General features: G+C 62.4%; 47 protein-coding genes (2 of these 47 running past the window's edge). 28 read left to right on the top strand and 19 right to left on the bottom strand.

Annotated elements, in window-relative coordinates:
* A protein-coding gene (locus tag ACFCW2_RS09660; RefSeq protein ID WP_379545976.1) for a TonB-dependent receptor crosses the window boundary here: on the bottom strand, positions 1-876 show its beginning. The gene continues 1,752 nt to the left of window position 1, outside the view; the window shows 876 of its 2,628 coding nt (coding positions 1-876); it begins with the start codon at positions 874-876; its stop codon lies beyond the left edge, outside the window.
* 283 nt (positions 877-1,159) lie between these two features.
* Between ACFCW2_RS09660 and typA the strand changes: the two genes are divergently transcribed.
* A complete protein-coding gene (gene typA, locus ACFCW2_RS09655; protein ID WP_379545975.1) occupies positions 1,160-2,992 on the top strand; it encodes a translational GTPase TypA in 1,833 nt (610 codons plus the stop codon).
* Positions 2,993-3,054: 62 nt separating this feature from the next.
* On the opposite strand, the gene ACFCW2_RS09650 is transcribed toward typA, so the two are convergent.
* Positions 3,055-3,828, bottom strand: a complete 774-nt coding sequence (locus tag ACFCW2_RS09650) for an SDR family NAD(P)-dependent oxidoreductase (RefSeq protein ID WP_379545973.1) — start codon at positions 3,826-3,828, stop codon at positions 3,055-3,057.
* A gap of 218 nt (positions 3,829-4,046) precedes the next feature.
* Here ACFCW2_RS09650 and ACFCW2_RS09645 point away from each other — a divergent pair, with 218 nt between their 5' ends.
* Complete coding sequence (locus ACFCW2_RS09645) at positions 4,047-5,273, top strand: hypothetical protein (protein WP_379545971.1); 1,227 nt, start codon at positions 4,047-4,049, stop codon at positions 5,271-5,273.
* A 361-nt stretch (positions 5,274-5,634) separates the two neighbouring features.
* Positions 5,635-7,122: a sodium/proline symporter PutP gene (gene putP, locus ACFCW2_RS09640; RefSeq protein WP_379548962.1), complete on the top strand. Its 1,488-nt coding sequence runs from the start codon at positions 5,635-5,637 to the stop codon at positions 7,120-7,122.
* Between the two features lies 1 nt (position 7,123).
* Here the strand turns inward: putP and ACFCW2_RS09635 are convergent, their stop codons facing one another.
* Together ACFCW2_RS09635 and ACFCW2_RS09630 are read right to left on the bottom strand one after the other, a co-directional pair.
* Positions 7,124-7,843, bottom strand: coding sequence for a cytochrome c biogenesis CcdA family protein (locus tag ACFCW2_RS09635; protein WP_379545969.1), 720 nt, complete (start codon positions 7,841-7,843; stop codon positions 7,124-7,126).
* Positions 7,844-7,869: 26 nt separating this feature from the next.
* Complete coding sequence (locus ACFCW2_RS09630) at positions 7,870-8,274, bottom strand: thioredoxin family protein (RefSeq protein WP_379545967.1); 405 nt, start codon at positions 8,272-8,274, stop codon at positions 7,870-7,872.
* Positions 8,275-8,361: 87 nt separating this feature from the next.
* On the opposite strand from ACFCW2_RS09630, the gene ACFCW2_RS09625 reads away from it, so the two are divergent.
* Positions 8,362-8,733: a VOC family protein gene (locus ACFCW2_RS09625; RefSeq protein ID WP_379545965.1), complete on the top strand. Its 372-nt coding sequence runs from the start codon at positions 8,362-8,364 to the stop codon at positions 8,731-8,733.
* Between the two features lie 69 nt (positions 8,734-8,802).
* Positions 8,803-9,486 (top strand): extensin family protein, encoded by a 684-nt coding sequence (locus ACFCW2_RS09620; RefSeq protein WP_379545964.1) that lies wholly within the window; start codon positions 8,803-8,805, stop codon positions 9,484-9,486.
* A gap of 33 nt (positions 9,487-9,519) precedes the next feature.
* Here the strand turns inward: ACFCW2_RS09620 and ACFCW2_RS09615 are convergent, their stop codons facing one another.
* The 8 genes from ACFCW2_RS09615 to ACFCW2_RS09580 all read right to left on the bottom strand — a co-directional run bounded on the left by ACFCW2_RS09615 (position 9,520) and on the right by ACFCW2_RS09580 (position 16,307).
* Positions 9,520-9,990, bottom strand: a complete 471-nt coding sequence (locus tag ACFCW2_RS09615) for a response regulator transcription factor (RefSeq protein ID WP_379545963.1) — start codon at positions 9,988-9,990, stop codon at positions 9,520-9,522.
* Positions 9,991-10,320: 330 nt separating this feature from the next.
* The gene (locus ACFCW2_RS09610) at positions 10,321-11,064 is read right to left on the bottom strand and encodes a peptidase (protein ID WP_379545961.1); all 744 of its coding nucleotides are present in this window, start codon (positions 11,062-11,064) and stop codon (positions 10,321-10,323) included.
* 49 nt (positions 11,065-11,113) lie between these two features.
* Positions 11,114-11,932 carry a transglutaminase family protein gene (locus tag ACFCW2_RS09605; protein ID WP_379545959.1) on the bottom strand — a complete coding sequence of 273 codons (819 nt, stop codon included), beginning with the start codon at positions 11,930-11,932 and terminating at the stop codon, positions 11,114-11,116.
* Positions 11,932-12,876 carry an alpha-E domain-containing protein gene (locus tag ACFCW2_RS09600; RefSeq protein ID WP_379545957.1) on the bottom strand — a complete coding sequence of 315 codons (945 nt, stop codon included), beginning with the start codon at positions 12,874-12,876 and terminating at the stop codon, positions 11,932-11,934. Before ACFCW2_RS09600 ends, ACFCW2_RS09605 begins: the two co-directional genes overlap by 1 nt.
* A 16-nt stretch (positions 12,877-12,892) precedes the next feature.
* A complete protein-coding gene (locus ACFCW2_RS09595; RefSeq protein WP_379545956.1) occupies positions 12,893-14,317 on the bottom strand; it encodes a circularly permuted type 2 ATP-grasp protein in 1,425 nt (474 codons plus the stop codon).
* Positions 14,318-14,377: 60 nt separating this feature from the next.
* Complete coding sequence (locus tag ACFCW2_RS09590; RefSeq protein WP_379545954.1) at positions 14,378-15,166, bottom strand: esterase/lipase family protein; 789 nt, start codon at positions 15,164-15,166, stop codon at positions 14,378-14,380.
* 56 nt (positions 15,167-15,222) lie between these two features.
* The gene (locus ACFCW2_RS09585) at positions 15,223-15,771 is read right to left on the bottom strand and encodes a DUF3617 domain-containing protein (protein ID WP_379545952.1); all 549 of its coding nucleotides are present in this window, start codon (positions 15,769-15,771) and stop codon (positions 15,223-15,225) included.
* Complete coding sequence (locus ACFCW2_RS09580; RefSeq protein ID WP_379545950.1) at positions 15,759-16,307, bottom strand: DUF3617 family protein; 549 nt, start codon at positions 16,305-16,307, stop codon at positions 15,759-15,761. The genes ACFCW2_RS09585 and ACFCW2_RS09580 overlap by 13 nt, the downstream gene beginning before the upstream one ends.
* A 139-nt stretch (positions 16,308-16,446) precedes the next feature.
* Between ACFCW2_RS09580 and uvrB the strand changes: the two genes are divergently transcribed.
* Entirely contained in the window at positions 16,447-18,636 is a 2,190-nt protein-coding gene (uvrB, locus tag ACFCW2_RS09575) for an excinuclease ABC subunit UvrB (RefSeq protein ID WP_379545948.1), read from the top strand.
* Positions 18,633-19,313 carry a hypothetical protein gene (locus ACFCW2_RS09570; RefSeq protein WP_379545947.1) on the top strand — a complete coding sequence of 227 codons (681 nt, stop codon included), beginning with the start codon at positions 18,633-18,635 and terminating at the stop codon, positions 19,311-19,313. The genes uvrB and ACFCW2_RS09570 overlap by 4 nt, the downstream gene beginning before the upstream one ends.
* Here ACFCW2_RS09570 and ACFCW2_RS09565 read toward each other — a convergent pair.
* Entirely contained in the window at positions 19,243-21,384 is a 2,142-nt protein-coding gene (locus ACFCW2_RS09565) for a protein-disulfide reductase DsbD family protein (protein ID WP_379545945.1), read from the bottom strand. The two genes, ACFCW2_RS09570 and ACFCW2_RS09565, sit on opposite strands and share 71 nt — an antisense overlap.
* 67 nt (positions 21,385-21,451) lie before the next feature.
* Here ACFCW2_RS09565 and ACFCW2_RS09560 point away from each other — a divergent pair, with 67 nt between their 5' ends.
* Positions 21,452-22,666: a UbiH/UbiF/VisC/COQ6 family ubiquinone biosynthesis hydroxylase gene (locus ACFCW2_RS09560; RefSeq protein WP_379545943.1), complete on the top strand. Its 1,215-nt coding sequence runs from the start codon at positions 21,452-21,454 to the stop codon at positions 22,664-22,666.
* A 12-nt stretch (positions 22,667-22,678) separates the two neighbouring features.
* Here the strand turns inward: ACFCW2_RS09560 and ACFCW2_RS09555 are convergent, their stop codons facing one another.
* Genes ACFCW2_RS09555 through hemC form a run of 3 tightly spaced genes read right to left on the bottom strand, consistent with a single transcriptional unit; the run spans position 22,679 to position 25,290 of the window.
* Entirely contained in the window at positions 22,679-23,617 is a 939-nt protein-coding gene (locus ACFCW2_RS09555) for a hypothetical protein (protein ID WP_379545941.1), read from the bottom strand.
* Between the two features lie 48 nt (positions 23,618-23,665).
* Complete coding sequence (locus ACFCW2_RS09550) at positions 23,666-24,352, bottom strand: uroporphyrinogen-III synthase (protein ID WP_379545939.1); 687 nt, start codon at positions 24,350-24,352, stop codon at positions 23,666-23,668.
* Positions 24,349-25,290: a hydroxymethylbilane synthase gene (gene hemC / locus ACFCW2_RS09545; protein WP_379545937.1), complete on the bottom strand. Its 942-nt coding sequence runs from the start codon at positions 25,288-25,290 to the stop codon at positions 24,349-24,351. The genes ACFCW2_RS09550 and hemC overlap by 4 nt, the downstream gene beginning before the upstream one ends.
* Positions 25,291-25,399: 109 nt before the next feature.
* Between hemC and tsaD the strand changes: the two genes are divergently transcribed.
* From tsaD to ACFCW2_RS09490, 11 genes are all read left to right on the top strand, one after another.
* Positions 25,400-26,434, top strand: coding sequence for a tRNA (adenosine(37)-N6)-threonylcarbamoyltransferase complex transferase subunit TsaD (gene tsaD / locus ACFCW2_RS09540; protein WP_379545935.1), 1,035 nt, complete (start codon positions 25,400-25,402; stop codon positions 26,432-26,434).
* On the top strand, positions 26,431-27,429 hold the full coding sequence (locus ACFCW2_RS09535) for an NAD(P)H-dependent glycerol-3-phosphate dehydrogenase (protein WP_379545933.1): 999 nt from the start codon (positions 26,431-26,433) through the stop codon (positions 27,427-27,429). The genes tsaD and ACFCW2_RS09535 overlap by 4 nt, the downstream gene beginning before the upstream one ends.
* A complete protein-coding gene (locus ACFCW2_RS09530; protein WP_379545931.1) occupies positions 27,426-28,979 on the top strand; it encodes a lipopolysaccharide biosynthesis protein in 1,554 nt (517 codons plus the stop codon). Before ACFCW2_RS09535 ends, ACFCW2_RS09530 begins: the two co-directional genes overlap by 4 nt.
* 87 nt (positions 28,980-29,066) lie before the next feature.
* A complete protein-coding gene (locus tag ACFCW2_RS09525; RefSeq protein ID WP_379545930.1) occupies positions 29,067-30,812 on the top strand; it encodes a vWA domain-containing protein in 1,746 nt (581 codons plus the stop codon).
* Between the two features lie 64 nt (positions 30,813-30,876).
* Complete coding sequence (locus ACFCW2_RS09520) at positions 30,877-31,617, top strand: OmpA family protein (RefSeq protein ID WP_379545928.1); 741 nt, start codon at positions 30,877-30,879, stop codon at positions 31,615-31,617.
* Positions 31,618-31,619: 2 nt separating this feature from the next.
* Positions 31,620-31,784 (top strand): hypothetical protein, encoded by a 165-nt coding sequence (locus tag ACFCW2_RS09515; protein ID WP_379545926.1) that lies wholly within the window; start codon positions 31,620-31,622, stop codon positions 31,782-31,784.
* Positions 31,781-32,311 (top strand): hypothetical protein, encoded by a 531-nt coding sequence (locus ACFCW2_RS09510; protein ID WP_379545925.1) that lies wholly within the window; start codon positions 31,781-31,783, stop codon positions 32,309-32,311. The genes ACFCW2_RS09515 and ACFCW2_RS09510 overlap by 4 nt, the downstream gene beginning before the upstream one ends.
* Positions 32,312-32,399: 88 nt before the next feature.
* Complete coding sequence (locus tag ACFCW2_RS09505; RefSeq protein ID WP_379545924.1) at positions 32,400-33,596, top strand: acyl-CoA dehydrogenase; 1,197 nt, start codon at positions 32,400-32,402, stop codon at positions 33,594-33,596.
* A 55-nt stretch (positions 33,597-33,651) separates the two neighbouring features.
* On the top strand, positions 33,652-34,299 hold the full coding sequence (gene maiA / locus ACFCW2_RS09500; RefSeq protein ID WP_379545922.1) for a maleylacetoacetate isomerase: 648 nt from the start codon (positions 33,652-33,654) through the stop codon (positions 34,297-34,299).
* 6 nt (positions 34,300-34,305) lie between these two features.
* Entirely contained in the window at positions 34,306-35,316 is a 1,011-nt protein-coding gene (locus tag ACFCW2_RS09495) for a fumarylacetoacetate hydrolase family protein (protein ID WP_379545920.1), read from the top strand.
* On the top strand, positions 35,316-35,843 hold the full coding sequence (locus tag ACFCW2_RS09490) for a DUF421 domain-containing protein (protein WP_379545918.1): 528 nt from the start codon (positions 35,316-35,318) through the stop codon (positions 35,841-35,843). The genes ACFCW2_RS09495 and ACFCW2_RS09490 overlap by 1 nt, the downstream gene beginning before the upstream one ends.
* A 110-nt stretch (positions 35,844-35,953) precedes the next feature.
* On the opposite strand, the gene ACFCW2_RS09485 is transcribed toward ACFCW2_RS09490, so the two are convergent.
* From ACFCW2_RS09485 to ACFCW2_RS09475, 3 genes are all read right to left on the bottom strand, one after another.
* A complete protein-coding gene (locus ACFCW2_RS09485; protein ID WP_379545916.1) occupies positions 35,954-38,911 on the bottom strand; it encodes a TonB-dependent receptor plug domain-containing protein in 2,958 nt (985 codons plus the stop codon).
* Positions 38,912-39,084: 173 nt separating this feature from the next.
* Positions 39,085-40,587 (bottom strand): MFS transporter, encoded by a 1,503-nt coding sequence (locus tag ACFCW2_RS09480; RefSeq protein ID WP_379545914.1) that lies wholly within the window; start codon positions 40,585-40,587, stop codon positions 39,085-39,087.
* Positions 40,588-40,732: 145 nt separating this feature from the next.
* Positions 40,733-41,767, bottom strand: coding sequence for a LacI family DNA-binding transcriptional regulator (locus tag ACFCW2_RS09475; protein ID WP_379545913.1), 1,035 nt, complete (start codon positions 41,765-41,767; stop codon positions 40,733-40,735).
* A 251-nt stretch (positions 41,768-42,018) separates the two neighbouring features.
* Here ACFCW2_RS09475 and ACFCW2_RS09470 point away from each other — a divergent pair, with 251 nt between their 5' ends.
* The 9 genes from ACFCW2_RS09470 to edd all read left to right on the top strand — a co-directional run.
* On the top strand, positions 42,019-44,769 hold the full coding sequence (locus ACFCW2_RS09470) for a TonB-dependent receptor (protein ID WP_379545911.1): 2,751 nt from the start codon (positions 42,019-42,021) through the stop codon (positions 44,767-44,769).
* Positions 44,770-44,944: 175 nt separating this feature from the next.
* Positions 44,945-46,399, top strand: coding sequence for a tryptophan halogenase family protein (locus ACFCW2_RS09465; RefSeq protein ID WP_379548961.1), 1,455 nt, complete (start codon positions 44,945-44,947; stop codon positions 46,397-46,399).
* The gene (locus tag ACFCW2_RS09460; RefSeq protein WP_379545909.1) at positions 46,396-48,270 is read left to right on the top strand and encodes an alpha-amylase family glycosyl hydrolase; all 1,875 of its coding nucleotides are present in this window, start codon (positions 46,396-46,398) and stop codon (positions 48,268-48,270) included. The genes ACFCW2_RS09465 and ACFCW2_RS09460 overlap by 4 nt, the downstream gene beginning before the upstream one ends.
* A 3-nt stretch (positions 48,271-48,273) precedes the next feature.
* Positions 48,274-49,908: an alpha-amylase family glycosyl hydrolase gene (locus ACFCW2_RS09455; protein WP_379545907.1), complete on the top strand. Its 1,635-nt coding sequence runs from the start codon at positions 48,274-48,276 to the stop codon at positions 49,906-49,908.
* Positions 49,905-51,947 (top strand): glycoside hydrolase family 97 protein, encoded by a 2,043-nt coding sequence (locus tag ACFCW2_RS09450; protein ID WP_379545906.1) that lies wholly within the window; start codon positions 49,905-49,907, stop codon positions 51,945-51,947. Before ACFCW2_RS09455 ends, ACFCW2_RS09450 begins: the two co-directional genes overlap by 4 nt.
* The gene (locus ACFCW2_RS09445; RefSeq protein WP_379545904.1) at positions 51,944-52,879 is read left to right on the top strand and encodes an alpha/beta hydrolase; all 936 of its coding nucleotides are present in this window, start codon (positions 51,944-51,946) and stop codon (positions 52,877-52,879) included. The genes ACFCW2_RS09450 and ACFCW2_RS09445 overlap by 4 nt, the downstream gene beginning before the upstream one ends.
* On the top strand, positions 52,876-54,363 hold the full coding sequence (locus tag ACFCW2_RS09440; RefSeq protein WP_379545903.1) for a tryptophan halogenase family protein: 1,488 nt from the start codon (positions 52,876-52,878) through the stop codon (positions 54,361-54,363). Before ACFCW2_RS09445 ends, ACFCW2_RS09440 begins: the two co-directional genes overlap by 4 nt.
* A gap of 178 nt (positions 54,364-54,541) precedes the next feature.
* Positions 54,542-55,927 carry a glucose-6-phosphate dehydrogenase gene (gene zwf, locus ACFCW2_RS09435; RefSeq protein WP_379545901.1) on the top strand — a complete coding sequence of 462 codons (1,386 nt, stop codon included), beginning with the start codon at positions 54,542-54,544 and terminating at the stop codon, positions 55,925-55,927.
* A 1-nt stretch (position 55,928) separates the two neighbouring features.
* Positions 55,929-57,671: the 5' portion of a phosphogluconate dehydratase gene (gene edd, locus ACFCW2_RS09430; RefSeq protein WP_379548960.1), read on the top strand. 96 nt of this gene lie beyond the right edge of the window; the window shows 1,743 of its 1,839 coding nt (coding positions 1-1,743); it begins with the start codon at positions 55,929-55,931; its stop codon lies beyond the right edge, outside the window.

Below are 57,671 nucleotides of genomic sequence, written 5' to 3'. Positions count from 1 at the left end.
GTCGGTCGAAAGCTGGCCGCCGACAGCGTTGATGGCACCGGTCACGGGACCGGATACCAGCGTGGATACCTGACAGCACACTTCGTCGATTTCGGAATAGTCACCCTTCGCACGAATGCGCAGCGGGCCGCCATTGTCGAACAGGAGCTGGCCGCCAACGTTCCATCGGTCACGATCGTTCTGGTCGACACCAAGATTGACGATCTCGGCATAGCCATCACGCTTGTTGATGCCGCCGTCGATGGAGAAGGCGACGCTGTCCGTGATCGGGCCGGTAATATCGCCCTTCAGGATGATCGCGTTGAAATTGCCGTAGCTGGCTTCGACCTTGCCGCCGAAATCGAACTGCGGCTCGCGGGTCACAACCGAAATCACACCGGCCGAAGCGTTTTTACCGAACAGGGTCGATTGCGGGCCGTTCAGGACTTCGATGCGCTGAACGTTGGGCAGATCGGACAGGGCCGCGGCAGAGCGCGAGCGGAACACGCCGTCGATAAAGACGCCGACCGAAGGCTCGATCCCGAGGTTGTTGTCGCCGTTACCGAAACCGCGAATGATGAAAGTGGAAGCAGACGATGTCTGCAGCTGGCTGACACGCAGCGACGGAGCAACGGTCTGCAGGTCGAGAACGTCGCGGATCTGGGCCTGCTCCAGCGTCTCACCGGATGTCACGCTAACAGAAATCGGAGTTTCCTGCAGCGTCTGTTCACGCTTGGAAGCGGTCACGATGATAACATTGCTGTCGACGACTTCGGGTTCGTCATCGGCGGGTGCCGCATCCTGCGCCAGAGCGGTGGCAGGGAAGGCGATGGCAGCGGCGCTGCCGAGCAATGCGAAGCGTGCTGCTCCGGCAAAGCCGGATTTCGTGAATTTCATCAAAATTTCCTCTCCGTACAATGCGCCATCCGCTCGATCTATCGTAGCTTCGGCGCTGTAGCGCTCGCCTTTAGGCGTTGCATCCATGCCGCTCAAGCGCTCACAAGACCGCACCATCATGCGGTTTGCGCTGTGTTGCTTTGCTGTCACACAGCGTCGCAGCGTCCCAGATCGCCCCTACGCAGCTTGTGGTAATCCCGCCCCTCGGTTAAAGGGCGCGCGACTTGCCAAGGGGCCCGCTGCACCTTGCGCACCCCCTACCCCGTTTCAAACGAGAAATTTCATGTCCCAAGCGCTTCGCAACGTGGCGATCATCGCCCACGTCGATCACGGCAAAACCACGCTGGTCGACCAGCTTTTCCGCCAGTCCGGCACGTTCCGCGAAAACCAGCGCGTGGAAGAACGCGCGATGGATTCCGGCGATCTGGAGAAAGAACGCGGCATCACCATTCTCGCCAAGTGCACCAGCGTGGAATGGGAGCATGATGGCGAAACAACGCGCATCAACATCGTCGACACGCCCGGCCACGCCGATTTCGGCGCGGAGGTGGAGCGCATCCTGAGCATGGTCGACGGGGTCATCCTGTTGGTCGACAGCGCGGAAGGCGCGATGCCGCAGACCAAATTCGTAACCGGCAAGGCGCTGGCGCTGGGCCTGCGCCCGATTGTCGTCGTCAACAAAATCGACCGCCCCGATGGCCGCGCGCAAGAAGTGCTCGACGAGGTATTCGACCTTTTCGTCAGCCTCGACGCCGATGACGACCAGCTCGATTTCCCCGTGCTCTATGCCAGCGGCCGCGATGGCTATGCCGGCGAGACCGACGATATTCGCGAAGGCACGCTGGACCCGCTGTTCGAGCGGATTGTCACCCACGTCCCCTCGCCGGGTCTGGATGACAGCGGGCCGTTCAGCTTCCTCGCCACCCTGCTTGACCGCGACAATTTCATGGGCCGTGTGCTGACCGGCCGCGTCCAGTCGGGCACGGTCAATGTCAACGATCCGATCCACGCCATCGATATGGACGGCAATGTCGTCGAAGTCGGCCGTGCGACCAAGCTGATGAGCTTTGACGGGCTTGAGCGTGTTCCAGTCGAAACGGCGAAAGCGGGCGACATTATCGCGCTGGCCGGTCTGGAAAAGGCCACCGTCGCCAACACTATTGCAGACCCTGCGGTGAAAGAACCGATTGCCGCGCAGCCAATCGATCCGCCGACACTGGCGATGCGCTTTGCCGTCAATGACAGCCCGCTGGCGGGCCGCGAGGGCGACAAGGTCACCAGCCGGATGATCCGCGACCGCCTGAACCGCGAGGCGGAAACCAATGTCGCCATCCGCGTGACCGAAAGCGCCGACAAGGACAGCTTCGAGGTCGCAGGCCGGGGCGAATTGCAACTCGGCGTGCTCATCGAAACGATGCGCCGCGAGGGCTTCGAGCTGGGCATCAGCCGTCCGCGCGTCCTGTTCCGCGAAGAAGACGGGCAGCGCATGGAGCCTTACGAAACCGTCGTCATCGACGTGGATGACGAGCACTCCGGCACAGTCGTCGAGAAGATGCAGCGACGCAAGGCCGAGCTGACCGAGATGCGTCCCAGCGGCCAGGGCAAGACCCGCATCACTTTCAGCGCGCCCAGCCGCGGCCTGATCGGCTATCACGGCGAATTCCTGTCCGACACGCGCGGCACGGGCATCATGAACCGCCTGTTCGAGAAATACGACGTCTACAAAGGGCCCATCGAAGGCCGCCAGAATGGCGTGCTGATCTCCATGGTTCCCGGCGAAGCGGCTGCCTACGCGCTCAACATGCTGGAGGACCGGGGCGAGCTGTTCATCGGCGCGAACGCCAAGATTTATGAAGGCATGGTCATCGGCGAGAACGCCAAGCCCGACGATCTCGAAGTCAATCCGATGAAGTCGAAGCAGCTGACCAACTTCCGCTCCACCGGCAAGGACGACGCCATCCGCCTGACGCCACCGCGCGTCATGACGCTGGAGCAATCCATCGCCTATATCGACGACGATGAAATGGTGGAGGTAACCCCGCAAAGCATTCGCCTGCGCAAAGCGATCCTCGACCCGCATGAGCGCAAACGGGCGAAGCGCTCAATGGGTGGCTAAGCAGCCGATGTTGGGCGGGACCGGTGTCTCGCCCAAGGCATCTTACTTATGGCCGCCAGGCCTCAGAAATACTTCATGAAGTTGGGCTGGCCGTTGCTGGCCGTCACGCCGCCATCCACAGGCAGACAGACGCCGGTAATCATCCGCGCATCGGCCGAGGCGAGGAACAGGATCGGTCCGGCGATATCGTCCGGATCGGCCGGTTCGCCCAGCGGCATTCGCGTATTGAAGTCCTCCATCAGCGGGCCATGATTTTCCATCCCGTCAGTCATATTAGTCCGCGTGTGGGACGGATTGACCGCATTCACCCGGATTTTCTGAGCGCCCAGCTGGAGCGCAAGTGCGCGGGTGAGATTGTCCACCCCGCCCTTCGTCGCATTGTAGATCGGCATTCCGAAATCGCCTCTGATGCCGGAGACGCTGGAGGTGTTGACGATGCACCCCTTGGTCTTCGCCAGCGCAGGAATGGCGGCGCGCGAGAGGTAGATCACGCTCTTCAGATTGACCCCGATCTGCGCGTCGATATCCTCGTCGCTCGCATCGACCATCAGGCTGGGTTTGACGATCCCGGCATTGTTGACCAGCACATCCAATGCGCCGAATGTCTCCAGCGTCTTGGCCACGATCTCCTCGGCAAAGGCCTTTTGCGACACATCGCCCTCCACAATCAGCGTGCGGTCATCATCCAGCTCCGCCGCCAAAGCCTCGCAATCCGCCCGGCTGCGCGAATTGAGCACCACATTCGCCCCCTCCCCCGCAAACCGCCGCGCAGTAGCCGCGCCAATCCCCTTGGAGGAGCCGGTGACAATAACGGTTTTGCCGGTGAAGCGGTTCATGATGGGTGGTGCTCCTGATGTGTGGGTTTGATGGGGGAACGGGCGAGGTGACCCTGTAAAACATCCGCCTGCGCAAAGCGATCCTCGATCCCCAGGAAAGCAAACGGGCAAAGCGGAAGAACGAGGGGTAGAGCGCTCAAATTTCCGCCCACGCGACTAACGCACCCCTTGACGCACACCCGTCCCTCAAGCGACGAAAGGTGCGTAAGGGGGGAGCCATGCGGAAAGCCTTGGGCGCAACATTGGCCTTGATCGGCCTGATTATTTTGGGGCTGAGCCTTCTGGCCGGAGCCATCGTCTTCCGGTCGAGCGCGACATTGGGTGACACGACATTCTGGCTGCTGGCCGGATGCGGGCTCTTCACCTTCCTTGGCGGTTGGCTGAACAAATTCGGACGCCAGTTGAAGCAGGAGCCGGGAGAGCGTTTCCTCGCTCGCCATGACGGGCCAATCGTCACCTACCTCCGCTCGTTTGGCGCGGATAGTAAGGCAGACACGGTCAAGGGCATCCGCCCCAAGGTCGTCAGTTTCCTGCCGGAAAGCCTGCTATCGGAAGAAGAGCAGGTCGCCCTCGCGTTCGACGAAATCGCGCCAATGGTCGCGATCGGACGGCCCGGTGAAATGCTGCCGCAATTGGGTGCCTACCGCGTCTACACCGATGATGATTCTTGGCAGGACATGGTCCACGCCATGCTGGACCGGTCCTCGCTGGTGGTGATGCGCGCGGGCGAGACCGAAGGGTTTTGGTGGGAAGTGGCCAATGTGTCAGAGCGTGTGCCACCGGAACGGGTAATCTATCTGCTGCCGGCCAAGGAAAAGGAATACGAAGCCTTCCGCACCCGCTTTGCAGAGTCCGCCGGCATCGACCTGCCCAATTTCGAACCCGCTCTGTTCGCGGGCAGCTTCTCCAGCGTGCTGTGGTTCACCCCCGATGGTGCCCCGCATATTGCCCGCCCGAAATTTTCCTTCACAGGGACCCTGCGCCATCCCGTCGCCGCCGCCTTGCGCGAGATGTTGTCGGAGCCGATGGCCTCGCTTGGCGTCGCTCAGGCGCAGCCCGCCACCGCCAAACAGCGTGCCCTCGCCACCGCCGCCGATTTCGGCTTCTTCATCGCCACCATGCTCGTAGGCTTCGCTCTCGCCGCCTTGACCGAATGGCAGGGCTTCCTCTGGCTCACTCTGGTCGGCGCAGCCGTCGTTGCGTTGTTGGAGGTAACACCGCTGCGCGCTTCACCTGGCAAGCTGATGACCGGCCTTGTCGTGAAGGATGCATCGGGCATCGAGGCGCGCGGTATGCAGATCGTCGGTCGCTCGTCGATCAAGATCATCACCGTCGCAACGCAAGTGTGGTACGCCTCGCTGGCTCTGGTGATACTGGGCAAGCGCAGCCTGCATGATCTGGCCACCGGCGCAGAGGTCTATTTTCAGCCTTCCCGCAAACGCTGAGCGGCTGCCAAATTGGTACACTGATGCCCAGCACATCAGGCGCGTCGATTTTCCTACACGCGTCCGATCTGCCAGAGAGCACTGGTGGATCGACTCGCCGCTTCCAACCTCCCGGCGCGCAGATTCGCCGGTTTTTCGGAGGCAATGTGTCAAGCAAATCCAACTGACATACGTCATCTGAAAACAATGCTTTATGCCAATTTCATTGCTTGACACGGTGTCAAAAGCGTCAAGCCAATCCAACAGGTCCGTTCATCCAGTGGAGCGCTAAGATAAACACACGCCTTAGCCTCCATCCCCCACCCGACCGGTGGCCAATCCTGCCCCGTCCTGTTAGCGGCCCCACATGACACAGGCCACCATGCAGACCGGAACCCTCATCTCGCTCGCCGCCTATTTCGTTCTGATGCTGGGCATCGGGCTGTATGCCTGGCGCAAGTCCACATCCGACAGTGCGGGTTATCTGCTCGCCGGGCGCAATCTGCATCCGGCTGTGGCGGCATTGAGCGCGGGGGCGTCCGATATGTCGGGCTGGTTGCTGCTGGGCCTGCCGGGCGCGCTCTATGCAGCCGGTCTGGTCGAGGCGTGGATCGGGATCGGGCTGTTTGCCGGTGCGGTGGCCAACTGGATCATCGTCGCCCCCCGCCTGCGCCAGCAGACCGAGGAGCTGGGCAATGCGCTGACCATCCCGCAATTCCTCGCCAACCGCTTCCCGGACAAGGCCGTGGCGCTGCGGGTGGTGTCCGCAATAATCATCGTGCTGTTCTTCACCGTCTACACGGCGGCCGGTCTGGTCGGCGGGGGCAAGCTGTTCGAGACAGCCTTTGCCGGATTGCTGCCCGAGGCCGGCATGAGCGATTACATGCTGGGCATCTGGATCACGGCGGGCGTAGTGCTGGCCTACACCATGATCGGCGGGTTTCTGGCCGTCAGCCTGACCGATTTCGTCCAGGGCTGCATCATGGTGGTGGCGCTGGTGCTGATGCCGCTGGTGGTGATCTACGGCGCCAAGGACGTCGGCGGGCTCGGCGAATTTGCAGCCGTGACCGAGATGCTGGAGCAGGTCGATCCGGGAATGCTGAGCTTGTTCGGCGGACTGACTTTCCTCGGCTGGCTGAGCGCGGTGACATGGGGTCTGGGTTATTTCGGCCAGCCACATATCATCGTGCGCTTCATGGCGATCCGCAGCGTGCCCGATGTTGCCGTGGCGCGGAATATCGGCCTGTCGTGGATGGCCGTCGCGCTGATCGGGGCGATCGGCGTCGGCATTGCAGGCCGCGCTTATGCCGAGGCGAATGGCGTGGTGGTGGAAGACCCGGAGACGATCTTCATCGTGCTGGCGACGCTGCTGTTTGCGCCTTTGATTACAGGCTTCTTGCTGGCCGCTTTGCTGGCAGCGATCATGAGCACGATCAGCAGCCAGTTGCTGGTCAGCTCCAGCAGCCTGACCGAGGATTTCTACCGCCTGTTCCTGCGCAAGGAAGCCAGCGAGCGCGAGGCGGTGAATGTCGGGCGCGTGGCGGTGCTGCTGGTGGCCCTTGCCGCAATCGTCATTGCCCGCGATCCGGACAGCGAGGTGCTGGGGCTGGTGGCAAACGCGTGGGCGGGCTTCGGCGCGGCGTTCGGTCCGCTGATCCTGTTTGCGCTCACATGGCGCGGGATGACCGGAGCGGGCGCGGTGGCGGGCCTCGTCACCGGAGCAGCGGTCGTGATGGGCTGGATCGCGCTGGGGTGGAACGGCGCGTTTCTCGGCGGTCCGGGCGTGTACGAGATCATTCCGGGGTTCCTTGCTGCCAGCCTCGCCATCTGGCTGATCAGCAAGGCAACCGCTCCGGCGAAAGGGACCTAATTCAGAACCGAGTAGTGAACTCGATAATGCTCTGGGGAAGCACGCCGAGCACCGCCGCTTCGATCACTTTGTCGAAGCCGGTGACGACCATCATGCCGACCACCAGCAGGGCCGCGCCGAACAGCGGCTTGCCATATTTAGCGAGCGTGACCATCGTGTCCCGCCGGTCCTTCATCGCGCGGCGCGAGCCATAGGCAAAGGCGAGGATCGAGGTGGCGACCCCGAGGCCGAAGGTCAGGAAAATCAGGAAGCTGGAAACGAGATCGCTGCCCGAACTTGCCGCCGCAATTGCGACGCCCAGCGTCGGGCCCACACACGGTGCCCAGACCAGTCCGAGAAGGAGACCGATAACGAACTGCCCCCCCGCCCCGTCGCCCGACACCCGGCCCAGCTGCTGGTTGCCGAAATTGGCAATCGGAGCGGTCGCGCCGGAGAGGGCTGCCTGCGCCTTCGGCACCAGCAGAACCACACCGGCCAGTGCCAGCAGGCTGCCCGCAATCAGGCGGACCAACTGCTCATCAAGGCCGATCTGGTACCCGAAGGCGATGACGCCAAAGCCGAAGGTGGTGAAGCTGGTGACCAGACCCGCTGCGAGGGCCAGCGGGCCCAGCTTGCTCTTGCCCAGTGCCGACCCGATCAGGATCGGCACCAGTGGCAAGACGCACGGATTGAGGATGGTGACGAGCCCCGCCACGAAGGACAACAGGATGCTACCGATCATGGCGAGGGCTCCTCTGCTCTACTGGCTCAGACTGCGCCGAAGACGAAGCTTCGCAGCTTCGCACGGTTGGTCTGGGCGATCGAGCGGCCGGTTTCCTTGGTGCCCTGAAACACCAGAATGGTGGACTGGCGCGGCACGCGGTGGGCGCGCAGGAAAGCTTTGTCGCTGTCGTAGTTGACCCGCATGAAGACGACATTCTTCAGCTTGGCGTCCTTGGACAGTTCGGACAGGATCGGGGCCTGCGCCTTGCAGGTCGGGCACCAGCTGGCATGCACATCGACGACGATGGTCTTGCCCGCCTTCTGCGCGGCCTGGAAACTGGAAGCGGAATATTGTTTGATACCGGGACCGGCAGTGGCGGTTGCGGGCAAAGCAAAGGTCGCCACCGCGAAGGCGAAGACGGCGGTAAAGAGGGCGAAAAAGCGTGTCATTTGATTCTCCTGAGTGTCGATACTCAGCCACCCTTTCGCTTGCAGGCATTGCCGGGTTACACATCACGTTCGGACGGGAGAAAATTTATGGCCAAAGTGACCGGACTGGGCGGCGTGTTTTATGTCGCGAAGGACCCTGCAGCGACGCGGCAATGGTACCGCGATGTGCTGGGCATCGACGGCGAATACGGCCCGCAAATGTTGTGGTCGGAGGAAACGGGGGATCAGCCCTATTCGCTGATCAGCCACTTCACCGACACGGAGTATATGAAGCCGGGGACCGCCAATTTCATGATCAATCTGCGGGTCGATGATCTCGACGGAATGATCGCCAAGGTGAAAGCGGCTGGCATGGAAATTCTGGACTCGGTGGATGAGGGCTACGGCAAATTCGCGTGGCTGCTCGACCCCAACGGCGTGAAGATCGAGCTGTGGCAGCAATGCGCCCCGCCCGAATGACCCGGTGAATGCGGCACCTGACGGGCGCGAGTTAGGGCGGCATTAACCTTGGCAAGGGAAGATGGCGCAATGGATATGCGCCCCGCCCTTCCCCTGCTGGCCGCCCTTATACTGGGCGGTTGCCAGATCCTGCCTGATAGCAAGGGCGGCAGCGACGCAGACCGGGAACGGTCCGGCAGCCGAGGGGCAGCAGGTCAGAGTTTCGCCAGCTCCGAAGAACGCCGTTGCATCAGCGATTTGGCAGCGGACGGAGCGCAGTTTACCCGCACCGCCAACCGCACCGATGCGCCGGGTTGTTCCTATACCGGTGCCGTATCACTCAGCGCCTTGAGCGGGGATCGAAGCGGAATTTCGGTCAGCAATCTGGGCGCGCTGAAATGCTCGGCGGCTCGGGGGTTGTCCGGCTGGGCACGCTTCGGAATTGACCGGGCAGCGCGCGATTACCTGGGCAGCGGGCTGGCCCGGATCGAGACGATGGGCAGCTATTCGTGCCGCAATGTTGCTGGCACTTCGCGCCGGTCGGGGCATGCGCGGGCCGAGGCAATCGATATTGGCGCCTTTGTGCTGGAAGACGGGCGGCGCATCTCTGTGCTCTCGGACTGGAATGGCGGGACAAGGGCAGAGCGGCAATTCCTGCGCCGCGTCCATGAAAGCGCCTGCAAGCGCTTCGGCACCGTCCTCGGTCCGGATTATAACGCCGCCCACCGCGATCACTTTCATGTCGAGACGGGCGGCGGGGGGTTCTGCCGTTAATCCGGCTTTTGCGATCCGAAGAGCCCCCTAGATTCAGTGCGCGACAATTGGCTCGATCTGCGCTTCCATTCTGAGTCGCACCGCTTCCGCCGCATGGCGCGCGCCCAGCTTGGACATCATGTTGGCGCGGTGAATTTCGACTGTGCGCGGGCTTATCGCCAATTGCCGGGCGATTGCCTTGTTGCTGCTGCCCTCGCTCAGCCAGTCCAGCACTTCGCGTTCCCGGTTCGAGAGCTGCGATATCCGCCCACGCGCTTCCAGCTTGCGCCGACGCAACGCCGCTTCCCGTTTGGCTTCACCGCCGACCCGGGAAAGGGTTGCCCCCAGCCGCTGCTGATCGATCGGCAGCGGCAGATAATCGAGCGCCCCCGCCTTCATCGCGGCCACGATCCGGCCTGTAGAAGGCGCATGATCGGTGGCGATTGCAGGCAACCACACTCCGCTGTTCGACATTACTTCCGATGCGGCAAGGAACCCGCCTTCTCGCGGATTGTCGCGCACCATCAAAATGCCCTCCCGGGGTGGCCTCTGGCACAATTCCGCGATCGATCCGTAGACCTCCGCATGATGCCCCAATGCAAAGGTTGCCCGGGCAAGTTCGGCCCGGACCCGCACGTCTGTATCGACGCAATGAAGGATTAGCCGTTGTGTCATGGCCATCATCATGACCGGTTACGCAAAATTGCCAATTCCGTAGAAACACCGATCCGGATTTATTCTGGCTGGCCCTTTGTCTATTTACCGGCTTTCCGCCGTTTATTTGATAATTTTCCGGATTAACTTATCGGGAATATTTCAATAATCTAAGCACGGGTTTTACGTATCTCCGTAAAATCACCTATCGACAAAGCTGTAATCAGGTAGCGCATGGAAGGCATTGCGCAGCTTTTCACCCCATTGGGACGAAATCTGCTGGAAATACTCATCATCTGCATTGATGCGCCGTTCATGGGTCGGCGCGAAATCATCCTTGCCGATGACCATCATATCGAGCGGCAGGCCAACCGACAGGTTCGCTTTCAAAGTCGAGTCGAAAGACACCATCAGCAATTTGACCGCATCTTCGAAACTCATGTCACGGTCATATCCGCGCAGAATGATCGGGCGGCCGTATTTTGTTTCGCCGATCTGAAAGAAGGGTGTTTCCAGCCCGGCCTCGATAAAATTGCCCTCGGGATAGATGTGGAACAGGCGTGGCTCCATGCCCGCAATCTGCCCTGCCAGAATGATCGAGGCGGTAAACCGCCCCTTGCCCCGGGCACCGTTCGCTTCCTGCCGCTCCTGCACTGTATTGCGCAGCAGCTTGCCGATCTCGGTCGCCACAGTGAACATGGTCGGCGAGGTCATCAGCGAGTTTTCGCGGTCATCGGGCGCTTTGGTGCGCTCCTCCAACTGGCTGACCACCGCTTGCGTGGTGGCCAAGTTACCCGCGGTCATCACCGCCAGCATCCGCTCGCCGGGCACGCTCCAGTGGAACATCTTGCGGAATACGGAAATATTATCGACGCCCGAATTGGTCCGGGTATCGCTCATCATGACGATCCCTTTGTCGATCACCATGCCGACACAATAGGTCATTGCTTGAATACTCCAGAATTTCAGCCAGCTTGCGGGCCGAAAGTATCGCTTATTGTTGAGGGATGTGTTGCTGCTCCACCGCCACATCCACGGTCAAGTCGCCCGACGCGGTGCCAAAACTGATGCCGGTGATAGGAGCCGCGTCGCGGTAGTCACGCCCCGTAGCAACGCGGATATAACGCGGGTCAGGGCTGATACCATTCGAAATATCGAAGCCCACCCAGCCCAGGCCATCGATATGTGCCTCGGCCCAGGCGTGCGTTGCCTCCTGATCGATGCGGTCGTTCATCATCAGATAGCCGCTGACATAACGGGCCGGGATATCGTGGGCGCGGGCCGCGCCAATGAAGATATGCGCATGGTCCTGACACACACCGCTGCCCTGCGCGGCGGATTCTTCGGCGGTGGTGTGCACAGCCGTTTCACCGATCCGGTAGTCCACCCGCTCGGAAATACGCCGCGACAGATCATGCAGGAAATCGACCTTGTTGCCGCCGTCTACGGACAAGCCCTCCATCAGCGATCTCACCTCGGCTCCGGGACGCGTCAATTTGGTCTGTCCCAGAAAACTCCAGAGCGGAAGGTGCCCGGAATGGCGACCGATCACACCCTGATTGTCTTCGGTATCGACCATGCCGTCGCACCGGATTGTCACTTCGCGCGCACCCTGCTCCACCGCAATTAGGGAGACCGTGTTGTGATGCTGGTCTTCATACTCCAGCTCGCAGCGCGCGTTCTCGAAGGTCATGTCCCAGTTCAGGATTTCCTGACCCTGCGTCGTCTTGGGCGTCAGTCGGACACGCTGCAGGGCGTGAACCACAGGCTCGTCAAAGGAATAGCGGGTGGTGTGGCGGATCGCGAGGCGCATCAGGCGTGAAACCTGTAATCTTCGGCAATCGCATGGGCGATCGCGGCATTGGTGTTCATGGTATCGACGAGGAACTGGTGCAGGCCCATTTCGAAAACATCCTCAACCGTCTTGTCGGACAACCGCATATCGGCCTCGCGCATCAATTCGTTGGAATAGCCCTCAACCTTGTGCAACCGCGCGAGCGCTCGCAGCTCGTCACGCAGAGCGGACTGGCAAAAGGCCAGACTGCGCGGGAACCGATCGTCAAGAGTGAGAAACTCCACGATACCGCGTGCGCTAATCGTACCTGCGTTCAGCCAGCGATAGGCCCGGTCGCCCGAAACAGAGCGCAGCACAGTGTCCCACTGGCCCGCATCAAGGCTGGAACCGACATAGGAAAGGCTCGGCAGAAGCAGGTAGTATTTGATATCGAGAATGCGCGCTGTGCTGTCCGTCCGTTCTACGAACATACCCGCGCGGGCAAAGTGGAAGCCGGCATTGCGCAGCATGGAATCGTTCATCGCGCCATGCACCAAGGTGCCGGCACGCCGGACCATCCGAAGGACATCGCCAAGATCGCCTTGAGACACGGGCTTTTTCAGCGTCTCGTCGATTTCCATCCAGCTTTCATTGACCGCTTCCCACACCTCACCGCTGATCGCGTTGCGAGCAACACGGGCATTGGTGCGTACAGCTTCGAGCATATCCCTGACCGACATTGGGTTGTTCTTGTCGCGCAGAAGGTAATTCCATGCTTGAACACCGGTATAGGTCTGGTTTGAAGCTTCGTAGTACTCTCGCTGGCCGGACGTCCGGATAACCGATCGCCATTCTTCTTCGGCTGTCACAAGGTCTCTGGTAAGCGACATACGCAGGCCAGCATCGAGCAAGCGCGCCGTGTTCTCCGCTCGCTCGAGATAGCGGAACATCCAGAAGAGACCGTGAGCTGTGCGGCCTAGCATACTGCTTCTCCGCCCGTCATTCCTTCAGCACCCATGTATCCTTGGTGCCGCCGCCCTGGCTGGAATTGACCACCAGCGAGCCTTCTTCCAGCGCCACGCGCGTCAGACCGCCGGGGGTGATGTCGATGCCGTCGGGAGAGACCAGCACATAGGGCCGCAGATCGACATGGCGCGGTGTAAGGCCGCTCTCGCCAAAGATCGGGCAGGTCGAAAGTGCCAATGTGGGCTGAGCGATATAGCCTTGGGGATCGGCTTCAATCTTCTTGCGAAACTCCTCGATCTGTTTCTTGGTCGAAGTCGGCCCGATCAGCATGCCGTAGCCGCCCGATCCGTGCACTTCCTTCACCACCAGTTCGCTAAGATTGTCGAGTACGTATTTCAGGCTCTCTTCTTCGGCACAGCGCCATGTCTCGACATTGGGCAATAGCGGCTTCTCGCCGGTGTAGAACTCGACGATTTCAGGCATGAAGGAGTAAATTGCCTTGTCATCGCACACGCCGGTACCAGGCGCATTGGCGATGGTAATCCCGCCGCTGCGATAAACATCCATAATGCCCGGTACGCCGAGCTGCGAATCTGGATTGAACGTCAGGGGGTCAAGGAAGTCGTCATCCACCCGGCGGTAGAGCACATCGACCGGCTCATAGCCCCGCGTCGTGCGCATGGATACGCGTCCGTCGACGACACGCAGGTCACTGCCCTCGACCAGTTCGGCGCCCATCTGATCAGCCAGAAAGGCATGTTCGTAATAGGCGCTGTTGTAGATACCCGGCGTCAGCACGGCCACCAGTGGCTTGCCGTCGGTGGCAGGCGGTGCACAGGCGGCGAGGCTTTTCGCCAGACGACGAGGATAGTTGGACACACCCTCGACCGGGACCTGCATGAACAAATCCGGGAACAACGCCATCATCGTCTCGCGGTTCTCCAGCATGTAAGAGACGCCGCTGGGCGTGCGGGCATTGTCCTCCAGCACGAAAAACCCGTCTGCGGTCCGCACCAGATCGATACCGACAATATGAGTGTAGACGCCGCCCGGCGGCGTGAAGCCAACCATGTTCGCCAGCCATGCTTCGTTCTGGCGGAACAGGCGTTCGGGAATGCGCCCGGCGCGGATGATCTCCTGCCGGTGATACAGATCGTACATGAACGCATTGAGCGCGCTCACCCGCTGCTCGATACCGCGGGTCAGCTTGCGCCACTCGCCTGCATCGATAACGCGGGGCACCATGTCGAAGGGGATCAGGCGCTCCTCGGCCTCGTCCTCTCCATAGACGTTGAAAGTGATCCCGGTTCGGCGGAATTTACTCTCGGCGTCGCTGTGCTTGCGGCGCAGCCAATCATTGTCCTGCTGATCAAACCAATCGCAATAAGAACCATAGGCAGGCCTTACGCTGCCATCGGTATCACGCATTTCGTCGAAAGGGGCATTGCCCTTAGCCATTCATCCCCCGGGATACTGCCAATGACGGGAATCGTGCCCGCCGTCATTGAAAGGGACGGTTCAGCCCGCTTCCAGTTCCCGACCTACAGCACGGATTGCCTCCGGAGAGAAGGAAAACCCGATATGGGTGCAGCGCAGCGCCACGGCCTTGTCGCGCTCCCCCGGCTTCCCGGCAGCCGACCGAGGGTCGACGACGCCATCGCGCGGGCTCCACAGGGCAATCGTCGGAACGGGCGGTTTTTCGGACACATTGCCACCGACCGGTGGAGCATCGACACGGTGCCCGGCGATCAATTGGTACATCCGCCACGCATTGTTAGCACGCGGGCTACCGCTGAAGGGTGAGCCCATGGTGACCACCTTGGCGACTGCGTGCGGGTGCCGTTTCGCAAGTTCCCGCGCAAACAGCCCGCCCAAGCTCCAGCCGACCAGACAGACAGGCTCACCGCACCGCCTATGCACATCGAGCAAACGCCGTTCGGCAATCATGAAGCGCTCGTGCGAAACGCCCCAGTTAAAGCCCTGCCCCCAATTCTTGACCGTGTGTCCGGCTTTCTCCAGCGAGCGGGCGAAATAGCGCATGCGCAAGGGATGCGTAGCGAAACCGGGGATCATGATTACCGTGCGCGGCGTGGCAGTCTTTGGCAGGATTGGGGCAGGATCCCGCCGGCGACGGGCAATACGGCGGACAGGCTCTGCCACTTGGCCCGCTTCACCCAGCAGCAGTTTCCAGTGCGGAGACCGGGTATCTTCCGGATCGTCTTCCCGCACCAGATCGATCCGGCGCGCCAATTCCTGCCGATACTCGGCCAGTTTCGCGGCTGCATCGGATCGGTTGAGCAGTGCCATAGCCCTTCTATTTCACCCTACGCCTGAATGAAGCGGGAATGGGATGGCCGGGCATTTCACAATCCGGGCGCACAATCCCCGATGCGCTCTGCCGACACTGCAAACGCCATTTCCATCGATTGCCCCGGAATAAGCGGAGAACTGGCTTCCATGTCCATGGTCATGTCCATGCTGACAGCATCGGCGGTGCCGGCAAAAGCGATCTCTGCCTTCATCGCCGCCGCCCCTTCGCACACCAGCACAGCATCCACCTGCGGAGGACTGGTCGCAAACTCCTCGAAACCGCAGGTCAGCCCGTTGACCCCTTCGCCAATCGTCTTGAGCAGATCCTCGAAGCCCTTGTCAGCTTGCTCCTGCGTGACGCAGCTTTCCTGCGGCGAAGCAGCCAGTCCGCCCATTTGCGTGCGGAACCGATCCGCCTCTTCAGGCGGCAAACCGGGCACTTCGAACGACACCAGTTCGGTTTCCGTCAGGTAGAGCCCCGCGAGCGGCTTCTCCAAGCCAGCCGCTTCGCCCAGCACCGCTTCGCTCGACATCGGATCACTGCCACAGCTTGCGAGCATCGCAGCTATCGGCAGCAGGCTCACCCAGCCTAGGCCGCGCATTCGCCAATCCGTTTCGATTGCATCCGCATTTTCATCTTCATCCCGTCACCCGGCATTTCGGGGGACGTCGCATCCATGGTCATCGTGATGTCCTGCTCGGTTTCGCTCAGCGAGCCTTCCATCGCCATATTGGCAACCGATCCATCGGGACCATTACAGGTCATCTCCGCCTCCAGTGAGCTCCCCGATGCAGCGAACTTCTTATAGTCGCACTCACCCTGTGCAGATTGCATTTCGCGGATTGATTCCTCGAAGCCAGCTTCCGCCTCCTCTTCGGTCAGGCAGTATTTGGTGGTCTGAGAGAAGCCGCCCTCCATCATCCCGCGCATCATGTCCGATTGGTCTTTTGGCAATCCGGAAATCTCGAAGTCGATCAGTTCGGACGTCACTTCGTATTCGCCGGCAGCAGGCTTGACCATATTGTCCGCCAGTTCGGCCATCGCCTCGGCATCGTTCGGGTCGACTTCGGTCGGGGCATCGCCGCATGCTGCAAGGATAAGGGGAACGGCGGCAACAAGTGCTAAACGGGATTTCATGAGGAGTTCCTTCTTCTTCGGGTCGCACGATCAACCTGCATGATTGAAGACCATCGCACAAGCCGCCGAACCGCCGATATTCCGCAGCATCCTGCCGCAGTGCTTGAGGCGCGGCGTCTCCTGCCCCATATCCCGGCGTATGGCAGAACTGGTAATCAGGCGCGGGCTGGAAGAGCCCGACACTTCGGACGATTTCACTCCGCACAAGCCCGCACGGCCGGAGAAATCCATGCCGGGCAAGCGGTTCGAACTGGTGAGCGATTATCAGCCCGCAGGCGACCAGCCGACCGCCATTGCCGAGCTGGTCGGCTCTGCCCGCGAAGGTGACCAGACGCAGACCCTGCTCGGCGTGACCGGCAGCGGCAAGACCTTCACCATGGCCAAGGTGATCGAGGAGCTGCAGCGCCCAGCCCTAATTCTGGCCCCGAACAAGATCCTCGCCGCGCAGCTGTATGGGGAATTCAAAAGCTTCTTCCCGAACAACGCGGTGGAGTATTTCGTCAGCTATTACGACTACTACCAGCCCGAAGCCTACGTGCCCCGCTCCGACACCTATATCGAGAAGGAAAGCTCGGTAAACGAGGCGATCGACCGGATGCGCCACTCGGCCACCCGCGCTTTGCTGGAGCGGGACGATGTGATCATCGTGGCGTCGGTGTCGTGCCTTTACGGTATCGGATCGGTCGAGACCTATTCAGCGATGATCTTCGACCTGAAGAAGGACGAAAGCGTCGACCAGCGCGAGATCATTCGCAAGTTGGTAGCCCTGCAATACAAGCGCAACGATGCCGCCTTCCAGCGCGGCACTTTCCGCGTGCGCGGCGACAGTCTGGAAATTTACCCCAGCCACTACGAGGACATGGCATGGCGGGTCAGTTTCTTTGGCGACGAGATTGAGACGATCTACGAATTCGATCCATTGACGGGTGCCAAGGGTGCGGAGCTGGAGACCATTCGTATCTACGCCAACAGCCACTACGTCACCCCCGGCCCGACGATGAAACAGGCCAGTCAAGCCATCAAGTTCGAGCTGGAGGAACGGCTGAAGGAGCTGCACGAGGAAGGCCATCTGCTGGAGGCCCAGCGGCTGGAGCAGCGGACCAATTTCGATCTGGAAATGATCGCCGCCACCGGCAGCTGCAACGGGATCGAGAATTACTCCCGCTTTCTGACAGGCCGCCTACCCGGCGAGCCACCGCCAACATTGTTTGAATACCTGCCCGAGAACGCATTGCTGTTTGTGGATGAAAGCCACCAGACCGTGCCGCAAATCGGCGCAATGTCGAAAGGCGATCACCGCCGCAAGATCACGTTAGCCGAGCATGGTTTCCGCCTACCCAGCTGCATCGACAACCGCCCGCTACGCTTCAACGAATGGGACGCGATGCGCCCGCAGACATTCTGCGTATCGGCCACGCCAGGCAGCTGGGAGATGGAACAGACCGGCGGCGTCTTTGCCGAGCAGGTCATCCGCCCCACCGGCCTGATCGACCCGCCGGTGGAAATCCGCCCGGTGGAGGATCAGGTGCAGGACTGCATCGACCAATGTCTTAAGGTCGCGAAAAACGGCTACCGCACGCTGGTCACTACGCTGACCAAACGTATGGCCGAGGACCTGACCGAGTTCATGCATGAGGCCGGTGTGCGGGTTCGCTACATGCATTCGGATGTCGAAACGCTGGAACGCATCGAGCTGATCCGCGATTTGCGGCTGGGGGTCTATGACGTGCTGGTCGGCATCAACCTGCTGCGCGAAGGGCTCGACATCCCGGAATGCGGACTTGTGTGCATTCTGGACGCAGACAAAGAAGGTTTCCTACGGTCGGAGACCTCGCTCGTCCAAACCATCGGACGCGCCGCGCGTAACGTGGATGGCCGCGTCATACTCTATGCTGACAGGATTACCGGCAGCATGGAACGCGCCATGGCGGAAACCGAGCGCCGCCGTGAAAAACAGCGCGCCTACAACGACGAAAACGGCATCACCCCGACCACGATTAAGCGGGACATCGCGGACATCGTGGCACATTCCGCCGCGCAGGACGGCGTAACCGTCAGCACCGGCGATGACCAGGTAAACAACCTCGTCGGCCACAATCTGCGCGCCTATATCGAAGACCTCGAAAAGCGGATGCGCGACGCCGCTGCCGATCTGGAATTCGAGGAAGCGGGCCGGCTGCGCGACGAAATCCGGCGACTGGAAAACGACGAACTGGGCCTTCCCGACGAAGACAAGAAAGCCCCGCGCGTCGGCCGCAGCAATGAAGGCAAACCGGGCACCCGCAAATTGCGCTATGGACGCCAGACGAAGAAACGGATGGGGCCGTGAGAACCGGAATTGCCATTCTTGCTCTCCCCCTCCTCGCCGCGTGCCAGCCGGAGGTGCCGGAGGAGTATGTCGAGCGGGTGCCGCTGGATCAGGCGCAGCAATTTGCCAGCGAGCCGGCGCCGTCGCCCGATGTGACGGGCGCTGTCTGGGCGGAGGCTACGCCGAACCAGCGCCTGCTTTACGGCATTCCGGGACAGACCCCGATGCTGGCGCTGGCTTGTGAGCGCTCCGGCGGCTCCGGCACGCTGACCTTCACCCGCTATGTGGCTGCCGATGCCAAGGCGAAGGCGCTCATGGCGCTGGTCGGCAATTTCCATGTCGCGCGCATACCCGTGGATGCGACGTGGAACGGGCGCGCCTGGCTGTGGCAGGGCAGCGTCGATGCTGCCAATGGCGATCTCGAGGTGATGACCGGACCGCGCGAAGTGGAGCTGACTATCCCCGGCGCAGGGTCACTGATGCTGGGGTCCAGTCCCCTGCCCGGCGATCTGGTCACTACCTGCCGCACGGGGATGGCCCGGCCTTCGGCGGAGAACGAGGAGGAAGCCGACGGGCGCGAGGACGTTCAGGAGACCGAGGAGATCGATCCGGAGCCAGAATCAGACGCTACTCCGCAGGCGGAGGTTGATCTGGAAGACGGGCTGGAGTTCGAGCCTGCGATTGACGGGCTAGATTGACCAGACTGTCCGGCGTCAACACCTGCGGCAATTGCTGCGCTTCGGCACCGCCTGACGGATACCACAGATAGAGCGGCACACCCGCCGCGCCCTGCCGGGTAAGAAACTCGGTAATCTCCGCATCGCGGACCGTCCAATCGCCGACTATGGCGATGACCCCGGCCTCGTCGAAAGCTTCACGGGTAGCCTCGCGCTCGATCGCAATGCCCTCGTTCACTTTGCAGGTGACGCACCAGTCGGCGGTGAACCAAACAAATACCGGCTGCCCGGTTGCGCGAGCTTCATCCAGAGCGGATTGGCTGAAGGCTCGCGGTGAGAGGAGCGAGGCTGCGCTCTGCTTGTCATGCTCCGCAGCGGCATCGCTAGCCCGCACCACGCCTAGCGCAGCGACCAATCCAAGGCTGGCCACCCAAACCAGCGCACGGATCTGGCGGCGGTGGAAGACAAAAGCCAACGCGACGGCAGCAATGCCCGCCAACCCGGCAATCAGCAGCATGGCATGCCCGCCGACCTGCGTGATGAGCCAAGCCAGCGCCAGCGCTGTTAGCCCCATCGGGATGGCCAGCAATTTGCGGAAGGTTCCCATCCAGGTGCCCGGCCTTGGCAAGCGGGTGCGCAACGCAGGCACAAATCCGATCAGGAGGAACGGCAAGGCGAGCCCCAGCCCAAGCGCTGCAAACACAGCCAGAGCGACTGATACAGGCAGCAACAAAGCCGCACCAATCGCCGCCGCCATAAACGGTCCGGTGCATGGTGTAGCAGCGACCGCCGCCAGCAGCCCGGTGGCGAACGAGCTCGCCGGCTTGTCCCCGCGTGTCAGCGGCACGGATGGTAGCTCGAACACGCCCGCGAAATTGGCGGTGATCAGGCTGGCCAACAGAAACAGAGCCACAACCACGCCCGGCTCCTGCAGCTGGAACGCCCAGCCGACCTGTTCCCCCGCTGCGCGCAAGGCCAGCATCGCTGCGCCCAGTGCCACGGTCGCCAGCATCACCCCGGCCGTATAGGCCAGAGCATCGCGCCGGGCCTCTGTGGGGCCTGCTCCTGCCTTGGCGAGACTGAGCGCCTTCAGGCTCAGGATCGGGAACACGCAGGGCATGATGTTGAGCAACAGGCCGCCAGCAAAAGCTCCGAGTAGGATCAACCAAACGGACGGCAATGTGCTGTCCCGCGCCATAATCGTGCGCCCGCCGCTGGGCACCTCGCCGCGCACGGCGTTAAAGCGCAATCCCCGGGCATCTTCACCGCCAGCACCCATTTTCAGGATGCCGCTGAGCGTGTCCGGGTCCTCGCCAGTCCCCGCCAGCTCGATCTCGGCAACCAGCGTATCGCCGACTTGCGAGAAGCCCTGCGGCGCGCTGTAGTTGATGATGTCCTTCTCGCCTAAGAACAGATGCGGCTGCCCTATATTCGCATTCTCGGGGAATGGTATCGCCAGCCGCAGCAGTCCCCGTGATTGCTCGAACGTCGCGGGCGCATCCAGCAGCGGAGGAATGGCAGCGCGGTATTGTGCAAAGCTCGCGTCTCTCGGTGCGCTATCGCTTCCGCCAATCACCACCAGCGCCTCGATCTGCGCCTCTTCGGGCACGCAAATCTCGTCCGTGCAAGCGAGGTAGAAGGCCGTCCCTGCAATCCTGAGCGGGCCTTCCACCGTACTGTCAGCAGCCAGCCGCAGCGGGGCGAGCACGGCATATTGACCTTCGAAGATATGGTTCATCAGGCCGTCGATCAGCAGGCGACCGGGCGTGGGATATTCGAACGCGCCAACGCTCACGCCCTCGGGCAAGTCCCACTCCACCTGCATCCCCAGCCCCGCATCGCCCGGATTGGACCAGTAACCGTGCCATTCGGGAGATACCGGCGTAAAGCGGATCGCCAGCGTGGTCTCGCCGCCGGGGGCAAGCGGCCCCTCCACTTCCAGAGCCGCCGCAATGTTGGGCGCAGCCCCTGATAACCCCTGAGCATGGGCAGGCGCGGCGGACAGGCCAACGAGCGCGAGACCCAGCAGCCCCGCGAGGCCTGCGGCCATCAGACGCAGCGCCGCGACCAGTGTCCATCTTGCATGAAGCATGTCAGGCCCCCTAATGCCCAATCTGGAAATGAACAATGTGCCCCTTCGGGCAGCACGGGATGCACCAATGAGCGACACACGCGATCTCCTGATTATCGGCGGCGGGCTGACCGGCATGACACTGGCTCTGGCTGCGGCCAGCCGGGGCTTCACCAGCCATGTGATCGACCGCGCCGTGCCGGAGGATCTGACTGCCGAAGGCTTCGACGGGCGCGCTACCGCCATCTCCACTGCCAGCTGGAACCTGTTCACCAAGATCGGCCTCGCTGACACGCTGGAGCCGCTGGGCAGCCCGATTGATACCATCGCTGTCACCGACCAGATGAAGCCGGGCCGGATCGATTTCCAGCCCGAGCCTCATGAAAGCTCCCTTGGCCGTATGTTCGCCAACCGCACGCTACGGGTTACGCTGTTCGACGCGGCGCGGAATGAGGACAAGATCGCTTGGCATAGCGGCGCAGAAGTCGTCTCACGCACACGAGGCGAGTTCGGATGCACCGTGACGCTGGCGGACGGGCAAGAGCTCAAAGCCAGCCTGATGGTCGGCGCTGAGGGACGCGGATCGCCCACCCGCGAGGATGCCGGGATTTCGGTCGCCAAATGGCAATATGACCACCGCGCCATCATCGCCGGGCTGACTCATGAGAAATCTCACGAGAATGTCGCGTGGGAAATCTTCTATCCCGATGGGCCGTTTGCACTGCTGCCCCTGCTGGATGACGCGGACGGCAATCACCGCAGCGCTCTGGTGTGGACGGTGGACGAGGCCGATGCGGCGGGCATGCTGGCGCTGGGCGACCGCGCATTTCAGGCCGAGGCGGAAAAGCAGATGGGCGGCGTGCTGGGCGCTGTGACATCGGTCGGTCCGCGCAGTTCCTACCCGCTGGGCTTTCACCATACCGCGCGCATCACTGCCGAGCGGCTCGCGCTGATTGGCGATAGCGCGCACGGCATTCACCCGATCGCCGGACAGGGCCTCAATCTCGGACTGCGCGATGTCGGTGCCTTGGTCGAAGTGCTGGAGGACGGACGACTGATCGGGCTGGAGCCGGGCGATGCGCAGCTGCTGGAGCGTTACGAACAATGGCGCGGGCTGGATGCCTTTACCGTGGCGCTGGCCACCGATGGCCTGACCCGCCTGTTTGGCGTGCCCGGAAAGGCCGCCTCCGCCATCCGCCGTTTCGGCATGGCCGGGGTTCAGCGCGCGCCCGCGCTCAAAAGCTGGTTTATGGATGAAGCACGCGGAGTGACGGGCGACCGGCCCAGCCTGCTGAAGGCCTAGCCTGACCCCGAATTACTGCTCGGTTGCAGTCGCTGCAGCGGCCTCTGCCGCCGCCGGGCTGCCGATCAGATTGCCACTTCCGTCGCGCAACAAAGCGGGCTCCAGAATGGCGGAGGTTTCGATCAAATCGAGCGCCCGCTGCACAGCGGCATAGCGCCGCACATCGGCGATCCACCGCTCGGCATTCTCTGCGCCGGGCATGTTCTGCACTTCCTCGATAGCAGCGCGGTAACGGCCGCTTTCGAGGAAGATGCGCGCACGTTCCATCCGGCGCAGGGGCTGCGGCGACGGCGCGCTTTCCCGGCGCACCACAAACAATTCGCCCAATTCGCGGCGGATACGATCAAGACTGGGGCCTTCATCGGTCCGCTGCAAATCGGGGCCAAGTCCCTCTAGCCGCGCGATGAGTTCATCCAGTGTTACCGGGTCGCGCGAAACAGAGGTGATCGTGCGCACTGCATTGGGCTTTGCATCGCCGAAGCGCAGGCGCAGTTGATCGGCCAGAAAGCCAAGTTCTGCGCCCTTCTCTACCGAACGGCGCGTCGCCAGTGCAATCAGCAAGCCCTCGGCCCGTGCGGCATTACCAGCCGCTGCCTGCGCTTGCAGATCGAGCCGTGCCAGACGCTGCTCTGCCGCCGCCAGCCGCTGGTCGATACCTCCCTGCTGCTCGGTCACGCGCGCAACCGCCTCTGTCGCGCGTTCAACCGTTTGTTCGGCGGCAACTGCGGGGGTCTCATCGGGATCAGGAGCGACCTCCTCCCCCTCAAGTTCAGCCAGAGCCTGGCTGGCATCCTCGACCGCCGCGGGGTCGGGCTCGGAATTGGCAAAGCTCTCCCGCCAGGCGAGATAGCCGAAAACAGTAGCGGCTAGCAGAGCCACCACCAGGACCACGCCAACAATGGACCGTGCCGATCCCCGGCTCGAACGCCGTCTGGTCGAATAATCTTCCATATCGTCCTGTCATACGCTCCGAAGGTTAACCGGAGCGGTTGCGATCCCTTAGCTTTGCTTCTCGCACAAAGCTTGCGCTGCTGCCAAGAGCGCCGCGTCGCTTGTGCCGTCTGCAACCGTCAACGATCCCCAGCCGCCCCCGGCCCGCTCGGCAATGCGCGGGGCCATCGCGAACAGATCGAAAGTCTTACGATCCAGAGCGTTGGCATCGCACTGATCAGCAAAATGCGCCGCCATTTCACCGGAATGCAGCAGGATCGTCGCACCTCCGGCCAGAAAATCCGACTGTGCCTTGGTGAGCGGACGGTAATCGGTTCGGTAGGTAATTACGGTGTCGATCGTGACATGGGGCGGCGGCGTGAGATTCAGATGGGTTTCGCCCGCAAGCCGCAGCAGGTTCCGCTTGATCGGGGGCAACCCGTCCAAAACCGACTGCAATCCGCCTGATCCGGTTTCCTCCACTTCCATCCCGGCATCCAGCGCGAGGCGGGCCGTGACCTCGCCGACAGCGAGAACCGGCAAATGGGTGATCTTCTCCAGCTCATCGCCTGCATGGCGCAGGGCATTGGCGCTGCCCACCAGGACGCCGTCATAGGGCTGCGAAGGGGCATCCCATGGGACCGGTGAAACCACGCAGAGCGGCATTCCGCGCGCCTTGATCCCGTGCTGGAATGCAGCGACCAGCGTGGCCGTCTGGCCCGGCTCGGGCCGCAGAACCACGACCGGCTTGCTCATTCCGCGCCCGTGAAAACCGCACGAATGGAGGGCGCGGCACTTCCCAGCAATTCCCCGGCGAACCGGGTCATTGCAGCCATATCGCCGGCTTTCGCAGATGTGCTGCCTTCCGCGCGTTCGCGGCCATCGGGGCTGAACAATATGCAGCGCAGATGCAGCGTCCCTTCGTCGAATGTGGACATCAGGGCAATCGGGCTGTGGCAAGTCCCGCCCAGCCCCGCCAGAACCGCCCGCTCGGCGAGGATTTCTGCGCGACTGGGCGCATGGTCAATCGGGGCCAGCAGGCCAAGGACGCGCGTGTCCTCTGCGCGGCATTCCAGCCCGATCGCGCCTTGCGCCGGAGCCGGCAGCCAGTCGTCTTGCGGCAAAGGCGTGCCAATGCCGCCCTCGCCCAGTCGGTCGAGCCCGGCTTTCGCAAGGAAAGTCGCATCGGCCTCGCCATCGGCCAGCTTGCCCAGACGGGTGGCGACATTGCCGCGAAACATCACGACCTTGAGGTCGGGCCGAGCATGCAGTGTCTGGGCCGCCCTGCGCGGGGCCGAAGTCCCCACGACCGCGCCTTCAGGAAGATCGGCTAGAGATGCCGCGCCCACCAGCACGTCGCGCTTGTCCGCGCGCGGCAGGATCGCACCGAGTGTGAATTCATCGGGCCGCAGCGTCTCGACATCTTTCATCGAATGCACCGACACATCGATCCGGCCTTCACCCAGCCACACGTCCAGTTCCCGCGTCCACAGAGCCTTCCCGCCAATCTCGGCCAGCGGCCGGTCGAGGATCTTGTCCCCGCTCGCCACAACCGGCACCAGCTCCACCGCCTCTTCCGGCCAACCATGCGCTGCGCACAAGCGCTCGCGCGTTTCCACAGCCTGCGCCATCGCCAGCGGCGACTGGCGGGTGCCGAGGCGAATGATCGGGTGTTTCTCAGGCTCTGAAGGCATAGGTCGGTCCGCGAATCTGTTCACAGCGCCTGTTCAGGAGGCACCGTTCAGGGCGCGCCAGACAGCGCGCGGCTTGCCCTAGCGGGGCGCTTCGCTAAGGGAAAGTGCCATGGACGTAGTGCTGGGTATTGAATCGAGCTGCGATGAAACCGCAGCGGCGCTGGTCACCAGCGACGGGCAAATCCTCGCCCAGCGCATCGCTTCGCAGGATGAGGAGCACGCGCCCTATGGCGGTGTGGTGCCCGAAATCGCCGCGCGCGCCCACGCCCAGCGACTGGCTCCGATGATCGAGGCAGTGCTGGGCGATGCCGGGCTGGCTTTGAATGATTGCAGCGCCATTGCCGCCACCGCCGGGCCGGGCCTGATCGGCGGTGTGATGGTCGGGTTGGTCAGCGCGAAGGCGCTCGCCATGGCCAGCGACAAGCCGCTGCTCGCCATCAACCATCTGGAAGGCCATGCCCTCAGCCCCCGTCTGGCCGACCCTGCGCTGGATTTTCCTTATGCGCTGCTGCTGGTGTCGGGCGGGCATTGCCAGATCTTGCGCGTCGATGGCGTGGGGCAATATCGCAGGCTCGCGACCACCATCGATGATGCGCTGGGCGAGGCCTTCGACAAAAGCGCAAAGATTTTGGGCCTTGGCTACCCCGGCGGACCAGCGGTCGAGCGATTGGCCCTGCAAGGCGATCCGCGCGCCGTGCCCCTGCCCCGCCCGCTGCTGGGGTCGAAGGAGCCGCATTTCAGCTTCGCCGGTCTGAAAAGCGCCGTCATGCGCGCGCACGAGAGAGGGGAGCACAAGAATTCCGACATCGCCGCCAGCTTCCAGCAAGCCGCCGTTGACTGCGTGCTGGACCGGCTTGGCGTGGCATTGTCGGGGCAAGCCGACCTGCCCGCTCTGGTGGTAGCAGGCGGTGTCGCTGCGAATGAAACGGTGCGCGGTGCGCTGGAGGAATTTGCCTCGGCACGCTCCATGCGCTTCACCGCGCCGCCGATGGCCCTGTGCACCGATAATGCCGCGATGATTGCCTGGGCCGGGTGCGAGCGCCTTCCCCTGGCGCAGAGCGACCCGCTTGATTTCAGGGCACGGCCGCGCTGGCCGCTCGATCCCGGCGCCGAAAAAGTGCGCGGCGCAGGAGTGAAGGCATGAGCGCACAGGTAGCTGTGATTGGCGCAGGCGCGTGGGGCACAGCGATTGCCCAGATGCTCGCCAGCGACGGACGTGAAGTGCTGATCTGGGCCATGGAAGCCGACGTGGTCGACGCGATCAACACCGCACACCGCAACACGGCCTATCTGCCCTCCGCCGATCTTAAAGACACCATTCGCGCGACCGGCGATCTGGCCGATCTGGCGGCGGTTCCAACCATATTCTGCGTCACCCCCGCCCAGCATCTGGGATCGACACTGCGAAAGCTGGGTAGCAGCCCGCGCGATCTGGTGCTGTGCAGCAAGGGGATCGAGCGCGGTACAGGCCGGCTGATGAACGATGTCGCTGCGGATGTATGCCGGGATAGTGCCATCGCCATACTCTCGGGCCCGACATTCGCCCACGAAGTCGCCGCTGGACTCCCCACCGCCATCACGCTTGCCTGCGCGGATGGCCCCGCCCAGTGGGACCGGCTCTCCCCCATCATCGCCCGCCCTTCCTTCCGGCCCTATTATTCGGATGACGTCGCGGGGGCGGAAATCGGTGGGTCGGTGAAAAACGTGCTGGCGATAGCTTGCGGCGTTGTCGACGGGCTGGAGCTGGGCCAGAACGCCCGCGCAGCCCTGATCGCACGCGGATATGCCGAGATGCTGCGCTTCGGCGAGGCGCTGGGCGCACGGGCCGAGACGTTGGCGGGCCTGTGCGGTCTGGGCGATCTGGTGCTCACCTGCTCCTCCACCGCCAGCCGCAATTTCTCGCTCGGCAAGGCATTGGGCGAAGGCCGTTCCGCAGCCGAATTGATGGCCGACCGGACGACCGTGGCCGAGGGCGCGCACACCGCCCCGGTGCTGGCCGAGCTGGCGCAAAAACGCGGCGTCGCGATGCCCATTGTCACCGCTGTTACCGCTCTGCTGGAGGGTGCGGAGGCACGCGAAGTTGTCGGTCAATTGCTCGCCCGCCCGCTGCGGTCCGAACAGGACGAGAGCGCTGGATGAGCGACGATAAACCCGGTCCATCCGCCGCCGCGCCGACACCGGAAGCGGATGGCGGCGCAGGCGATATGCAGGCGCTCGCCAAAGGCGGGCGGACAAATTTCTTCGGCTTCCTGCTGCGGCTCGCCGCGCGCCTGCCGTTCCTGTTTATCGCCGGGCGGCTTTATGGCGCGGATGCCTTGGGCCGTTTTGCGAGCGCATTGGTGGTGGTCGAATTGATCGCACTGATCTGCTCGATGGGGGAAAAACGCGGGCTGGCCCAGCGACTGACCGAGGGCGAAGGCGAACCGGTCAATCTGGTCTATGACGGGTTGCTGCTGGCGCTGATTTTATCCGCAATCGCCGCCGGATTGCTCTGGCTCGTCCCGGCGCCGATGTTCCCCAATGGCATGAACAGCCCGCTCGACCGTCTGCTCGTGCTGGCCATCCCGGCCTATGCGCTGACAGAGATATTGCTGGCGGCGCAGGCCTACCGGTTCGATATCGCCGCCACTGTGCGTGCGCGCGCCATCGTCGAGCCATGGACCATTTCGATTGCAGCAGGTGCATTCTATTTCATCGTTCCCGACGCAGGCCTCGCGATGGCCTATCTCGCGTCGATCTATGCCGGATTTCTGGCTGCGCTGTGGCCTTTCATGCGTGATTACGGCCTGCCGCGCGGGTGGCGGCCGCACCCGGTCGCGATGAGCAAAATGAGCGCCCGCGCCTTGCCGCTCGCCACTGCCGATGCGATTGAATGGGGTACAAGGCGGCTGGATATCTTCATTCTCGGCTTCTTCGCCGCGCCCGCTGCGGTGGGGATCTATTACGTCGCCCAGCAGGTCGCCAGCCTGCCGCAAAAGCTGAAGACCAGCTTCGAACCGATCCTCGGCCCGGTGATCACCCGCAATCTCAAATCGAAGAATTACAGCGCCATCGCCAGCCAGGTTCGGCAAGTGGGCTTCTGGATCATCGCCGCGCAGGCCGGGATTGCGCTGGCACTGGCTATTCCGGGCGAGGCAGTGATGGGATTGGTCGGGCCGAATTTTGTCGGCGGTACCGGCGCGCTCGCCTTCCTGCTGATTGCCGAAGTCGTCGCTGCGACTGCCGTCGTTTCGGAAGCCGCGCTGGTCTATATGGCGCGGGTCCGCAATTTGTGGATTTCCATCGCCACCATCGCGCTGCAGGCCGCCATCACCATCGGCCTGATGATCGGAATCGAGAGTTACGGCCTGCCCGAACCCTACAAGGCAGCGGGCGCAGCTGCGGCGCTGATGCTGGCTCTGGGCGCGGCATCGCTGGTCAAGGCAACACTTCTTTCACGCCTGCTGGGCGCGCCGGTCAATAATTGGCGCTGGGCGCTGGTGTGGGCCAGCGCGCCCGCCATGGCGGTGGGCTATGCGGCGACCTGGCTGCCCGAATGGATGGAGCTGCTGGTGGGCATCCCCGCCATCCTCGCCACCTATGGCTATGTCATCTGGCACAAGGGCTTCGGACCGGAGGACCGCGTTCTTTTCCGCAGGAATATCAGTGGGGACAAGGCCGAAGCGGAGAACGCTTCGACGCCTGAATAGAACATTCAGTCGGCATTCACGGTCCGGGGCCATCTTTGCAGGATCGAGACGCGGCCAAGACCGCGCCGCTGCTGGGGAGTATGCTCTATGAAGGCCGTCCGTATCGTTTCCGTCACCGCTCTCGCAGGTGCCCTGGCGGCCTGTGCAACAACGCAGGAAACCGGCAGTGACCAGAACATCGTGGTTACGGGCGCGAAGGTGGGCGATCGCTCCGGCGGGAATTATGCACCGCCGCCTCCCCCGCCGCCTCCGCCACCACCGCCTCCGCCCTCGATGTCTTCTCCCTCCCCGGTGATGGTTACCGCTTCGCGCGCAATGGCCGAATCTGCGCCCGCTCCCACCGCGCAATCACAAGCTGCGGACGCGACGTCCTACCGCTACGTCGTGCCGCCTGTGATCGTGCCGACCGATCCGGGCCGCGAGCAATATGACGGAGAGGAAGTCTCCTCCGTGAAGCTCGCCCGCAGCGAGCCTGTGAGCACCTTCTCGGTTGATGTGGACACGGCCAGCTATGCCAATATGCGCCGCTTCCTGAGCGACGGGCAGACCCCGCCCAAGGCCGCAGTGCGGACCGAAGAGTTCATCAACTATTTCCGCTACGATTACGACGCGCCGGACCGCGTGGACCAGCCCTTCAGCGTCAATCTGGATACCGCCGTCACACCGTGGAACGCGGGCACCCGTCTGGTCCGCATCGGACTGGCGGGATACGAGCTGCCCAAGCAAGATCGCCCGCCGGCCAATCTGGTCTTCCTGCTCGATGTCTCCGGCTCCATGGGCAGCCCGGACAAGCTGCCACTGGTGAAAACCGCAATGCGCCAGCTGGCCAACCAGTTGCAGGAGCAGGACCGGGTTTCGATCGTGGTCTATGCGGGCGCGGCCGGTCTGGTGCTGGAGCCGACCAATGATCCCGTCGCCATCCGCAGCGCAATGGACGATTTGCGCGCTGGCGGCTCCACCGCAGGCGGAGCAGGCATAGAGCTTGCCTACCGTATCGCAGAGGCCAACCGCATCGAGGGCGGCGTCAACCGCGTGATCCTGGCGACAGACGGCGATTTCAATGTCGGCGTTTCCAGCCGCGATGCTCTGGTCGAAATGATCGAGAAGAAACGCGAGAGCGGCACGACGCTCTCTGTTCTCGGCTTCGGGCGCGGCAACATCAATGACGCGATGATGGAGCAGGTGGCCGATAACGGAAACGGCAATTACAGCTATATCGACAGCGCGCTGGAAGCCAAAAAGGTGCTGGGCGAGGAGATGGGCGCAACCATTTTCACCATCGCCAAGGACGTGAAAATCCAGGTCGAGTTCAACCCCGCCGTTGTCAGCCAGTACCGCCTGATCGGCTATGAAAACCGCATCTTGCGCGAAGAAGACTTCAACAATGATGCAGTGGACGCAGGCGATATCGGCGCGGGCCATCAGGTGACTGCGCTGTATGAAGTGGTGCCCGCGGGCGGACAGGGTTGGATCCCCACCCGCCGCTATGACGATCCCATTCCGCAGACCGCCATCGACCGCGCGACAGAGGCAGCTTATGTCAAGCTGCGCTACAAGAAGCCTGACGGCGATACCTCGACGCTGATCCAGGAAATTCTGCCCGCGAGTGCATTGTCCACCACCGCTATGCCGACCGGCGATTTCGCCTTCGCCACAGCCGTGGGCGCATTCGGACAGAAGATGCGCGGCGATCCGATGCTTGACGGCTATTCCTACCGCTCCATCGAGCAACTGGCCGGGCCGCAGAGCAATTTCTACCGGCAGGAATTCATCAAGCTGGCGGGGCTGGCCAGCGCGCTGAGCGTGCGGGAGGGGAACACAGGCGGCGATTGAGTCGCGTACACTCTTTCTCTGGCCCCCTTCCCTAGCCAACCTGCGCGCCGTATGAGGCACGGCAATGTCCGTGCGTCCATCCTTGATCATGCTGACCGGTGCTGTGCTTGTCGCTGTCATGGCCCTGCTATGGGGATCGCGCACAGCGCCGGTTCTGGCTGCGGACCTGACAGCGAAAGCTGCTGATGCAATCGCCGCATCGCCTGCCCGCGAGGCTCAGGTCAGCTTCGTCAGCGACAACGGCTGGCCAACGCGTCATGCCTTGCTCACCGCCGCAGATGATCTGGATGAAGGCACACGCGCGGAGCTGGCAATTGCCGTTGCGGGCATTCCCGGCGTCGCCGGAATCAATTGGTCGGACGGATCGATGCTAGCCGATGGCAGCGACCAGCCGCTGACATCGATGCATTGTCAGGATGATGTGGCGGCAATTTTGGGCGCGCGCACCATCCGATTTGAAGAATCGAGCGCTGACCTGACGACCGGCAATGATGAATTGCTCGGCGAAGTCGCTGCGGCCCTTCGCCCATGCCTTGGCGCCATCATCGCGATCATCGGGCATACCGATAGCTCCGGCGATGCAGAGGCCAATCTGGCCCTCTCCCGCGACCGCGCTTCCAGAGTGCGTCAGGAATTGATTGCTCGCGGCATTCCGCGCGATGGACTTCGCGCACGCGGTGTCGGTTCCAGCGCGCCGGTGGAGGGTCTTGATCCGGCAGACCCGGCCAATCGCCGCATCGAATTTTCCGTCATCGCGAAGGTGCCGCTGGTGCCCACACCCGTCGACACACCGGGACCGCGCTAGCCATGCCTATCTGGTTAGAAGTCATCGCCCTGTCCCTTGCCGCCTATGCTGTCGGCCTGCTCATCGGATGGGGCCTGTGGAGCGGCGAATTCCGGCGGAAACCCGAAGATGCGGCCGACCAGGACCCGGCCGAAAACACCGAACCTGACGAGAGATCGACGACATGATGCAATTGGTGGAAGCGAACTGGCCCATCCTGCTGGCGGCGCTGCTGGTCGGCCTGTTGGTCGCGTGGCTGATTTACCGCGCCAACCGCAAGACGACGATCAAGCGCGACCCGAGCTCGCCCGATGCCGACGCGCCAGCACAGCGTAATCAGGCGCTCATCGACGCGCCGCCGGTTACAAGCCATCCTGATCCGGTTGCCGTGCCGGGCGCTGTGGGAGGCGCCGGCATTGCCGCCACTACGGCGGCGCATGTGCCCGAGGCGACGCTGGACAGCCCCGACACGGCTGATGGCGATGACCTGACGCGGATCAAGGGCGTAGGCCCGAAACTGGCGGCGCTGCTGGGGCAATTGGGTGTCACCAGCTTCGTCCAGATCGCCGCGTGGGACGATGCAGAGATTGACCGGATCGACGCGCAGCTGGGCCGGTTCGAGGGCCGTATCCGCCGCGATGACTGGATGACGCAGGCCCGCTTCCTCGCGGCAGGCGACAGCGCCGGATACGAGGCGCAATTCGGGCGGCTATAGCCGGTCTGCACCCTCCCCTGAACCAATGACTGGCCTTGCGGTTATCGGGCGCAGGCGGCAAAGCATTCGGCCTACGCTAGGAGATACAATGGCAGGCGCACATACCGGCATCGTTCCCTTCACATGGGATGATCCCTTCCGGCTCGAAGAGCAATTGACCGAAGAAGAGCGGATGATCCGCGATGCCGCGCACGGCTTCGCGCAGGACAATCTGCAGCCACTGGTGACAGAGGCCTATCGCAACGAAACCGTCGCGCCCGAATTGTTTCCGATGTTCGGGCAGGCTGGCCTGCTGGGGGCTACTATCCCGGAAGAATATGGGGGCGCGGGCGCGAGCTATGTTGCCTATGGCCTGATCGCGCGCGAGATCGAGCGGGTCGATAGCGGCTACCGCTCCATGGCCAGCGTCCAGTCCAGCCTGGTGATGTTTCCGATCCACGCCTTCGGGTCGGAAGAACAGCGCCGCAAATATCTGCCCGGCCTCGCCAGTGGCGAATTGATCGGCTGCTTCGGCCTGACCGAACCCGATGCAGGCTCCGACCCCGGCGGGATGCGGACCTACGCCAAGAAAGACGGCGACGGCTATGTGATCTCCGGCGCGAAGACATGGATTTCCAACTCGCCCTTCGCCGATGTTTTCGTCGTCTGGGCGAAGAGCGAGGCGCATGGCGATGGCATTCGCGGCTTCATCCTCGAAAAAGGCATGGAGGGGCTCTCCGCGCCGAAAATCGAGGGCAAGCTTTCCCTGCGCGCCAGCACCACCGGCATGATCGTCATGGACGAGGTGAAGCTGCCCGCCGATGCTTTGCTGCCCGAGGTGCAGGGTCTGAAGGGACCGTTCGGCTGCCTCAACCGCGCCCGCTACGGCATCAGCTGGGGCGCAATGGGCGCGGCCGAATTCTGCTTCCACGCCGCACGGCAATACGGGCTAGACCGCCAGCAATTCGGCGTGCCGCTTGCCTCCAAGCAGCTCTATCAACTCAAGCTGTCGGATATGCTGACCGATATCAGCATGGGCCTGCAGGCCAGCTTGCGTGTCGGCCGCCTGATGGATGAGGGAAGCTTCGCGCCGGAGATGATCTCGATCGTGAAACGCAACAATGTCGGCAAGGCACTCGATGTGGCCCGCAAGGCCCGCGATATGCATGGCGGCAACGGTATTTCCGAGGAATATCAGGTCATCCGCCACATGGTGAACCTGGAAACGGTGAACACCTATGAGGGCACGCACGATGTGCATGCGTTGATCCTCGGGCGGGCAATCACGGGGCTGGCGGCGTTCTGACCCTGCACCGGAACAGGCGCGCGCAGGAAGCGTCTAGCAAGCGGAGGCCGCGCGCATGAAACTCTATGGCTATTACCGAAGCTCGACCAGCTATCGCCTGCGCTGCGCGCTGGAACTGAAAGGGCTGGCCTATGAGAATCTGCCGGTCAATCTGCTCAAATCGGAGCAGAAGGACGCAGCCTTTACCAGCCGCAATCCCTTTGGCAGCGTGCCGATGCTGGAAGCGGGCGGGCAGGACCGCGCGCAATCCATGGCCATTATCGAGTGGCTGGACGAAGCCTATCCAGACAGCCCGTTACTCCCAGCCGATCCTGAGCAGCGCTATCTCGCGCGCGAACTGGCCTATGCCATCGCCACCGAATTGCACGCCCCGCTCAATCTGCCGGTGCTGAAATATCTGAAGGAAGAATACGGCCAGTCGCAGGAGCAGGTCGGCGTGTGGTATCGCCACTGGCTCGCCCGCACGCTTGACCCGCTGGAACAGCGGCTGGCGCAGCTAAAAACCGGAGATTTTCTGTTCGATGCTCCGGGCTTTTTCGAAGTCGTCCTGATGCCGCAAGTCTATAATGCGCAGCGCTTCGAATTCGACTTTAAGGACAAACCGCATATGTCGCGGATCGAGGCCGCCTGCCTCGCCCTGCCCCCTTTCCAGCGCGCCCACCCGGATGCGCAGCCCGACAACCCTGATGCAGCCAAGGACTGAACTGCCATGAAACTCGCAACGCTCAACGACGGAACCCGCGACGGCAAACTGGTGGTCGTGTCCAAGGACATCACCCGTTACTGCGCGGCAGACAACATCGCGCCGACTTTGCAGGCCGCGCTCGACAATTGGACCGAGTGCGCGCCTAAGCTGGAGGCGCTCTACCGCGACGTGGAGCACCAGGCCGTGCCATGCGAGCGGTTCCACGAACGGGAAGCGCATTCGCCCCTGCCGCGCGCCTATCAATGGGCCGATGGCAGCGCCTATATCAACCATGTCGAGCTGGTCCGCAAAGCGCGCGGTGCGGAAGTGCCCGACAGCTTTTACCATGACCCGCTGATGTATCAGGGCGGCAGCGACGATTTTCTGCCTCCGCGCGCCGACATCCCGCTGGGCGATGTGAAATGGGGCTGCGACATGGAAGGCGAGGTCGCCGTAATCGTCGACGATGTGCCGATGGGCACCAGCGCCGCCGATGCCGCAGACCACATCAAGCTGGTGATGCTGGTAAACGATGTCTCCCTGCGCGGCCTGATCCCGGGTGAGCTCGCCAAAGGCTTCGGCTTCTTCCAGTCCAAGCCCTCCACCGCTTTCAGCCCCGTTTGCGTCACGCCGGACGAACTGGGTGACGCGTGGAAGGATACGGTGGTCCACCTTCCCCTGATGGTGAATTACAACGGCGAGCCCTTTGGCCGTGCGCAAGTGGGCGAGGATGCAACCTTCACCCTCGCCGACCTCGTCGCCCATGCGGCGAAGACCCGCAATCTGGGGGCAGGCGCAATCATCGGATCGGGCACAATCAGCAACAAGGGCGCCGATGGCGGACCCGGCAAGCCGGTCAGCGAAGGCGGGCTGGGTTACAGCTGTATCGCCGAAATCCGCATGATCGAGACGATTGCCAGTGGCGAGGCGAAAACCCGCTTCATGGCACCGGGCGACATTGTCAAAATCTGGATGGAAGACGAAGGGGGTCACTCGATCTTCGGCGCCATCCGGCAGGAAGTCGTCGCGGCCTGATGTTCGTCGAGGCCACATGGCCCGATATCGTCCTGCGCGGCATCCTGCTGTCGGGCATCGGCTTGGCCTACGTTGTATTTCTGGTCCGGATGGTGGGCCTGCGGTCATTCTCCAAAATGACCAATTTCGATTTCGTCATGACCGTGGCCAGCGGCTCGCTGCTGGCGGGGGCCGCGCAGGCAACTGACTGGGCGGGCTTTGCGCAGCCGATGGTCGCAATGACCGGCCTGTTCTCCGCCCAATGGGCCCTCGCTCGCTTGCGCAAGCGGTCGGACAGTTTCGAGCAGGCGATCCAGAACGACGCGGTACTGCTGATGAAGGATGGCGAGTTCTGCGAGCAGGCACTGAAGGAAGAGCGGGTCGCGCAATCGGACCTGATGGCGAAGCTGCGCGAATCCAATGTTCTGGAGATGGGCAAAGTCCGCGCCGTGGTGCTTGAGACCACGGGCGATGTCTCGGTGTTGCACGGGGATATGCTGGAGCCGGAGCTTATTGCCAATGTCCGCGACCTGACGTCGGACAGCTAGCCCGCGTCGCCTCAATCACGGAATATCAGCTGAGCTCGCCGCACCGCCGCCGGACGAAACGACTTGGCGAGCCGGAGTCTCACTCCGGCCCGCCGGTCGATACCCCGACCTTAGAACCGCGTCCGCAGGCCCAGACGATAATTGCGTCCGATGGCGCTGCCGATGAACGGGTTGAAGCCGAGCGGAAGCTGCGCCTCTGCCGGTGCGGTGTTGGTGAAGTTCTCGATCGCTCCGCGCAATTGCGCTTCGAACCCTGCAAACTCCAGATCAACCGTCAGCGCGATATCGTGCTGGGTGTAGGAGCCGCTCACGACCCCGTAATCGGTCGGGCCCGCTGAGGTCTGGAAGCAAGGGTCGCGGTTCACACAGCGGTCGTCCGTCACGCCATCGATATAGGTGACCGTGTAGCGAAGGTTTACCGGCTGGAACGCCACGTTGACGAAGGCGTTGGCCCGCCATTCAGGAATGGTGTTCGGATCGCGGAAGTAATTGCCGAAGCCAATCGCATCATAGGCGGGGGCTACAAGAACGCCTTGAACCTCGAAATCATCGAAGCTGTAGTCGAGATTCCACACAGCATTGGCACCGAGGTTCAGGTCCACACTATCCGTTACCGGCATGTCGAGATTGAAGGCAAAATCGAGGCCAGCGATTTTCACATCGGGCCCGTTCACCCAGTCCGTGCGCACGCGGCTGATATCGATACCGGTGGTCGTGCCCTGAATACACTGGTTGTTGCTGAAGGTGATCAGATTGGCGACCGGGCTGCTGCAGTTCACCGGATCGGTGCCGGTTGTCTGTCCATTGCCCACCAGACTGGCGATGGCATTGCCCGGCGTCGTGGTGATCCGGTCTTGCAAATCGATCGACCAGTAATCGACGCTGAAGGTCATGCCGCCCGCACCGACGGGCACATTCAGGATCGCCCCGATATTGTAGGTGAAGGCAGTTTCCGGCCCCAGATCGTTGGGGTTACCGAAAATATCGAGCGATTTGAAGTTACCGCCTGCCGCCGTGAAGCCTTCCAGCGCCGTCACCGAAATCGGCGCTACCTGCGAAGCAATCGGACCACGGAACGTCGTACCGACCGAACCGCGCAGGGTCAGCCAGTCGGAGGCCTCGAACCGGAACGAACCCTTCGGATTGACCGTCGAGCCCACAGTGCCACCGTAGTCTTCGTACCGGATTGCGCCCTGCACCTCCAGCGTGTCGAGGATCGGCAAGCGAACCTCACCAAAGAAGGCATAGACGCTCTGGCTCAGATTGACCGGACGCGATCCGCCGAGGAAGATGAACGAGCCGACCCCTTCGGTCGTGGTCCCGACACAGCTGCGATCTCCCTCAATGAAACACGGGTTCACATCGAGATTGGACTCATCGTTCAGCGGGCGGCTGGAGAAGCTGGTGTCGCGGTATTGGCCACCGACAGCGAATGCCACGGGGCCGCCGGCAAGTTCCAGACCGGTTTCACCGGAGAGAACCATGTCGAAAACGAACTGCGATTCGCGTTCGTCCGTACCGTTCGGCACCTGTAACCAACGAATGAGCTCAGGGCTGTTTTCCGCCCCCGGCACGTAGAGATTGTTGGTCAGGCCCAGAGTCGGATTGCCCGGCCCTGCATTGACGAAGGGGTTGAAATATTCGCACCCGTTTGTGCCCGGCGTGGTGCCGCGGCAATTCGCGCCGCCCAGCCCGTTGAGGGCAGCCTGCAGACGGCTGCCGAGAATACCGGGCGCGAATGCCTGCCGTTCCGATTGCCAGAACGTTCCGTCGATATCCAAAGTAAGTGTGTCGCTGAGATCGATATCGAACCCGCCACTCACGCGGTACGCATCGTTTTTGGCAAGGCCGGACCCTGCGCCGCGTTCCTCATCCAGAGGATTGCCCAGATAGCCGAAGGGCCGGAACAGGACATTGGTCACCGCGACAATCGGATTGGTCGGCGTGCTTGCGGGAAGGCCCTGCTGCGCGAGAAACGCCGTCAGGCCCGGGTTGCTGGGCGATGTGGTGAACGCGCTCAGGAAGCCCGAGCCGCGCGGGCCCTGAGTGGGCGGGAATGCCGGCGAGTAATTGATCGATTCCAGATCGGTCCGTGCCCACAGCGCATCGGCCTTGAATCGGACCGTGTCCGACAGGTCGACTGTCGCGCTGGCGAACACCTGATAGCGGTCCTCATCCTCGACAATGTTGTCGAACGGGATGAAGGTGAACCGGCAAAGCGCGCCGTCCTGAAAACCGCCCAGATCATTACAACCCCGGTCGGGGCGGACCTGCGTATCGACCGCCCCCGTCCCGGTGTCGAAATAGCTCACTGCAAACAGGCCCGGCGTCGACAAAGCCGAATAGGCCGACGGGTTCACCGTATAGTCGGTCTGGGTGTAATCGCGCTGCGGCGTGCCCAGTTCCGAACGATGCTGCCATCCGGCGCCGATCACGAAATTGGCATCGCCGAACTCGAACCCTGCCAGACCGCTCAACGAGTAATTGTCGTCTGAGCCATTGATGAAGGCATAGTCCCCCTGCACCTCAAACCCGGTGAAGGTGTCGCGGGTGATGAAGTTGGCGACCCCGCCAATGGCGTCGGACCCGTAGGTCGTGCCGGCACCATCTTTCAGTATTTCGACCCGCTCCAGCGCGAACAGGGGAATGAGCTGGGTATCGACAAAACCGGACCCCGGCGTCTGGATCGCGCGCTTGCCGTTCATCAGCACCAGCGTGCGCTGCGGGCCAAGGCCGCGCAGGTTGATCGAGCCTACGCCCTGAAAACCCTGTGCTGCAGTGGAGAACTGGTTGGTATCGCCCAGCACAGCACCGACCGAAGGCAGTTCCTTGATAAACTCTAGCGGACTGTCGACACCCTGCTTGGCCAGATCGTCTGCGGTGAATACGTCAACCGGCAGAGCCGCATCTTCGGGCGTGCCGCGGATCAGCGAGCCGGTCACCACGATCGTATTGTCGTCATCCGAATCGGCCCCATCCGCGTCTTGCGCGAAAGCGGGAGCCGCACTGAGCAGAATGGCGCTTGCGAGCGCCCCGCGCGCTGCTGTTTCGAGATAGGTCTTACGCATGATTTGTGCTCTCCATCACCGGGTTACCCAAGGGACGGGGACACGTTGCGCATAGGCGCAACCAAGCCGTTTCCGTAAAACCCCTCCCAAGGCCTGGACGCAACGATGCACCCGCCCGCGATATGAAGCAAGAGACGAAATTACTTCGGGGAAAACAAATCAGGCCTTTTGCCTTACAGCGCGGATTTAACCCGGACCATGGCCACTGCGGCAATAAGCCAGCATGCGGCGGCAAACAGCATCGTCCAGATCGGCTCACCCGGGAAAAACAGGTTCATCGCCGTTCCCATCACTGTGGCGACCAGCAATTGCGGCACCACGATGAACACATTGAACAGCCCCATATAGATGCCGAGCTTCGCCTGCGGCAGGTTCGAGGCGAGGATGGCGTAGGGCATGGCGAGGATACTTGCCCACGCAACCCCGATGCCGATTTCGGCCAGCAGCAGCGCCTGCGCATCACGGACGACAAAGAACATCAGGAAACCGGCCGCACCCAAGGTTAGGCAAAGCGAATGGGTCCAGACTTGGCCGATCGTGCGGCTGAGGAATGGCAACAGAGCCAGCGCCGCGATGGCGGCCACACCGTTGTAAACCGTGAACAGGACATTCACCCAGTTCGCCCCGGCATTATAGGCGGTGCTGGTCGGGTCGGTGCTGCCATAGACATATTGCGTCACCACCGGCGTGGTGTTGATCCACATGATGAACAATGCCGACCAGCTGAAGAACTGGACCAGCGCCAGCCGCTTCATGACTGCGGGCATGCCTGCGAAATCGCCGATGATACTCGACAGGATATTGGCCTCCCGGCCCTGCCGCGCCATGATGATCGCGATCATGCTCAGCAAGCCATAGGCAATCAGAAGACCGCCCAGCAGGAACATCTCCTTCTCAAGCGAAAGGGCCGAGACGCCAGCAATGACGCCGAGGCCCAAGACAATCCAGAAACCGGAGCTAGCAAAGCTCTTCTCCGCCAGAAGACGAATTGGCTGTTTCGCGTCTGCCGGTGCCTCGCCATCGAAACCGGCCATCTGTTCGGGGCTGTATTCGCGCACGGTCAGCACCGTCCATGAAACGGCAAACAGCAGCGCGGCCGCGCCGAACCAGAAGCTCCACCTGACCGTGTCGGGAAGCTCGCCTGCGGGCGCAACATTGGCAACGCCGATCCATTCCAGAAAGGCGGGGAAGATCGATCCGACCACTGCGCCCGCGCCGATAAAGGCCGTCTGCACGGCGTATCCGGCGCTGTGCTGGTCTGTTCTCAGCATGTCGCCGACAAAAGCGCGGAACGGCTCCATCGAGATATTGAGCGAGGCATCGAGCACCCACAACATCGCCGCTGCAAACAGCAGGGGCGCGCCGAATGTCGGGCTCAGCGGCATGACGAACAGCGCCAGAGCGGCAAGGATGGCGCCTGTCATAAAATAGGGCCGCCGACGGCCGAAGCGGTTCCAGGTGTTGTCCGACAGATAGCCGATAATCGGCTGGACGATCAGGCCGGTCAGCGGGGCGGCGACCCACAGCGCAGGCAAGTCGTCCATACTCGCGCCCAGCGTCTGGAAGAGGCGCGACATATTGGCATTCTGCAACGCAAAGCCGATTTGAATGCCGAAAAAGCCGAAGCTGATATTGAACAGCGCCCCGGCACCAAGGGTTGGTTTCTGTGTGGCCAAGCCATCTCTCCCGATGCGGGAGCCATTGTGTTTTATGTGCCCCGCGCGTGCTGGCTTGCACGATTGGCATTAGGCGACAAGATACATACGAATGTGATTGGCGAATGGGATCGGGACAAATGCCGCTCCTGTTTTGCCAGACCGGCTAGCCGCCGGTGCTGCCTCGCACAATCAGCCGCGTCTCCAGCCTGGGATCGGGCCGCTCCCCGCCCTCGATCTGCGCCAGCAGCATGTCTACGAGGCGCTGACCCGCGCCCTGCACGTCCTGCATGATCGTGGTGAGTGGCGGGGTGGTCAGGCTGGCGGCCGCGATATTGTCGAAGCCGATCACCGCCACATCATCCGGCACCGAATATCCGTTTTCCGCCAGCACCTGCATCGCGCCGATGGCAATCAGATCGCTGGCCGCGAAAACCGCGTCGAACGGCTTGCCCTCCGCAATCAGGGCGCTCACCGCCGCGCGCCCCGCCTTCTCGGTTGTGATCGCGTCGGATTGGAGCGCGTGGTCCGGCGGGATGCCTGCCTCCTCAAGCGCAGCAATCATCCCGCGATAGCGCTGGGCAAATTCGGGCGCATTGTCGTCGACCCGGCCGAGAAAGGCGACCTTGCGGCGGCCGCGTTCCAGCAAATGTTCGCCCGCCAGTCGCCCGGCACCAAAGTTGTCGGAGCCAATCGTGCTGCCCCCGGCATCGCTGCTGACCGAGCCCCACCGCGCATAGGATGTGCCCTGCTCTTTCAGCTGCTCCAGCCGCTCTTCATATTGCTGATAATCGCCATAGCCGAGCAGGATCAGCCCATCGGCCCGGTGGCTGTCATGATAGCGCTGGTGCCAGTCGTCCTCCATCCGCTGGAACGAGACAAGCAGGTCCAGCCCCTGCCGCGCACAGGCCCGGGTAATCGAACCCAGCATCGCGACGAAGAACGGATTGATCATGCTGTCATCAGGCGTGGGATCTTCGAAAATCAGCAACGCAATCGTGTCCGAACGCTGGGTTCTGAGTGACGATGCGTTGCGATCGACTGCATAGTTCAGCTCGCGCGCAATGCTCTCGATCCGCTCCCGCGTGGCGGCGCTGACGGAGGTGTCTCCGCGCAGGGCACGGCTAACGGTAGGCTGCGAAACGCCCGCTCTATAGGCGATGTCGATGCTCGTCGGTCGGCCTGATTTGCGGCGCCCCATCCCTATGCTCCCTTGCCCGATACTATTGCGCTTTATCCGCGCGGCGGCAAGCGCGCCAAAGTCAGCCCGCGACCTGTTGCAGTTTGGCGACATCCGAAAATGCTGCACCGCACAAACATACGTATACCGTATTCCCCTGCGTCCCGACCCGTTCCATCACAGGGTCAGAATTGGCGCTGAGAAACCGGCGTCACTTTCATTCGCATTGAATGGCAAAGCGCCGGAAACAGGCGTTCAGGGGAGAGAATCACGTGAAGAAGCGCAGCATTTTTACGACCGGAATCAGCGGATCGGCCATGGCCCTTTCGCTGGCAATCGCAGCGACACCGCAAATGGCAATGGCGCAGGATGCGGACGAAGCCGAAGAAGCCGTTGATGAGGACGGTGTCATCATCGTACGCGGTTTTCAGGCAGCGCTGGAAAGCGCCGTCTCGGAAAAGCGCAACACGGACCTGATCCTCGAATCGGTCACAGCGGAAGATATCGGCAAGCTGCCCGACAACTCGATCGGTGAAGCCATTGCCCGCCTGCCCGGTCTGACCGCGCAGCGTCTCGGCGGCCGCGCCAACTCCATCTCGATCCGCGGCTTCGGCCAGGACTTTTCGCAAACCCTGCTGAATGGCCGCGAGCAGACGTCGCTCGGCGATGCCCGTGCGGTGGAATTCGACCAGTATCCGGCCGAACTCGTCCAGCAGGTCGTCGTCTACAAGACGCCGTCGGCCGAGCTGGTCGGCCAGGGCCTCGTCGGAACGATCGATATCCGCACGCTGCGTCCGCTCGATCTCGACGAGCGCATTCTGGCCGTCGGCGCGCGCTTGTCCTATCCCGACACCGGCGCACTCAATTCCGGCTCGAGCGAGCTCGGCTACCGCGTTAATGCGACCTTCGCCGACACGTTTGCTGACGGCACGGTCGGTATCTCGCTGTCGGCATCCTATGTCGACGAGCCCTACCACATCGAGGAATTCAATGCCTGGGGCTACACGGATCAGGCAACGCCGGGCAATCGCCTGATCGGCGGCTCGAAAAGCTTCGTCACCTCGACGGACCTTGAGCGCCTCGGCCTTTCCGGAACCGTGCAGGTCGAATTCACGCCGCAGCTGACCCTGACCGTTGACGGGTTCTATTCGGATTTTGAAGATGACCAGATCAAGCGAGGCATCGAGCTTCCGCTCGGCTTCTGTGTAAACCCGGCCGACCCGACCAATGGCGCATCGGCCTTCTGCTTCAGCGCCGCGTTCGATCCTTCGACCGCAGTCGTCGAGAACGAAACGGTCGTGGGCGGCACGTTCCCGTCTGTCGAAGGCGTGGTTCGCAACGACATCTTCAACAAGCAGGCCGATCTGGTCTCTGGCGGCATCAACCTTGATTACGAAGGCGATGACGGCTGGAACGCATTCATCGACTTCGGCTATTCGCGCACGGATCGCCGCGAGCTGAGCTTCGAAAGCTATTCTGGCACGGGCGTGGGTGCCGGCAACGGCGCCGTCGACCAGATCACCTTCACCCAGGATGAGAGCGGCGCTTTCTTCAATCCGTCGCTGAACTATTCCGACCCGAACCTGATTGTCCTGACCGACCCGCTCGGCTGGGGCGGCGGCACGCAGGCCGGCTACTTCAATGACCGCATCATCGATGACGAGCTGTGGCAGTTCCGTGTCGGCATCGAGAAAGAGCTGGATGGCTTCATCAGCGCACTGAAGCTGGGCGCCAACTTCACCAACCGCGAAAAAACGCTGACACCGGATGAATCCTTCATCCGCCTCGCCGGTGGCGCGCTGGAACGAGCCATTCCGTCCGAGCTGCTGCTCGATCCAACCGACCTGAGCTATCTCGGTCTCGGCCCGATCGTCAGCTATGACGCGCGCGAGCTCATCGAGAGCGGGATTTACGTCCTCGAACCGAACCTGTCGAACGACATCCCGGCCAAGGCGTTCAACATCCAGGAAGAACTGCTCACCTTCTATGGCCAGGCAGACATCTTCCAGCGTCTCGGCAATGCGGACCTGACCGGCAATATCGGCGTTCAGGCGATCAATACCGATCAGCGCTCCAGCGGTATCGGTTTCCCCGGCGGCGTCCAGACGCCGATTTCGGCGGGCGACAGCTACTGGGACATTCTGCCCAGCGCCAACCTCTCGCTGCGCTTCGATAGCGACTTCGTGATCCGCGTCGCGGCAAGCCGCCAGATCCAGCGTCCGCGGCTTGACGACCTGCGCTCCGCGATCGGCTACGGGCTCAACTTCACGGGCCCCGGTCCGGACGGCTCCAGCCCGTTCATCAGCGGCGGTGGCGGTAACCCGTTCCTGCGCCCTTACCGCGCCAACGCCTTCGACATGACGTTCGAGAAGTATTTTGGACGTGGCGGGGTGATTGCAGCTCAGCTCTACTACAAGGATATCAAGAGCTACATCGACAAGAGCGTCTTCACGTTTGACTACACCGGCTTCCCGCTTCCCGCCGGACCGGTGCCGCCCAGCCGCATCGGCCTGCTCGATGCGCCGAACAACACCGGCGGCGGCGACTTCTACGGTGCGGAACTGGGTGCCACCATTCCGTTCGGCATGTTCAGCGAAGCGCTCGAAGGCTTCGGTTTCACCGGCGGCGTCGGCTACACGGAGACCAAGGTCGAGGACGCATTCGGCAATGTCGATGAAATCCCGGGCTATTCGAAGTGGGTGGCGAACGGCACGGCGTACTATGAGCGTTACGGCTTCAATGCACGCGCCAGCGTCCGTCACCGTTCGGGCTTCCTGGGCGATTTCACCGGCTTTGGCGGCGCTCTCAACCGCAAGAATGCGCTGAGCGAGACCATCGTCGATGCACAGATCGGCTATGATTTCGAAGGTGGCGCGCTCGATGGCCTGTCGGTCTATCTGCAGGGCCAGAACCTCACCAACGAACCGTTCGTCGCCATCGACGGCAACGGCAACCCGCTGCAAGTGGTCGATTACCAGTCCTTTGGACGCCGTTTCCTCGCAGGCTTCACCTTCAGGTTCTGAAGCCTGCCGGGCGGGGGAGTTTTCGGGTCGCACCGCTTCCCCGCCTGCCTATTTCGTCACCAGACGGTTGCCCCCCGGATGAAAGAGGGGTGATAAAGGAGACGTGACAATTTCCGCGCCAGACGTTTCTTCCTTGCCTCCAATCGTGATTGCCGGTGGCGGCAGCGCGGGGTGGATGGCGGCTGCGACGCTGGCGCGTTTCTCCGGCCGGAAGATCATTCTGGTGGAAAGCGAAGCCATCGGAACGGTGGGTGTCGGCGAGGCAACCATCCCGCAAATCCGCCTGTTCAACGCGGCGCTGGGCATCAACGAGGGAACGTTCCTTCGCGAGACCAAAGGCACGTTCAAGCTCGCCATCGAGTTCGACGGATGGTCGGGCGAAGGGGAAAGTTATCTCCACGCTTTCGGCTCTGTCGGGCATCCGTCCGGCGTATTGCCTTTCCAGCATTACTGGCTGCGCGCCCATGCGACGGGAGAGGCTGAGCCGCTTTCCGCCTATTGCCTGAACGATGTCGCCGCGCGCGCTGGCAAAATGCAGTTTTTCCAGGCGCAACCCGGCCAGCCCGCGCCCGATGTGCCGTGGGCCTATCACTTCGACGCGGGCCTCTACGCGGCCCTATTGCGCTCCTACGCGGAAGAACGCGGCGTCGAGCGTATCGAAGGGGCCATAGCCTCGGTGAAACGCGATACCGAAAGCGGCGATATTGCTGCTCTGGTCCTCGAAGACGGATCGCAGATCGAAGGCGGATTGTTCCTCGATTGCACCGGCTTCCGCTCGCTGTTGCTGGGTGAGGTGCTGGGGGTGGGCTTCGAGGACTGGTCGCATTGGCTGCCCTGCGACACGGCAGTTGCCGTGCCTTGTGCTCCGGGCGGCGATTTCGCACCCTATACCCGCTCCATCGCGCGCAAGGCCGGTTGGCAATGGCGCATTCCGTTGCAACACCGGATCGGCAATGGCCACGTCTTCTGCAGCGAATTCATGAGCGCGGACGAGGCCACCGACATCCTGCTCGGCAATCTCGATGGCAGTCCGCAAGCCGACCCGCGCGTCCTGCAATTCACCACCGGAATGCGGGAGCGGCAATGGGAACGCAATTGCCTCGCACTCGGTCTGGCGGGCGGGTTCATGGAGCCGCTGGAATCGACCTCGATCCATCTGATCCAGTCCTCCATCGCGCGCCTGCTGCAGATGCTGCCGGGCGCGGAGGTGGCACCAGCTGTGCGCGAGGAATTCAATCGTCAGGCGCGCTTCGAATGGGAGCGGATCAGGGACTTTCTGATTTTGCACTATGCCGCCAATGGCCGAGAGGGCGAGCCCTTCTGGGACCGTTGCCGCGCAATCGATGTGCCCGATACGCTGACGGCCAAAATCGAGACCTTCCGCGCCAGTGGCAATATCCACCGCGAGCACGAGGAATTGTTCACCGATCAGGGCTGGCTGCAGGTGATGGTCGGCCAAGGCATCGTACCGGAAGCCTACAACCCCATCGCCGATCAAATGCCGGCTGCCGAGCTGTCGGCCATGCTTGCACGGATCGTTACCCGCAACAAACAGACCGCCGCTTCGATGGCAGAGCATGCAGACTTCCTGCGCGCGCTGATCGATCACTCGCAGAGGAAAACCGCATGATCCGCCACGCCGCCCTTCTGCTCACCGCCACCGCCGGCCTTGCCCTGCCCGCTTGCGCGACCGCGCCAGCGCCCGCGCCTGTACCCTCTGCTGCAGCGGCACCGATAACCGAGGCGCAGCAATCTTTCCGCGCACGCCCGGTGACCGACGAGGTGATCTATTTCGTCTTGCCCGACCGCTTTGCCAATGGCGATCCGGGCAATGACGATGGCGGCTATGGCCCGGACAAGATGGCCAGCGGGTATGATCCGGCTGGAAAAGGCTGGTATCACGGCGGCGACCTGAAGGGCCTGACCGAGAAACTGGATTACATTCAGGGCATGGGCGTCACCGCGATCTGGTTCGCCCCGATCTTCAAGAACAAGCCGGTTCAGGGCGATGCGTCGAAGCCCGAGACGCTGAGCGCCGGCTATCACGGATACTGGGTGACCGACTTCACGCAGGTTGATCCGCATTTCGGCACCAATGCCGAGTTCAAGGCCTTCGTCGATGCGGCCCATGCGCGCGGGATGAAGGTCTACATGGACATCATCACCAATCACACGGCGGATGTGATCCACTATGCCGAGGGCGAATACACCTATCGCAGCAAGGGCGAATATCCCTACTCCACGCGCGGCGGTGTCGATGGCGAACCCATCAATCCCGGATTTCGCGGAGGAAGCGATGGGAGCGCGGACAACTGGGCCAGGCTGACCAGTTCCGACTACGCCTACACCCCGAAGATCGCCGAGGCCGAGAAAAACTTCAAGGTCCCGGCGTGGCTGAACGATCCGATTTACTATCACAATCGCGGTGACAGCGCGTGGGTTGGCGAAAGCAGCATATATGGCGACTTCGCCGGGCTGGATGACCTGTTCACCGAGCATCCGAGAGTGATCGAAGGCATGATCGACATCTTCGGCGGATGGATCGACGAGTTTGGCATTGACGGTTTCCGGATCGACACTGCCAAGCATGTGAATCCGGAATTCTGGCAGGCCTTCGTGCCCGCTATCGAGGCGCGAGCAAAGGCGGCGGGCATCCAGAACTTCCATATCTTTGGCGAAGTGTACTGGAGCGATCCGGTCCAGCCGCTCGGCGCGGAGATCATGGCCAAGAGCAGCCTGCCCTACACACTCGATTTCGGCTTCGCGAGCGCTGCACAGCGTGTTGTCGGCGGTGAAAGCGCGCCTTCACTGATGGCCAATCTGCTGGAGCAGGACGCGGTCTATCCCGGCGGACAGGAAACGGCCGTGGGCCTGCCGACCTTCCTCGGCAACCACGATATGGGGCGCTTCTCCATGTTCGTGCGCGAGCATGCCCAGGGAGCAGATGCCGATGAATTGCTGGCGCGCACCATGCTGGGCCATGCCATGATGTTCACCCTCCGCGGCGTGCCGACGGTCTATTACGGGGACGAGCAGGGCTTTATCTCCGATGGCAACGACCAGCTGGCGCGCGAGAATATGTTCCCGAGCCGGACACCCCAATACAATGATAACGATCTGCTTGGTACAGACGCCACCACGGCGGAGGCCAATTTCGATACCGCGCATCCCTTGTACCAGTTGATCGCGGCGCTGTCCGAAGTGCGGCTGTCCAGCCCCGCCCTGATGCGCGGCCACAGCATCGTGCGGGCATTTGATCACGAGGGGCCGGGGTTGCTCGCGGTAGAACGACACGACCCCGAAAGCGGCGAGCGCGTGCTCACCGCCTTCAACACCTCGAACCAGTCGATCAGCCGCCTTGTCGAAGTCGATTACGGAGCGACCGGCGTAGCCGCGCTGATGGGCCAGTGTCCGGTCTCGCTCGCCGCGAGGGGAAGCGTCCGGATTGACTTGCCCGCGCTCGGCTATGCGGCCTGCACTTTGCTGGACGAGGCCGACTAAGCGATGGCGACCGCTCACCTCCCCGGCGAGAACGCGCAGGCGCGAACCGATGCGCAGCCAGACCTGCCATGGTGGCGCGGGGCGGCGATCTATCAGATCTACCCGCGCAGTTTCATGGACTCCAATGGCGATGGTGTGGGCGATTTGCCCGGCATCACCAGCCGTCTGGACCACGTCGCCTCGCTGGGTGTGGATGCCATCTGGGTCTCGCCCTTCTTCACCTCGCCGATGAACGATTTCGGATATGACGTGTCCGATTATTGCGATGTCGATCCGCTGTTCGGCACGATTGAAGATTTCGATGCGATGGTCGCCCGCGCACACGAACTGGGCCTGAAGGTCCTGATCGATCAGGTCTATTCGCACACTTCGGACGAGCATGAGTGGTTCGAGGAAAGCCGGGCCAGCCGGGACAATCCCAAGTCTGACTGGTATGTCTGGGCCGATCCGAAGCCCGATGGTTCGCCGCCGAGCAACTGGCAGTCTGTGTTTGGTGGTCCAGCCTGGACCTGGGATGCGCGGCGCCAGCAATATTACCTGCACAATTTTCTCAGCAGCCAGCCGCAGGTGAACGGGCACAACGTGGCTGTGCAGGAGGCGCTGCTCTCGGCGATGCAGTTCTGGCTTGATCGCGGGGTCGACGGTTTCCGGATCGATGCGCTCAATTTCCTGATGCACGACCCAGAATTGCGCGACAATCCGCCTGCCCCGGCTAGCGACAAGCCGCGCACACGGCCATTCGACTTCCAGCTCCGGGTCCATAATCAATCGCATCCGGATATTCCCGATTTCGTGGCCCGCATCCGCGCCCTGACCGACCGATATGACGCGGTGTTCACCGTGGCCGAAGTGGGCGGCGACGAGGCCGAAGCCGAAATGAAAGCGTTTACCGCCGGCGCGGACCATCTCAATTCGGCTTACGGGTTCAATTTTCTTTATGCCGACAAGCTGACACCCGGGCTGGTTTGCGGTGCGCTGGCGCAGTGGCCAGATGAGGACGGCATTGGCTGGCCAAGCTGGGCGTTCGAGAACCATGATGCCCCGCGCGCTCTCTCGCGCTGGTGTGCGCCCGAACATCGCGAAGCCTTTGCCCGAATGAAGATCGCCCTGCTCGCCTCGCTGCGCGGCAACATCATCCTGTGGCAAGGCGAGGAACTGGGGCTAACCCAAGTCGATATTCCCTTCGACCAGCTGCATGATCCCGAAGCGATCGCCAACTGGCCGCTGACCCTGTCGCGCGACGGAGCCCGCACCCCGATGCCGTGGCAGGCCGACTGCCCCTCCGCCGGTTTCGGATCGCGTGAACCGTGGCTGCCACACGGGGAAGAGAATATCGCCAGGGCCGTCGACCTTCAGGATGAAGACGACGCCTCGCTGCTGGCATTCACGCGGGATATTCTTGCGCTCCGCAATCGCACGCCCGCGCTGCACCACGGATCAGTGGCGGATTGCACGGCCGACGGCGCGCTGCTCGACATGACGCGCGAGGCCGATGGCACGCAAATCCGCTGCCTGTTCAATCTCTCGCCCGAACCGCTGACGATTTCGGCCAGCGGAAAGGTCCTGCTGGCGGTCAACGGAGCCACCCCCGATGCCCTTCCCGGCTATGCCGCTCTTCTATTGGAAACGGACACATGAAAAACCTTCTCGCCTCCATCGCGCTGACTGCTCTGGCCACCCCGCTGGCCGCCGCCGAAGTGTCCTCTCCCGATGGCCGTCTGGTGGTTGAAATGGATGTCGATGGTGGGGGCGTGCCGTTTTACCGGGTGCTGCGCGATGGCGAGGAAGTGATTGCCGAGAGCGATCTGGGTTTCACCTTCAGCGACGCCCAAACAATGCGCCGCAATTTCGTGGTCGAGAGCGAGGCCCGCGCCAGTCATGATGGCACATGGGAGCAGCCATGGGGCGAGCGCCGCTTTGTGCGCGACAATCATAACGAACTTTCCGTGACGTTCCGCGAATCGCGCGACAATTCCGACCGTTCGCTGACCGTGCGGATGCGGGTATTCGATGACGGTATCGGCTTTCGCTATGAATTGCCGGAGAACCCCGCCCAGCCGGTCTACAACATCGCCGAGGAACTGACCGAGTTTCATATCGCAAAGACCGGCACCGCTTGGTGGATCCCCAGCGGCGACTGGAACCGTTATGAAATGGTCTATCAGGAGACGCCGGTCGACGCGGTGTCGGTGGCGCATACGCCGATGACCATGCGGCTGGAAGACGGCACGCATCTGTCGTTTCACGAGGCTGCGCTGGTCGACTATTCCGGCATGTGGCTCCGCCGCATGGAGGGCCAGCGCTTCCGCGCGATGCTGGCACCCAGCAGCCGCGGGGCCAAGGTCGTGCGCAAAGGTGCTTTCAACACACCGTGGCGCACGATCCGCATCGGCGATGCGGCGTCCGATCTGGTTGAAAGCGATATCGAACTCAATCTCAACGAGCCGAACAAGCTGGGCGATGTGAGCTGGGTCGAGCCCGCGAAATACATCGGCATTTGGTGGGGAATGATCTCCAACCGCTGGACGTGGGGCACCAGTGAGCGCCACGGCGCCACCACGGAACGCGCCAAAAAGTATATCGATTTCGCAGCCGAACACGGCTTTCGCGGTGTGCTGATCGAAGGCTGGAACATCGGCTGGGATGGCAATTGGTTCGACAATGGCCGCGAATTCAGCTTCACTCAGGACTATCCCGATTTCGATCTGGAAGAAGTCGCCACCTACGCCAAATCGAAGGGCGTCCGGATCGTCGGCCACCACGAAACCAGCGGCAATATCGCCAATTACGAGAAACAACTGGGCGACGGGCTGGACCTGTATGAAAGCCTGGGGATCGACTGGATCAAAACCGGATATGTCGCGGATGCGGGCGGCATCGTGACCTGCAATGCCGATATTTCAGAGCCTTGCGAAGAGGACACAGAACTGTTCGAATGGCATGACGGCCAGCGGCAGGTCCAGCACCACCAGCTGGTGATCGAGGAAGCAGCCAAGCGCAAAATCGCGATCAATCCGCACGAGCCGGTCAAGGACACCGGCCTGCGCCGCACCTATCCCAACTGGGTCGCCCGCGAAGGCGCGCGCGGGCAGGAATACAATGCGTGGGGGCCGTTCAATAACGGGCCGGAGCATGACCCGACGCTGGTCTATACCCGCATGCTGTCCGGCCCCATGGACTACACGCCGGGCGTGCTGGATCTGAAGGGCGAGAACGATGTTCCCATCGCCTCGACGCTGGCCAAGCAGCTGGGGCTGTATCTGGCCATCTATTCGCCGATCCAGATGGCTGCGGACTTCATCGAGAGCCTCGCCGCGCACCCGAAAGAACTGGAATTCATCAAGGCTGTCCCGGCCGACTGGGCCGAAAGCAAGCTGATTGCTGGCGAAGTGGGCGATTACGCCATTTTCGCCCGCAAAGACCGCAACAGCGAGGACTGGTATCTCGGCGGCGTCAACGATGCGACCGAACGCACGCTGGAGCTCCCGCTCGATACTCTGGAGCCGGGCGTAACCTACACCGCCAAGGTCTGGAAAGACGGACCGGACGCGACCTATCTGACCGACAAACGTCACGAGATTGCCTACGAAACGCTCACGCTGACGGCAGAGGATAGCTACACCGTCAGGCTGGCTCCGGGCGGCGGCTTCGCCATGCGGCTGGTGCCGCAAGAGTGAGAGCGCTCGCGCTCCTGCTGGCTGTGATGCTGTCGGCCTGCGCTCCGGCGGAACGTGATATTCCGGAAGTGCAAATGGTGCAGGAACAGGGCCGGTTCGTCGAGGAGGGGCCATTCGCCGTTTCGTGGCTCCCGGACCAGCAAATCACCATCTGGCTACCGCCGGGCTATGATGCGAGTGACCGGCGATACCCGGTCCTCTATATGCATGACGGGCACAATCTGTTCGATCCGGCGAAGTCCAATTTCGACAAGGTCTGGGCGGCAGACAAGGCCATGCTCAGCCTAATCGATCAAGGCCAGGTGGAGCCGCACATCATTGTCGGGATATGGGCACCGGGAGCCGCGCGATATCGCCAATATCTCCCCGCCCTCGTTCCGGATGCCGCGCCGCCCGCGCTGACGCAGGCGATGGACCAATGGGCCGGCGATGGGCCTTACATGTCGCGCCGCTATCTCGGTTGGCTGGCGGACGAGCTGAAGCCGCGTATCGATGCCGAATATCGCACGCTCACCGACCCAGAGCACACGGCGATTGCCGGATCGAGCATGGGCGGGATCATGAGCTGCTGGGCGATTGCCGAGCGGCCCGACATCTATGGCCGGGCAGCCTGCATCAGCTCGCACTGGCCGATCGCCGATGGCGATGCCGCAGCGGCGATCCAGCCACAGGTCGCCGCAATCTGGACCGACTATTTCGACGCCAATCTCGGTGAACCAAACGGTCGCCGCATCTGGATGGACCACGGCACGGCTACGCTCGACCGGTTCTATGCGCCCTACCAGCGCGCGGTCGATGACAGCTTCAGCGAGGCTGGCTGGGCAGAAGGAACGGACTTCCGTACCGAAATATATGAAGGCGCCGAACACGAGGAAAACGCGTGGGCGGAACGCTTGCCCGAGGTGCTGGGCTGGCTATTGTCGGGCGAATGAGCGCACCCGCCCCTCCCCATGTTGTCGTTCTGGGCGGAGGCAGCGCCGGATGGATTACTGCCTGCCTGCTGCATCAAGAATGGGGCGAAAGCGGTGGGCGCGTGACGGTCGTCGAAAGCCCGCAGATCGGCATCATCGGGGTCGGTGAAGGATCGACCCCGCAACTTAAAGCATTCTTCGATCACCTCGGCATTGCCGAAGACAAATGGATGGGCCTTTGCGAGGCGACCTACAAGCTGGGCATCCGCTTTGCCGGCTGGGGCGAGCGCGCGGGTTACGAGAGCTATTTCCACCCCTTCCCCGGCCCGATCGATTTGCACAGCGAGCCGGGCTTCATCGCCAATTGTGCAGCGGCGCGGCGGGGCTTCGACGCGCCTGCCCATCCTGATGACTGGTTTCTGGCGAGCGAACTGGCCGAGGCTGGACGATCTCCCTTGCCAGCGGACACCTTCCCGTTCGGGCCTAGCTATGGCTACCATTTCAATTCGCACCGCTTGGGCGAATTCTTACGCGAATGGGGGACGGCGCACGGCATCGAGCATCGTCCGCTGACGGTCTCCGAAATCGAAATGTCTGAAAGCGGCGATGTCGCGGCTCTGCTGTGCGAGGATGGCGAGCGGATCGAGGGCGACCTGTTTGTTGATTGCTCCGGTTTTCGCGGGATGATCGCGCAGGCGAAAATGGGCGTGCCGTTCCGCTCTTTCGGGGAGAACCTGTTCAACGACAGCGCGGTGGTCATGCCCACCGCGCATTCCGGCGCGTTCAAACCGCAAACCGAGGCCATCGCCATGAAGGCCGGTTGGCGCTGGTCGATCCCGCTGACCAGCCGCGTGGGCAACGGATACGTCTACAGCTCCCGCTATCTGGGCGACGATGAAGCCGAAGCCGAATTGCGCGCGAGCCTGGGCACCGCCGCAGACGGCGTGGAGGCCCGCTTCCTCAAGATGAAAGTCGGCCGGGTCGAGACCAGCTGGACCGGAAATTGCCTCGCCGCGGGCCTCGCGCAGGGCTTCCTTGAACCGCTCGAAGCGACGGCACTTCACATCGTGATCGTCACCGCGCTCGAATTCGCCAGCGCCTACGAGCAAGGCGGCTTCAGCGCGCAGAACCGCGATGCTTTCAACGCCTCGATCGCCGCGCGCTATGACGGCATCCGCGACTATATCGTCGGGCATTACCGGCTCAACCAACGCACCGACACCCAATATTGGCGCGAGAACGGCGCCAACGATCAATTGTCGGACGGTCTGAAAGCCATGATGACCGCGTGGTTCCGCCACGGCGATATGCGCGAGGCGAACGAGCGCGCCTATGGCGGGCGCAATTATTACGCCAATGCTAGCTGGCACTGCCTGTTCGCAGGCTACGGTACCTTTCCCCCAGCAGAGAAAATGCAGCCTGTTCCGGACACGGTCCGTATCGCCGACCGCAGTGCCACACAGGTCATGCTGCAGGCCTGCGCCCAAAACTTCCCCAAGATCTAAATCTACCGGCAACTTGGGTTCCTGCTGGCCGCATTCGTATTTCCTTGGCAAGCCATGGGCGTTTATCGCACACCTGCCACCAATAGAGTGAGAGGAGCCTGCCATTTCCGCTGCCCATCCCCTGAAGCCGTGCTCCGGCCTCCTGCTGTTCGGCGCGACCGGCGATCTGGCCAAGCGCATGCTTCTGCCGTCGCTGTTTGCCTTGCATGAAGACGAATTGATCGAGCCAGAGCTGCGCATCACTGGCACAGCGCGCAGCGAGCTGACCGATGACGGGTTTCGCGAATTCGCCAGAGAGGCGCTGGAGGAATACCTGCCCGATGACCGGCGAGATTCTCAGCAAATCGCCAGCTTTCTGGACCGACTGCAATATCAGGCGCTCGATGCAACCACGCTGGAAGGGTTCGATGATCTCGCCGCGAAACTGGGCGACATTTCGGGAGGCCTGTCGATCTTCCTCTCCACTGCGCCCTTCCTGTTTGAGCCGACAATCAAGGGATTGCAGCATTCCGGGCTGACCGGCGATCACGTACGGATCGGTCTGGAAAAGCCGCTGGGCAATGATCTGGCCAGCAGCGCGGTGATCAATGACGCGGTCGCCAGCGCCTTTGCCGAGGACCAGATTTTCCGCATCGACCATTATCTCGGCAAGGAGACGGTCCAGAACCTGATGGCGCTGCGTTTCGCCAATATGATGTTCGAACCGCTGTGGAACGCAGGCGGGATCGAGCATGTGCAGATCACGGTCAGCGAGACGGTCGGTCTAGAGGGGCGGCACGGCTTTTACGACGATACCGGCGCGCTGCGCGACATGGTGCAGAACCATATGCTGCAATTGCTCGCCATCACCGCGATGGAAGCGCCCGCCGACTTCGATGCGACCAGCGTGCGCGACGAGAAGGTGAAGGTCCTGCGTTCGCTGCGCTCGGTTTCCGCCGACGAGATGGTGCGCGGGCAATATGGCAGCGGGGCGGTTTCCGGCCAGTCAGTGGAAAGCTACGAAGACGATCTGGGCGAGGCTTCGGACACGGAAACGTTCGTCGCAATCAAGGCGCATATCGACAACTGGCGCTGGAACGGGGTGCCCTTCTATCTGCGCACCGGCAAGCGCATGGCCGAACGGCGCAGCGAAATCGTCATCCAGTTCAAATGCGTGCCGCACAATATCTTTGGCGCACGCGGCGGGAAGCTGAACGCGAACAGGCTGGTCATCCGCCTCCAGCCGGAGGAATATGTCCGCCTGATGGTTATGGCGAAGAAGCCCAGCATGGACCGCGACGGCGTGACCTTGCGCGAAGTACCCCTCGATCTGTCGCTGACGCAGGCCTTCAGCCGGGCACGTCGGCGCATCGCCTATGAACGCCTTCTGCTGGACCTGATCGACGGCGACCCGACCCTGTTCGTGCGCCGTGACGAGGTGGAGGCGCAGTGGCGCTGGATCGATGCGATCCGCGAAACATGGGCGGAAGAATTGATGACGCCCAAATCCTACGGATCAGGCGGATGGGGTCCGAGCGCGGCCATTGCCCTGACCGAACGTGACGGGGTCAGCTGGAATGAGTGATATGCCCGCAATCAATGAAACCGTCGCCAAGGTCACCGACCGGGTCATCCGCCGTTCCAAGGAAGGGCGCGCGCGTTATCTCGATCTGATCGAGCGGCAACGCGACGAGGGCGTGCACCGCCCCAACCTCTCTTGCGGCAATCTGGCCCACGGCTTCGCGGCGAGCGGCGAGGACAAGGCGACCATTCGCGGCGGCCACGCGATGAATATCGGCATCGTGACCGCCTTCAACGACATGCTGAGCGCGCACCAGCCCTATGGCCGCTACCCCGAGCAGATAAAGATCGCCGCCCGCGAACGCGGCGCAACTGCGCAGGTTGCTGGCGGTGTTCCCGCGATGTGCGACGGAGTGACGCAGGGTCAGGACTCGATGGAACTTTCCCTGTTCAGCCGCGATGTCATTGCGATGAGCGCATCGGTCGGCCTCAGCCACGGAATGTTCGAAGGCGCGCTGCTGCTGGGCATTTGCGACAAGATCGTGCCCGGCCTGCTGATCGGCACTCTGCGGTTCGGGCATTTGCCGACCATCCTGGTGCCAGCAGGCCCGATGCCTTCGGGCCTCGCCAACAAGGAGAAGATCCGCGTCCGCCAGCTCTATGCAGAAGGCAAGGTAGGCCGCGAGGAATTGCTGGAAGCGGAAAGCGCCAGCTATCACGGGGCGGGCACCTGCACATTTTACGGCACGGCCAACTCCAACCAGATGATGATGGAGATGATGGGCCTCCACATGCCCGGCTCCAGTTTCGTCAATCCCGGCGCGAAACTGCGTCAGGAACTGACCCGCGCGGCGACGCATCGGATTACCGAGATTGGTTGGGCCAAAGACGGAAAAGAAAACGAGGATTATCGCCCGCTCGGCTTGTGCGTGGACGAGAAGTCCATCGTCAACGCCATCGTCGGCCTGCTGGCTACTGGCGGATCGACAAATCACGTGATCCACATACCCGCCATCGCACGGGCCGCCGGGATCACGGTCGATTGGGACGATATGGACGCGCTCAGCCGAGTGGTCCCGCTGATTGCCAGCGTCTATCCGAACGGCGCGGGCGACATCAATTATTTCCACGCGGCAGGCGGCATGCCTTACGTGATCCGCGAGCTGATCGGCGCAGGGCTGGCGCACCCCGATATTATGACGATCTACGGCGCCTCTCTGATGGATGGTGCGCAGGAACCCTTCATGGAAGACGACGCGCTGGTGTGGAAACCGGCTGCTGAGGCCAGCCATGACGACACGCTGCTCAAACCTGTCACCGACCCCTTCCAGCCCGACGGCGGGATGGTGCTGCTGCACGGCAATCTGGGCCGGGCGACCATGAAAATCAGCGCAGTGAAGGATGAACACCGCACTATCGAGGCCCCCTGCCGGGTCTTCGACACGCAAAATGCCGTGGGCGAAGCGTTCAAGGCGGGCGAACTGGACCGCGATGTGGTTGTTGTGGTCCGCTTCCAAGGACCAGCGGCCAATGGGATGCCCGAACTCCACAAACTCACGCCGCCGCTGGGCGTATTGCAGGATCGCGGCTACCGCGTGGCGCTGGTCACCGATGGGCGGATGTCGGGCGCGAGCGGTAAGGTGCCCGCCGCCATCCATTCCTCCCCAGAAGCATGGCATGACGGCCCGCTGGGCAAATTGCGCGACGGCGATGTGGTGCGGGTCTGCGCGCATGAGGGCACCTTGCAGGCCTTGGTGGATGACGCCGAATGGGCCGCCCGCAAGCAAGCCCCCGCCCCGGCAGAGCAA

Origin of the sequence: Qipengyuania algicola (assembly GCF_042492175.1) — a bacterium.
Lineage (GTDB): Bacteria > Pseudomonadota > Alphaproteobacteria > Sphingomonadales > Sphingomonadaceae > CAJXSN01.
The sequence above is the reverse complement of the archived record's forward strand: the minus strand, read 5'-3'. Positions and strand labels throughout refer to the sequence as shown.

Excerpts from the sequence above, each read along its gene's own strand:
- ACFCW2_RS09630 (WP_379545967.1), bottom strand. The coding sequence starts at position 8,274 with ATGACACGCTTTTTCGCCCTCTTTACCGCCGTCTTCGCCTTCGCGGTG.
- ACFCW2_RS09560 (WP_379545943.1), top strand. The coding sequence starts at position 21,452 with ATGAGCGACACACGCGATCTCCTGATTATCGGCGGCGGGCTGACCGGC.
- ACFCW2_RS09645 (WP_379545971.1), top strand. The coding sequence starts at position 4,047 with ATGCGGAAAGCCTTGGGCGCAACATTGGCCTTGATCGGCCTGATTATT.
- ACFCW2_RS09450 (WP_379545906.1), top strand. The coding sequence starts at position 49,905 with ATGAAAAACCTTCTCGCCTCCATCGCGCTGACTGCTCTGGCCACCCCG.
- ACFCW2_RS09590 (WP_379545954.1), bottom strand. The coding sequence starts at position 15,166 with ATGGCACTGCTCAACCGATCCGATGCAGCCGCGAAACTGGCCGAGTAT.
- ACFCW2_RS09585 (WP_379545952.1), bottom strand. The coding sequence starts at position 15,771 with ATGCGCGGCCTAGGCTGGGTGAGCCTGCTGCCGATAGCTGCGATGCTC.
- ACFCW2_RS09650 (WP_379545973.1), bottom strand. The coding sequence starts at position 3,828 with ATGAACCGCTTCACCGGCAAAACCGTTATTGTCACCGGCTCCTCCAAG.
- ACFCW2_RS09520 (WP_379545928.1), top strand. The coding sequence starts at position 30,877 with ATGTCCGTGCGTCCATCCTTGATCATGCTGACCGGTGCTGTGCTTGTC.
- ACFCW2_RS09505 (WP_379545924.1), top strand. The coding sequence starts at position 32,400 with ATGGCAGGCGCACATACCGGCATCGTTCCCTTCACATGGGATGATCCC.
- ACFCW2_RS09555 (WP_379545941.1), bottom strand. The coding sequence starts at position 23,617 with ATGGAAGATTATTCGACCAGACGGCGTTCGAGCCGGGGATCGGCACGG.
- uvrB (WP_379545948.1), top strand. The coding sequence starts at position 16,447 with ATGGCAGAACTGGTAATCAGGCGCGGGCTGGAAGAGCCCGACACTTCG.
- ACFCW2_RS09625 (WP_379545965.1), top strand. The coding sequence starts at position 8,362 with ATGGCCAAAGTGACCGGACTGGGCGGCGTGTTTTATGTCGCGAAGGAC.
- ACFCW2_RS09440 (WP_379545903.1), top strand. The coding sequence starts at position 52,876 with ATGAGCGCACCCGCCCCTCCCCATGTTGTCGTTCTGGGCGGAGGCAGC.
- ACFCW2_RS09495 (WP_379545920.1), top strand. The coding sequence starts at position 34,306 with ATGAAACTCGCAACGCTCAACGACGGAACCCGCGACGGCAAACTGGTG.
- hemC (WP_379545937.1), bottom strand. The coding sequence starts at position 25,290 with ATGCCTTCAGAGCCTGAGAAACACCCGATCATTCGCCTCGGCACCCGC.
- ACFCW2_RS09605 (WP_379545959.1), bottom strand. The coding sequence starts at position 11,932 with ATGCGCCTCGCGATCCGCCACACCACCCGCTATTCCTTTGACGAGCCT.
- maiA (WP_379545922.1), top strand. The coding sequence starts at position 33,652 with ATGAAACTCTATGGCTATTACCGAAGCTCGACCAGCTATCGCCTGCGC.
- ACFCW2_RS09490 (WP_379545918.1), top strand. The coding sequence starts at position 35,316 with ATGTTCGTCGAGGCCACATGGCCCGATATCGTCCTGCGCGGCATCCTG.
- ACFCW2_RS09615 (WP_379545963.1), bottom strand. The coding sequence starts at position 9,990 with ATGGTGCGCGACAATCCGCGAGAAGGCGGGTTCCTTGCCGCATCGGAA.
- ACFCW2_RS09595 (WP_379545956.1), bottom strand. The coding sequence starts at position 14,317 with ATGGCTAAGGGCAATGCCCCTTTCGACGAAATGCGTGATACCGATGGC.
- ACFCW2_RS09485 (WP_379545916.1), bottom strand. The coding sequence starts at position 38,911 with ATGCGTAAGACCTATCTCGAAACAGCAGCGCGCGGGGCGCTCGCAAGC.
- typA (WP_379545975.1), top strand. The coding sequence starts at position 1,160 with ATGTCCCAAGCGCTTCGCAACGTGGCGATCATCGCCCACGTCGATCAC.
- ACFCW2_RS09530 (WP_379545931.1), top strand. The coding sequence starts at position 27,426 with ATGAGCGACGATAAACCCGGTCCATCCGCCGCCGCGCCGACACCGGAA.
- ACFCW2_RS09510 (WP_379545925.1), top strand. The coding sequence starts at position 31,781 with ATGATGCAATTGGTGGAAGCGAACTGGCCCATCCTGCTGGCGGCGCTG.
- ACFCW2_RS09600 (WP_379545957.1), bottom strand. The coding sequence starts at position 12,876 with ATGCTAGGCCGCACAGCTCACGGTCTCTTCTGGATGTTCCGCTATCTC.
- ACFCW2_RS09635 (WP_379545969.1), bottom strand. The coding sequence starts at position 7,843 with ATGATCGGTAGCATCCTGTTGTCCTTCGTGGCGGGGCTCGTCACCATC.
- ACFCW2_RS09550 (WP_379545939.1), bottom strand. The coding sequence starts at position 24,352 with ATGAGCAAGCCGGTCGTGGTTCTGCGGCCCGAGCCGGGCCAGACGGCC.
- ACFCW2_RS09475 (WP_379545913.1), bottom strand. The coding sequence starts at position 41,767 with ATGGGGCGCCGCAAATCAGGCCGACCGACGAGCATCGACATCGCCTAT.
- ACFCW2_RS09620 (WP_379545964.1), top strand. The coding sequence starts at position 8,803 with ATGGATATGCGCCCCGCCCTTCCCCTGCTGGCCGCCCTTATACTGGGC.
- tsaD (WP_379545935.1), top strand. The coding sequence starts at position 25,400 with ATGGACGTAGTGCTGGGTATTGAATCGAGCTGCGATGAAACCGCAGCG.
- ACFCW2_RS09515 (WP_379545926.1), top strand. The coding sequence starts at position 31,620 with ATGCCTATCTGGTTAGAAGTCATCGCCCTGTCCCTTGCCGCCTATGCT.
- ACFCW2_RS09535 (WP_379545933.1), top strand. The coding sequence starts at position 26,431 with ATGAGCGCACAGGTAGCTGTGATTGGCGCAGGCGCGTGGGGCACAGCG.
- ACFCW2_RS09610 (WP_379545961.1), bottom strand. The coding sequence starts at position 11,064 with ATGACCTATTGTGTCGGCATGGTGATCGACAAAGGGATCGTCATGATG.
- ACFCW2_RS09465 (WP_379548961.1), top strand. The coding sequence starts at position 44,945 with ATGGCGGCTGCGACGCTGGCGCGTTTCTCCGGCCGGAAGATCATTCTG.
- ACFCW2_RS09565 (WP_379545945.1), bottom strand. The coding sequence starts at position 21,384 with ATGCTTCATGCAAGATGGACACTGGTCGCGGCGCTGCGTCTGATGGCC.
- ACFCW2_RS09455 (WP_379545907.1), top strand. The coding sequence starts at position 48,274 with ATGGCGACCGCTCACCTCCCCGGCGAGAACGCGCAGGCGCGAACCGAT.
- ACFCW2_RS09525 (WP_379545930.1), top strand. The coding sequence starts at position 29,067 with ATGAAGGCCGTCCGTATCGTTTCCGTCACCGCTCTCGCAGGTGCCCTG.
- putP (WP_379548962.1), top strand. The coding sequence starts at position 5,635 with ATGCAGACCGGAACCCTCATCTCGCTCGCCGCCTATTTCGTTCTGATG.
- ACFCW2_RS09460 (WP_379545909.1), top strand. The coding sequence starts at position 46,396 with ATGATCCGCCACGCCGCCCTTCTGCTCACCGCCACCGCCGGCCTTGCC.
- zwf (WP_379545901.1), top strand. The coding sequence starts at position 54,542 with ATGCTTCTGCCGTCGCTGTTTGCCTTGCATGAAGACGAATTGATCGAG.
- ACFCW2_RS09580 (WP_379545950.1), bottom strand. The coding sequence starts at position 16,307 with ATGAAATCCCGTTTAGCACTTGTTGCCGCCGTTCCCCTTATCCTTGCA.